Raw genomic sequence first — 55,979 nt, forward strand, 5'->3', positions numbered from 1 at the left:
GCAGCTGCGGGGTGTTGAAGGCGCCCGCGCACAGGATCACCTCGCGGCGGGCTGCCATCCGTACCAGGGGCGGGAGTTGGGGCTCGTACGAGGCCGAAGGGTCCGCGCGGTAGGCCCGGGCGGTGTCGATGAACTCCACTCCGGCGGCCGCCCCCGCGTCGTCGAGGAGCACGCGGGTGACGAGGACGTCGGTGCGGACGGTCAGGTTGTCGGGGTGGGTGGTGCGGGCCGCCCGGATGCGGTCGCGGGCCGCGCTGCGCCGGCCTCCTTCGGTCGACAGCGGGATCTGCCACAGTCCTTCGAGTCCGAGGGTCTGCACCCGCCAGTCGTTGGGGTCGACGACCGCGCCCAGGCCTTCGAGGGGCGAGAGCGGGCGGCCCAGGAAGTCGGCGAGCTCGCCCTCGGCGGCGGTGAGGATGACCTTGAGGAGCTGCTGGTCCTGAATGATCAGGGCGGGGTCGGCGAGATGGGTCGGCAGCCAGCCGTCGAAGCCGTGCCGCGAACGGTTCAGATAGCGGTCGGAGACGAACGGGAGCGCCTTGAGGACGGCGGCCAGGAGCGGGTTGGCGGGCAGGCGCTTGGGCCGGGGGCGGTAGCCGCAGCGCTCGATGCGCTCGAAGTAGCCGCGCATCGCCTCGGCCCGCCAGGACTGGTCGCCGGTCGCCTCCGCGATGGCGTCCCAGTCCCGGTTGTAGGGATAGACCGTGATCATCGCGTGGTGCGCGGTGCAGCCGCCGACGGCTCCCGCCCGCGGATAGAGGACGCCCTTTCCTGCGACGACCTTGGTGTCGCGCTGCTGCTGCTCCTCGTTCGCGTAGTGGCGCACGAAGTAGTTCCAGCACTGGACCGGGTCCTCGGAGGCGTCCCCGTGGAAGGCGGGCACCAGGTAGTTGTCGTTCTCGTGCTCGCCGCCCGCGTCGATGAGGAGCACCTTCATGCCGGCCTCGGCCAGGTTCGCGGCGAGCGGGCCGCCGCCGGCTCCCGCGCCGACCACGATGTAGTCGTAGTCCGCGCCCGTCACTTCTTCTCCTTGGCCCCATTGCCGAGCGCGCTCACCGCGAGCGCCGTGTTGGTCGCGGAGATCAGTGTGGTCATCGCCGCGGTGCGGGGCGGGAGCAGGCCCTTGATGCCGAGCATGGCGGCGGTCAGGGTGTCGGAGGCGTGGATGAGGACACCCTCGCGGAGGTCCTGTTCCAGGCGTTCGCCGCGGTTGGTGAGCAGGTCGAGGCCCAGCAGGATGGTGCGGATCCCGAAGAGCCGGAAGGCGTACACGGCCGCGGGGTTGGGTTCGGACGCGCGGTCGAGCCGGTGGATGAGCAGGGCGGGTGCGATGAGCCCGGCCGCCCCGTTCAGGAGCCGGATCCCGGCGAGGCCGTACAGGGCCGCGGGCCGGGCGGTGCTGGTCGCTGCGGCCGATGCGCGTTTCTTCGGCATGGTCCACTCCCATCGAGGCGGTTCGGGTCGTTGGCGGGGCGGCCGGGTGCGGGCCGCGGCTCCTACTCCTGGCCGAGCCTGCGGGCGCTGCTCGCCCCGTAGGCGGCGTCGCGCGAGCGGTTGAGGTTGCCGAGCGGCCGGAAGGCGTCCGTGGTGCGCCATGGCGTGAAGACGAGCTGCTCTATGCGGCGCGTGACGGCCGCCGCCTCGTTGGAGTCGAGGTCCTGGCGCGGGAGGGTGAGCGTGGCGACGGGCACGGGCGGCGCCACTCCCTCCGACCACTCCACGGAGGCGTTCTCCACCGGGGTGGTGGCCTCGTCCGCGAAGCGCTGCAGGCACAGCTCGTAGACGACGTCCCGCTCGCGCAGCCGGGCCGCGAGTTCGGTGCGCAGCCGGTCCCGGTCGGCGCGGTCCGGCTTGGGCGCCGGGGGGCCGCCGGGGCTGGGCCGCAGCTGGTACTGGACGGGTCCGGCGTCGCCCCACAGGATCGAGGCCTGGCTCCAGTACCGCTCCTGGGAGAGGCTGCCGATCTTGCGCGCGACGGCCTTCTGGAGGGTCTTGCGCATCCGCGTCGCGGCCGGCCTGCCGACCGCGCGCGGCAGTTTCACCAGGAAGCGGTAGGCGACCTGCGCGGTGCCGCTCGCGCCCGCCATGACCTCGGCGAACTCGACGAACTCGCGGGCGTTGGCGGCGTGCGACGCGGGCGTGTTGAGCATCAGGAGGTCGTGCCGTTCGTCGTCGCCGACGACGATGCGCAGGGCGATGCCCCGCAGGTCCTGCGCGGCGTCGGCGGCCGGGACTCCGGCCGCGTTCGAGTACCGCACGATCGCCGGGTACTCGGCGCCGGGCTGCACGAAGCCCTCGCGCAGGCTCAGCGGCAGATCGGTGTGGAAGCGCACCCGGGCGTTGTCGAGGGCGAGGGTCGTCTTGGCGTGGAACGCCCGGTCGGGGCCGGGCAGTTGACCGGTGTCCTGGTTGATGCGCTGGATCCGTACGATGCGCTGGGCGAGCTCCTCGAAGACCTTGCGCTCGGCCTCCGGGCTCCCTCCCTCATATTGTTCGTACTTCTCGTACTGCCGGGGATCGGACATGGTCCGGCTCCTCCCAACCGTGGGCGGGGAGCAGCGACGCTACTCGGCACCAGGTGGGCGGGATATGCCAGTTTCGGGCCTGTTGTTCGATCTCGGGCCGCTATTTGCATCGGCGTACAACAACCGGGACCGGCGCTGGCGGCCGGGGCGCGCCGGGCACCGGCCGCGCCGCCGGGCCGGCGAACGCCACGCCTCCAAGCCCCAACTGCCTCACGCGCCAAGGCTGTTCATGGCCGAGTCACGTCACACAGGGCGCGCGAGAGCGCTCTCACGTCCTGCGCAGCCGGAACACGGCGGCATCCAGGTCCCCGCGAAGGCCGGTGACGAGCCCCCGGTGGAGCAGCACGGCCCCGCTGTATACGGTCCCGGTCTCCGGGCACGCGTAGGAGGCGGCCGGATCGAGCCCGCGCAGCCGGACGGCGGGCGGCGGCTCCCCGTAGTGCTGGGCCTGGAGCCAGGCCAGTACGACGGTGTCGTCGCCCCGGGTGTACTGGACGGCGCCGAGCCCGCCTTCGGGTGCCCGCAGCCGGTACTGGGCGCCCAGCTGCACGACCGGCCTGATCTCCTTGTACAGCGCCACCCAGTCGCGCGCCTCGGCGAGTTCGGCCGGGCTCCAGCGGGTCAGGTCGCCGCCCACGCCGAGCACCCCGGCCATCGCGCTGACGAAGCGGAAGCGCAGGCTGCTGACCCGGCCGTTGAGCTGGGTGTTGGGGCTGTCGGTCACCCAGGCGGCCATGACCCGGGCGGGGTGCAGCTGGCTGAAGCCGTGCTGGATGGCGAGCCGGTCGAGGGGGTCGGTGTTGTCGGAGGTCCACACCTGGTCGGTGCGGGAGAGCACCCCGAGATCGATGCGTCCGCCGCCGCCCGAGCAGGACTCGAAGGCGACGTGGGGGTGGGCGGCGCGCAGCCGGTCCACCAGCGCGTAGAACGCGTGCACATGCTCGACCCACAGCTTCTGCGGATACGGCTCGCCCGGCCAGCCGGCATCGGTGAAGCAGCGGTTGAAGTCCCACTTGACGTAGTCGACGGGCGCGCTGGAGAGCAGGCCGTCCAGCTGCTCCCACAGATGGTCCTGCACGTCCTTGCGGGCGAGGTTCAGGACGAGCTGGTTGCGGAACTCGGTTCGGGCGCGGCCGGGCTGGAACTGCACCCAGTCGGGGTGGGCACGGTAGAGATCGCTGTCGGGGTTCACCATCTCGGGCTCGACCCAGATACCGAACTGCATGCCCAGGCCGTGCACTTCGTCGGCGAGCGGCTTCAACCCGCCGGGAAAGCGGCTCGGGTTGGGGGTCCAGTCGCCGAGCCCGGCGGCGTCGTGGGTGCGGGCGCCGAACCAGCCGTCGTCGACCACGAACAGTTCGACGCCCAGGTCGGCCGCCCGCTGGGCGAGGGCGCGCTGCTGGTCCTCGGAGATGTCGAAGAGGGTGGCTTCCCAGGAGTTGTAGAGCACCGGCCGTGGCTGTCCGGCGCGCGGGATCACATGGGCGAGCTGCCAGGCGTGCCACTGCCGGCTCGCACCACCGAACCCGGCGCCGCTCCACAGCCCGGCGAACACGGGCGAGGTGTACGACTCGCCGGGCGCGAGCCGCATCAGGCCGGAATCGTCGTACCCCGCACCGCCGTTGATCTGCACCCGTCCGTCGGGCAGGTGCTGGACGGCGATGCGCCAGGACCCCGACCAGCCGAGCGCGCACCCGTACACCTCTCCGCTCTCCTCCGTCGCGGCGCCGTCGGCATCGAGGGCGACCCAGGGCAGGTGCTGGTGCCCGGTGTGCCCGCGCCGGCTGCCGAGCAGCTTCTCGCCGGGGGTGAGTCCGGAGCGTACGAGACGGGACTCGGCGGCCCAGCGGCCGTGCAGTTGGGAGAGGCGCCAGCCGTCGCGCTCGGGGAGCGTCCAGGTGGCGGCGTCGGCGCGCAGCAACTCCAACTCCCCTGCCCCATCGGCCAGTTGATTGGTCCCGGTCACCCAGCGTTCGACCACGTCGAAGTCGTCGCGCATCCGGTAGTGCAGGGTGAGAGCGAGCCCGTTCACGGGGTCGGTGAAGTACAGCTTCAGTTCGTCGCCGTCGATGTCCGAGCCCGTGAAGTCCCACCCGGTGCCCCGCGCCTCTCCCGCACGTACGGACAGCGCGGGGCGCACGAAGCGGGGGCCGCTCTCCACCGGGTACTCCTCCAGTCCGTCCGTGCGGGACTCGAAGGGCCAGTGGGGTGCCAGCGGCTCGTGGGCCAGTGCTGCCGCGGCTTCCAGCGAGATGCGGGGGCCCCAGTGGAGGTGCAGAAGCTCGTCCTGGTCCGTGAGGTGCAGCGCATAACTGCTGGTCCGCCCGGAGAGCACCCAAAGGCGTCCGTTGTCACCGATCTCCATCATCTCGACCCCCAGATCCGCACACGTACGCACAGCATCGGGGTGGCAGGGTCCCCAGGGCAACGCCTGTGCGGAATGCAGGGAGATGGTTGCCCCAGGAACGCATGTCGTATCGTCGACAGACGCGCAGGCCGCGCCACCCAGGATCGACGTCAGGAGTCCCCGTGACCCAGCAGATTCCGCAGGTCCCCGCGACAGAGCCAGAGCTTTCGGGGGTGCGCAACTTCCGTGACGTGGGCGGGTTGCCGACCGTGGACGGGCTGCGGGTGCGCGGCGGGCGGCTCTTCCGCAGCGGGCACCTGGCGCACGCCACCGAGGCGGACGCGGCCTTCCTCGCCACCCTCGGCCTGCACACCGTCTTCGACTTCCGCAACGCCGGGGACCAGAAGCTGGAGGGGCCCGACGTCGCGCTGCCGGGCGTGCGCAACGTCAACATTCCGATGACGGATCCGGCCGACGGGGCCGAGTTCTGGAAGATGGTCCGCGACGGCGACCTCGACGAGCTGCGCTCCGCGCTCTCGGGGACCCAGGGCGCCGACCGGATGATCTCCGTGTACCGCGAGGTCATCACCGAGCGCACCGCCGAGCACAGCCGGGTGCTGCACGCGCTCGCCGAGGACAGCGTGCCCGCGTTGATGCACTGCGCCGCGGGCAAGGACCGGGCGGGTCTGGCCATCGCCGTCGCGCTGCTCGCGGTCGGCGTGGAGCGGGACGCCATCGAGGCGGACTACCTCAAGTCCAACGACCCGCACCGCCGCTACAAGGTGCGCCGCACCAGCACGTCGGCGGACGCGATGTCCCCCGAGGTGATGGAGCTCCTGAGCCCCCTCTTCGACGCCCGCGCGAGCTATCTGCACGCGGCCTTCGACACCATCGAGGAGACCTGGGGCACCACCGACCGCTACTTCTCCGAGGGCCTGAAGCTGGCCTCCGAGACCCGCGAGCGGCTGCGCGAGAGGCTCCTGGACGGCGCGGTCTGAGGCACCGGCGAGGCCCTTACTTCCCACCCACCTCGAAGAGCAGGTAGAGGAAGCCCGCGAAGAGGTGGCCCGCGACGAGGTAGGCGAAGAGCCGCACGACCAGGCCCCTGGGGAACTTGGTCTGGGCGGTCTCCTCGATGTTCTTGCGGGGTGCCGGCGCGGGCGCGCTCTCGTGCTCGGACATGTCGGGTCCGTCCTCTCAGCTGTGCGGGTGGTGCGGATGCGGATCGGGGCTCTGCAGCAGGGTGTGCACGAAGAGGAACTCGGCTCCGCCGTGCGAGGCGGCGGAGATCCGGTGCGGGGTGAGCGAGTCGAAGTGCGCGCTGTCACCCGGGTCGAGTTCATGGGTGGCGTCCCCGAGGCTGAGCCTGAGCCGTCCGGTCAGGACGTAGAGCCACTCCTCGCCGGGGTGGACCCGCACGAGTTCGCGCTGGGTGCCGTACGGGACCTCGACGCGCAGCGCCTGCATGGCGCGGCCCGGGCCGCCGGTCTCGTGGTAGGTCCAGCCGTCGGCCTCGCGGGGTGCGGCCCGTCCGGCCCGGATGACGGGCTCTCGCTCCGGCGGCATCTCGCCGAGCAGCTCGGAGACCGTCGTACCGTAGATGCGGGCGAGCCCGAGCAGCATCGGCAGCGAGGGCTGGCGGGCGCCCGTCTCCAGCCGGGAGAGGTGCGCGGGCGAGAGGCCGGCCCGCTGGGCGGCGGCCTCCAGGGTGAGACCGCGGCGGCGGCGCAGTTCGCGCAGCCGGGTGGCGACGCCCGGGAGCGGGAGCGCCGCGACATCGTCGGCAGGAGTGCTCATGCACTCCATTCAGGCAGGCCATTGCCTCAGAGGCAAACTTTTTGCCTCTGAGGCAAAAACGCGGTCCTACCGGTTGGCGACCGCCTGCTTCACCAGGGTCCGGCCGAAGTCCCACATGAGTCCGCCCCCGCCGTGGGCGTCGTCCATGACGGCGGTGAACGCCTCGACGAACCGGTCGACCTCGCGCTCGGTGATCGTCAGCGGCGGGATCAACTTGATCACCTCCAGGTGGTCGCCGGAGACCTGGGTCAGGATCCGGTGCTTCTGGAGCAGCGGCACGACGACCATCTGCGCGAAGAGGCCCTTGCGGGCGGCCTGGAGCATGGTCCAACGGCCGCGCAGCTTCAGCGAGTCGGGCCGGCCGAACTCGATGCCGATCATGAGCCCGCGCCCGCGTACGTCCGAGAGGAGTTCATAGCGGTCGGTGAGGGCGGCGAGCCGGGTGCGCAGCAGGTCCCCGACGGTGCGCGCGTTCTCGACGATCCCCTCGTCCTCCATGACCGAGAGCACGGCGAGCCCGGCCGCCATCGCCTGGGCGTTGGAGCCGAAGCTCGCCGAGTGGACCAGGACCCGGTCCATCGACGAGTAGACCTTCTTGAAGATCCACTCCTTGCCGAGGGTGGCGCCGACCGGCACATAGCCGCCGGAGAGCGCCTTCGCGACGCACACCAGGTCCGGTTCGACGCCCTGGTCGTGCTGGTAGGCGTAGAAGTCGCCGGTGCGGCCGAGGCCGGTCTGCACCTCGTCGGCGATGAGCAGCGCCTTGTGCCGGTGCAGGAGTTCCTGCGCGGCGAGCAGATAGCCGGGCGGCGCCTCGTGGACGCCCTTGCCCTGGATCGGCTCGACGATGAGGGCGGCTACGTCGCCGCGCTTCAACTCCCTTTCGAGGGCGGCCAGATCGCCGAGCGGCAGCGCCGTGTCGGGCAGCAGTGGCGCGAAGCCGTCGCGGAAGCCGGACTCGCCGTTGACCGACAGCGAGCCGGTCGTCAGGCCGTGGAAGGCGTGCGAGCAGTACAGGACGCGGGGCTTGCCGGTGGCGTACCGGGCGAATTTGAGCGCGGTCTCGACGGCCTCGGTGCCGCTGTTGCCGAAGAACACCCGGTCCAGGTGGGGGCTGTGCGCGAGGAGCTTCTCGGCGAGCAGGCCGGGCAGCGGCTGGCAGTCGAAGCGGGTCAGGTCCGCGAGCGAGGCGTCGAGCACGTCGTGCAGGGCCTTGCGGACGACGGGGTGGTGGCGGCCGAGACCCATCACGCCGAAGCCCGCGAGCATGTCGAGGTAGTCGTTGCCCTCGGAGTCCCAGAAGTACGCGCCCTCGGCCCGCTCGTAGACCCTGTCGAAGCCGATGGTGTGGAGCATCCGCGGCAACTGGTGGTTGAGGTATTTGGTGTGCAGTTCGTAGCGTTCGGCCCCGCGCTCGGCGAGGAGTCGCGTCAGGTCGAAGCCCTTGGCCCCGGAGGCCTCGGGAGTCGGTACTGCGAAGCCGTTGGGCTCGCCGTCGGTCATGCGTCGTTCTCCTTCTCGGCCGCCGCGGCGGCTTCCTCCGTGGCCGCCAGCGCGGCGCCGATCCGTCCCGCGACCTCGACCGGGGTGAGCCCGATGTCGGCGAGCACCTCGCCGCGCTTGGCGTGCGCGAGGAACTGCTCGGGGATGCCGAAGCCGCGCAGCGGCACATCGACCCCGGCGTCCCGCAGGGACTGTCCGACGGCCCAACCGACGCCGCCGGTACGGATGTTGTCCTCCACGACGGCGACCAGGCGGTGCCGCGCGGCCAGCGGGGCGAGCTGTTCGTCGACGGGCTTGACCCAGCGCGGGTCGAGGACCGTGCACCGGATGCCGCGCCCGGCGAGCAGCTCGGCGGCCTGGAGACACACGGGCGCGAGCACCCCGACCGCCACGAGCAGCACATCGGCGTCGTCGTCCCGGCGCAGCACGTCCATGCCGCCGATCCTGGCCACGGCCGGGATGTCGGGCCCGACGGACTCCTTGGGGAAGCGCAGCACCGTCGGCGCGTCGTCGACGTCCACGGCCTCGCGCAGCTGGGCCCGCAACTGGCTCGCGTCGCGCGGCGCGGCGATCCTGAGCCCCGGCACGACCTGGAGCATCGACAGGTCCCACATGCCGTTGTGGGAGGGCCCGTCGACGCCGGTCACCCCGGCTCGGTCGAGGACGAACGTCACCCCGCACCTGTGCAGTGCGACGTCCATCAGGACCTGGTCGAAGGCCCGGTTGAGGAAGGTCGCGTACACGGCGACTACGGGGTGGAGGCCACCGGTGGCGAGCCCGGCCGCGGAGACCGCCGCGTGCTGCTCGGCGATGCCGACGTCCCACACCCGGTCCGGGAAGCGCTCGGCGAACCGGCTGAGGCCCGTCGGGTGCAGCATGGCGGCGGTGATGGCGACGATGTCGTGGCGCTCGGCGCCCAGTTGGACGAGCTCGTCGCCGAACACGGCGGTCCAGGAAGGTCCGTTGGAGGGCGTCAGCGGCTCGCAGGTCAGCGGATCCATGGCGTTGACCGTGTGGAACCGGTCCGCCTCGTCGTCGAGGGCGGGCTGATAGCCGCGGCCCTTCTCGGTCAGGCAGTGCACGAGTACCGGCCCGTGGAAGCGTTTTGCCCGCCGCAGCGCCGATTCGACGGCCTCGGTGTTGTGCCCGTCGATCGGGCCGACGTACTTCAGACCGAGGTCCTCGAACATGCCCTGCGGGGCGAACGCGTCCTTGAAGCCCTTCTTCGCGCCGTGCAGCGACTCGTACAGCGGCTGCCCTATGACGGGGGTGTGCTGGAGCACGTCCTTGCCCCAGGCCAGGACGCGCTCGTAGCCGTCGGTGGTGCGCAGGGTGGCCAGGTGGTTGGCGAGCCCGCCGATGGTCGGCCCGTACGAGCGCTCGTTGTCATTGACGACGATGATCAGCGGGCGGTCCCGGGCGGCCGCGATGTTGTTGAGCGCCTCCCAGGCCATGCCGCCGGTGAGCGCGCCGTCCCCGATGACGGCGACGACGTGGCCGTCCCTGCCGAGCACCTCGTTCGCCTTCGCGAGCCCGTCCGCCCAGCCGAGCACGGTGGAGGCGTGGCTGTTCTCGATGACGTCGTGCTCGGACTCGGCGCGCGAGGGATAGCCGGACAGGCCGCCCTTGGTGCGCAGCTTCGAGAAGTCCTGCCGCCCGGTGAGCAGTTTGTGTACGTAGCTCTGGTGCCCGGTGTCCCACAGGATGCGGTCGACCGGCGATTCAAAGGCCCGGTGCAGGGCGATGGAAAGCTCGACCACCCCCAGATTGGGCCCCAGATGGCCCCCGGTCCGCGCCACCGCCTGGATCAGGAACTCCCTTATTTCTTGGGCTAGTTCACCGAGCTCGGCCTGGTCCAACGTTTGCAGGTCTTGCGGCCCCCGGATGTTCTCCAAGATCGTCACGCTCGGGCCCCCTCTTCCGAATCCTGTTCAGCCCACCAGCACGCTCATGTTCACCGCACGGCGACGTCGGGCCGTCCCGAAGCCACGCCGTCCTTCTCCATCCGCTCGGCGATCTTCATCGCCTCGTCGATCAGCGTCTCCACGATCTTCGACTCCGGGACCGTCTTGATGACCTCGCCCTTCACGAAGATCTGACCCTTGCCATTGCCCGAAGCCACACCCAGATCCGCCTCACGCGCCTCACCCGGACCGTTCACCACACAGCCCATCACCGCGACACGCAGCGGAACCTCCATGCCCTCCAGGCCCGCCGTGACCTCCTCGGCCAGCTTGTACACATCCACCTGCGCCCGCCCGCACGACGGACACGACACGATCTCCAGACGGCGCTGACGCAGGTTCAACGACTCCAGAATCTGGATGCCGACCTTGACCTCTTCGGCGGGGGGCGCGGAGAGCGAGACGCGGATCGTGTCGCCGATGCCCTCGGCCAGCAGCGCGCCGAAGGCGACCGCCGACTTGATCGTGCCCTGGAAGGCGGGACCGGCCTCGGTCACGCCCAGGTGCAGCGGGTAGTCGGACTGCGCAGCCAGCTGCCGGTAGGCGTTCACCATCACGACCGGGTCATTGTGCTTCACCGAGATCTTGATGTCCCGGAACCCGTGCTCCTCGAACAGCGACGCCTCCCACAGCGCCGACTCGACCAGCGCCTCCGGCGTCGCCTTTCCGTACTTCTTCAACAGCCGCGCGTCCAACGAGCCCGCGTTCACACCGATCCGGATCGGCGTACCCGCATCCTTCGCCGCCTGCGCGATCTCCTTGACCTTGTCGTCGAACTGCTTGATGTTGCCCGGATTCACCCGCACCGCGGCACACCCGGCGTCAATCGCCGCGAACACGTACTTCGGCTGGAAGTGAATGTCCGCGATCACCGGGATCTGCGACTTCCGCGCGATCGTCGCCAACGCATCCGCATCGTCCTGCGTCGGACACGCGACACGGACAATCTGGCAGCCCGACGCCGTCAACTCGGCGATCTGCTGCAACGTCGCGCCGATGTCCGACGTCCTCGTCGTGGTCATGGACTGCACCGAGACGGGTGCGTCCCCGCCGACCGCCACCGACCCGACCTGGATGCGCCGCGAGAGGCGACGCACCGCCAGCGGCCGGGCCGGCAGCGCGGGGAGCCCCAGGGAGACCGGCTCTCCGAGGCTCATGACATCACCCGCGGTTTCCCTGGACGGTCTCGCGGACCGCCCGGATCGACTCCTTCAGCGACCCCATGGTGGCGAGCACGGCGGTCGGCTCGTAGCCGCAGTGCGCCATGCAGTTCGCGCACCGCTCGTCCTTGCCGCGGCCGTACTTGTCCCAGTCGGTCTCCTCCACGAGCTGCCGGTACGTCGGCACGTACCCGTCGCTCATCAGGTAGCAGGGCCGCTGCCAGCCGAAGAGGGAGTAGTTGGGAATCGCCCACGCCGTGCACGGGAAGTCGGCCTTGCCCTCCAGGAAGTCCAGGAAGAGCGGCGAGTGGTTGAGCCGCCAGCGCGCCCGGTTGCCGCCGGCGAACGCCTTCTTGAAGAGCTCCCTGGTCTGCTCGACGCCCAGGAAGTGCTCCTGGTCGGGTGCCTTCTCGTAGGCGTACGCGGGCGAGATCATCATCTCGTCGACCTTGAGGTCGTCGTTGAGGAAGTTGAGCACCTCGATGATGGTCTGCGGGGTGTCGGTGTTGAAGAAGGTCGAGTTGGTGGTGACCCGGAAGCCCTGCCGCTTGGCCTCCTTGATCGCCTCGACGGCCTCGTCGAACACGCCCTCCTTCGCCACCGACTCGTCGTGCCGCTCGCGCAGCCCGTCGATGTGCACGGCGAAGGCGAAGTACGGCGACGGCTTGAACTTCTCCAGCTTCTTGCGCATCAGGAGCGCGTTGGTGCACAGGAAGACGTACTTCCTCTTGGCCACCAACTGCCGCACGATCTCATCGATCTGAGGGTGCATCAGGGGCTCGCCGCCCGCGATGGAGACCATCGGCGCACCGGATTCCAGGACCGCTCCGACGGCCTGGGCCACCGGCATCCGCTGCTTCAGGATCCCGGCCGGATGCTGGATCTTTCCGCAGCCCTCGCATTTCAGGTTGCAGGCGAAGAGCGGTTCCAGCTCGACGATCAGCGGGAACTTCTCGCGCTTGCGCAACTTCTGTTCAAAGAGATAGGTCCCGACCCTGATGGACTGACGAAGCGGCATGGCCATCTGGCTCACCTCCTGGGGAGCAGCAAAGAACGGTGCCATTCAAAGAAAGCGGGAAGGACGGCACGAAGAACGCGGAAGGCTGATATTCCACCGCGCACCGTGCCAATCCGGACGAGTTCATGTTCTGGAGCGTCCACGACCACCCGTACGGCCGCAACCGGGCGCGGTCCGGTCTGCTGGGCGGCCCACAGCGTGGCGGCGGACTCCATGTCCACCGCGATCGCCCCGGTCGCCCGCAGATCGGCCCGCTCGGGGCCCCGTACGACGTGGTCCGACCCGGTGAGCGGGCCGGTGTGGACCGTGCGGCCCGGCAGCGCCTCGGCGAGCGCCTTGGCGAGCACCTCGATGTCGGTGCACACCGTGGTGCCCCGCGGGTCGCGGGTTTCCTCCGCGACGACCAGGTCCCCCGGGTGCATCCCGGGGACCAGGCCGGCGCAGAAGCCTGAGGCGATGACCGCCGCGTCGCGCATCCGGTCCCCGCCAAGGGTCCGGACGACGGCGCGCTCGGCGGCCGGGGGGCCCATGCCGCTGCGCAGCACGGTGACCGGCCCCGCCGCGCCGCCGCGGGCGCCGCGCAGCGCGAGCCGCTCGATGGTGAGCGCACAGGCGATCACCATCGGCACGGGCTGCGGGGCCTGGGGTGTGTCCATCAACTCCCCTTGGTGCCGTTGGGGGAGAACGGTTCTCCATGGACGTAGCGGCCGAGCGCGGTCAGCGGGAAGACCTGCCGGTAGAGGTGGTAGTTGATCGAGAAGTCCCAGGGGAACCCCGTGCCGGTGAAGTACGGCTCGTCCCAGGAGCCGTCCTCGCGCTGGTTCTCGGCGAGCCAGGCGATGCCCCGCTCGGCGGCCTTGCCGTCCCGCTCCCCCGCCGCGAGCAGCGCGAGCAGCGCCCAGGCCGTCTGCGAGGCGGTGGAGGGGCCGCGGCCCGCCCATTCGGTCTCGCCGTACGAGCGCAGGTCCTCGCCCCAGCCGCCGTCGTCGTTCTGCACGGACTCCAGCCAGCCGACCGCGCGCCGGATCGCGGGGTGCGCGGCCGGGATCCCGGCGGCGGTCAGCGCGGGCACCACCGACCCCGTGCCGTACACGTAGTTGACGCCCCAGCGCCCGAACCAGGAGCCGTTGGCCTCCTGTTCGGCAAGCAGCCACTCGATGCCGCGCCGGGTGCGCGGATCGTGCGACTTGCCCTCGTAGGCGAGCATCTCGACGACGTGCGCGGTGACGTCGGCCGACGGCGGGTCGATGACCTCCCCGAAGTCGCAGAAGGGCAGCCGGTTGGGGAAGGCGCTGGTGTTGTCGGCGTCGAACGCGCCCCAGGCGCCGTTCTTCGACTGCATGCCGAGGTTCCAGCGCACCCCGCGGGCGATGGCCGCGTCGACCGTGGCCTGCCGCGGGTGCTTGACGCGGCGCAGCGCCAGGATCACTTCGGCGGTGTCGTCGATGTCCGGATAGTTGTCGTTGTGGAACTCGAACGCCCAGCCGCCCGGCTGGAGTTGGGGACGCCGTACGGCCCAGTCGCCGGGCCGGGTGATCTCCTCGTCCAGCATCCAGTCGGCGGCCTTGACGAGGGCGGGGTGGTCGGCGGGCACGCCCGCGTCGGCCAGGGCGATGGCGGCCAGGCACGTGTCCCACACCGGGGACTGGCAGGCCTCGATCATCCGGGCGCCGTCCTCGCGCCACACCGCGAACCGGTCAAGGGACTCCAACCCGGCCCGCATCACGGGGTGTTGGAGGTCGTAGCCGAGCAGGTGCAGGGCGATCACGGAGTACACGGCGGGTGGCTGGATGCCGCCCCAGCAGCCGTCGTTCTCCTGGCGCTCGACGATCCAGCGGGCGGCGCTGCGCATCGCGGTGCGGCGCAACGTGCGCGGGGCCACCTTGTGGTAGGCGTGCAGGACCTTGTCGAGCCGCTGGAAGGCGCCGTTCCAACTCGCCACCGGGGCAAGGGGCTTGGCCGGATTGGGGCGCCGGGCGTCGGTGTGCAGCTCGTCGAGCGCGAAGGGCGCGGGCCGTACCGGCCGCTTGGCCGAGACCACCGTGAGCGGCACGATGGTCTGCCGGGCCCAGCAGCCGAAGTCGTAGATGTTGAGCGGGACCCACTTGGGCAGGAAGATCAGCTCGGGCGGCAGCTCCGGCAGGTCGTCCCACTTCCACCAGCCGAACAGGGCCAGCCAGATACGGGTGAAGACCCGGGCGGCCGCGATCCCGCCCTTCGCCCTGATCCAGGCCGAGGCGCGGGCCATGTGCGCGTCCTCGGGCCGGTCACCGGCCAGCCTGAGCGCGACGTACGCCTCGATGGTGGTGGAGAGCTCGCCGGGCCCGCCGTAGAAGGTGGCCCAGGTCCCGTCGTCGCGCTGCTCGCCCCGGATGAAGAGGGCGGCCGCCCGGACGGTCTTCTCGTCCTGGATCCCGAGGAACTGACGCAGCAGCAGATCCTCGGCGTCCATGGTGACGTTGGTCTCCAGGTCGCCCTTCCACCAGCCCTGGGCGTCCTGCCTCGCCAGCAGATGCTCCACGCCGCGCTCGGCGGCCTGCCGGGCGGCGTCGAGTACCGCGTCCGCGCCGGGAGTGATCCCGGTTGTTGCACTGGCCGCGGCGGCCCGGGGCCGCGGGGCCCCGGTGCTTCCGTCGGTCGTCGCTGTCATGGCTTCCCCTTAATGCAAGTGCAGTTGCTACTTCTGCTGTGCTGGGGTCTCCGTCGGCGGGGCCCGTGCCAACGGGCCCTACCGGCGACTGCGAGTCATATGGGAATGGCGATCATCTCTTTCGGACGACGACGAAGTCCGCAAGGGCGGTGAGCTGCGCGCGGACGTGTTCCGGCATGTCGACGGCGCTGAGCGCCTCGATGGCGATGGTGTGCTGCCTGCGGGCCTCCTGGGAGGTCCACTCGCGGCCGCCGGCCTCCTCGATCAGGGCCGCGCGGGTGGCGAACTCCGCCTCGGAGAAGCTGTCGAAGTCGTTGCTCTTGGCGTCGGCGGCGAGCAGTTCGCCGAGCCGCGTGGAGGCCGGGCCGCCCGCGGCGAGGGCCGCGACGACCGGCAGCGACTTCTTGCGCTGGCGCAGGTCGCTCCAGGTCTGCTTGCCCGTGGCGTCCGGGTCGCCCCAGATGCCGAGCAGGTCGTCGACGGCCTGGAAGGCGAGGCCGAGGTGGTAGCCGTACGCCTCAAGCGTGTCGGCGGTCCGGTCGTCGGCGCCGCCGAGGACCGCGCCGATGGAGACGGCGCAGGCGAGCAGCGCGCCCGTCTTGTTGCCCTCCATCTCCAGGCACTCCTCGACGGTGACCCGCTCGCGGTGCTCGTAGGAGATGTCCTGGGCCTGACCGTCGATCAACTTCCGTGTGGCAGTGGTGAGTCGACGGGTGGCGCGGCCCGCTTCGACCGTGCCGAGTTCCAGCAGGACCTCATTCGCGAGGGCGAACAGGGCGTCGCCGACGAGGATCGCCTGGGCGGGGCCGTGCACCTTCCACACCGTGTCGCGGTGGCGGCGCTGCTCGTCGCCGTCCATGAGGTCGTCGTGCAGGAGCGAGAAGTTGTGCACGAGCTCCACGGCGACCGCCCCCGGCACCCCGACCTCGGCACTGGCCCCCGCCGCCTCGGCGGAGAGCAGGGCGAGCGCGGGCCTGATGGCCTTGCCGCCGTCGCCGGCCGCCGGGCGGCCCTGGGCGTCGATCCACCCGAAGTGGTAGGCGGCGACGGTGTCCATGGGAGCCGCGAGCCGGTCGACGGCCGCGCGCAGCTCCGGAGTCGACAGCGCGCGCCCCCGCTCCAGCAGGGCGTTGACGTCCACGGTGTCCACAGCCGGATTCGCCGAAGCCGAAGGCACAGTCGGCACAGTCTCTCCTCTTGTTCCAGTACTGCTAACAGTCATGCCGCCTCCTGAAGCGGATGAACATGGGGGCGGCCGAGGGTGGAGAGGGCGGCGCCGGCGGCGCTGAATCCGCTGCGCACGGCTCCCTCCATGGTCGCGGGCCAGCCGGTCGCGGTCCACGCGCCGGCCAGGTACAGGCCGTCCGCGCGGGTCCGTGCCGACGGCCGCAGCCGTCCGACGCCGGGGGTGGGGGCGAACGTCGCTGTCCGCTCCCGGGTGACGAAGAAGTCGAGGATCTCCGCGCCGCGCGCCGCGGGCAACAGCTTTTCCAGCTCGGGGAGATAGCGGGCGCGCAGTTCGGCCACGGGCAGGTCGATCTCGTCCTCGGCGGCCGACTGCGAGATGGCCAGATACTGCCCCTGGCCCTGCAGCCCCGAGGAGTCCGTCCGGTCGAAGACCCACTGCACCGGGCTGCCGAGCGCGGCGAAGAAGGGCTGCCGCAGGACCTTGCGGTCGTAGACGACATGAACGTTGAGGATCGGCGCGGTGTTGATGTCGAGCAGCCTGCCCGGCTCGTCGAGGGCGCCGTCGGGCAGCAGGTCGTGCGTCTCCTTCTGCGGCACGGCGAGCACGACGACCTCGGCGTCCAGCGTCTCGCCGGCCAGCTGGACCTGCCAACTGCCGTTGCCCGTACGGGAGATGGCCTCGGCCTTGGTGCGCGTCTCAGTGCGCACCCCCGCCGAGTCGAGGGCCTTGCGGGCCAGCGTGTCGTGCAGTTCGCCGAGCGGCACGCGGGCCCAGCCGATGTCGGCGGCGCCCGGCTCGGAGAGCAGCCCGGTCTTGAAGACCATGGCGGCCAGGCCCAGCGAGGCGTGCGGCGCGGTGGCGTTCAGGGTCGCGACGCCCACCAGGTCCCACAGGGCCTCGATGGTGCGCGCCGACTGGCCGTGCCGGCTCAGCCACGTCGCGAAGTCCACGCCGTCCAGGGCCGGGTCGGCCGGGTCGAGCTTCTTGAGCGCGAGCGCGGCGCGCCCGACGGAGGCCCGCTCGGCGAGCGAGAGGTGCGGGTAGGTCGCCAGGCTCCGGGCGAGGTGCAGCGGCACGGGCAGCGCGTCGCGGCGCAGCCGGCCGAGCCGGGGGCCCCTGCGGTGCGCCACGTCGAGGACGGGGACGTCCAACTTGGCCTGGACCGGGGCGAGTTCGGCCCCGCCGACCCGGTCGAGGAACCACCGGTAGGCGGTGCAGCAGCGCAGGTAGACGTGCTGGCCGTTGTCCACGGTGAGCTCGCCGCGCCGGAAGGAGAACGCGAGACCGCCCAGGCGCGGGCGGCCCTCGACGAGGGTCACGCCCAGGCCCGCGTCGGCGAGTTCGAGCGCCGCGGTGATTCCGGCGAGTCCGCCGCCGATCACCACCGCGCGTTTGGGCTGCGCGTCGTTCATGCGCCCTCCCCTGTGGCCGCGCCGGCGTGGTGCGCACGGCAGGCCGACGCAGTCAGGGACGCATCGACGTGCCGGGAAGTTGCACGTCGGGCCTGCGTAATGGTGCTCAGCCCTTCGTCCGGGTGCGCGTGGTGCATCAGGCGCGCCTCCTGGCGGTCTGCCGGGAGACGTGCCGGGTGTCGAGGCCGGACAGTCCGCGTACCGCCACGTACGCCTTCTCGCGTCCGGGCAGCGAGACCCGCCCGCGCAGCACCGCCTCCGGGTCGCGCTCGATGCGGTCGAGCAGCCGCCGGTAGATCCCGGCCATGGCGGCGACGCAGGCGCCGCTGCGCCGGTCCAGCATGGGGAGCAGCCGGTAGCCCTCGGCGAACAGGGCCCGGGCGCGCCGCACTTCGAAGTGGACGAGCCCGGCGAAGTCGGAGCCGGGCGGCGGCACAGGGCCGTTGAAACCCGTCGAGCAGCCGAACTTGGCGAGGTCGTCCGAGGGCAGATACGTCCGCCCGTTGCCGGCGTCCTCGCGAACGTCCCTGAGGATGTTGGTGAGTTGGAGCGCGAGCCCCAGCGTGTCGGCGTACTCCCCGGCGCGTTCGATGCCCGGTGCGCCCGGCTGCGTACCGAAAACGCCCAACGAGAGCCGGCCGATGGCACCCGCGACACACCGGCAGTAGACCTTCAGGTCGTCCCAGGTCTCGTAGCCCTCGCCGTGCACGTCCATGAGGACGCCGTCGATGAGTTCGTCGAGCCCGCCGAGCGGGATCGGGAACCGGCGCGCCGCGTCCGCGAGCGCGACCGCCACCGGGTCGGTGTCGTCCTCGTCGACCCCGCCGTCGCGGACGCGCCCGAGCAGCGCCCGGGTCTCCTCCAGGCGCACCTCCTTGGCGCCGTCGGCCAGCGTGCCGTCGCCGATGTCGTCGACCCGGCGCGAGAACGCGTACAGCGCCGACATCGCCTGCCGCTTGTCGGCCGGCAGCAGTCTGATGCCGTACGCGAAATTGCGCGCCTGCTGCCCGGTCACGGCCTCGCAATAGCTGTATGCGGCCTGTACCGGTGCGGACACGGGTGCCTGTGCCTCCACTGTCCGGCTCACCCCTCTCTACGCGCTCTTCGCAAGACGGCTCCCACCTCGCGCATCAGCCTTGCCCTGGTGGGCTTGGGCGGTCCCGGGAGTACGTCGTGGCCGGCGGCAGCGACCGAGTCGAGCGCGGCGCGTCCTCCGGCCACGAATCCGGCCAGCAGCAGCTTGAGTCTGCCGTGGACGCTACCCACCAGAGGGGTGCCTTCATTCAGCAACGACCCGGCGCGTTCCGCTTCGAACGCGACCAGGGCACGCACCGAGGCGCTCCCTGTGGGGGCGGCCAGATCGGCCTGCGTGACGTGGAACCGCGCCATGTCCTCGGCGGGCAGATAGATCCGGTCCCGCCCGAGGTCCTCCTTGACGTCCTGGAGGTGTTCGACGATCTGCAGCGCCGTGCAGATCTCGTCGGAGCGACGGATGCGCTCCGGGCTCGCGGTGCCGGTGATGGCGAGGACGAGCCGCCCCACGGGGTTGGCCGAAAGCTCGCAGTAGGCGAGCAGTTCCTCGTACGTCTCGTAACGCGCGACCCGCTGGTCCTGGCGGTTGGCGGCGATCAGCCCGAGGAACGGCTCGGGGGTCAGCGCGCAGCGCCGCACGGTGGGCTGCAGCGCCTTCAGGAGCGGGTGGTGCGGCGTCCCGTCGAAGACGCGGCGCAGATCCGTCTCGAAGGCGTCGAGCATGTGGAGCCGGTCGTCCGCGTCGGCGGGGGCGACGCCCAGGTGGCGGGCGTCGGCGCCCCCGGGGGCCAGGTCGCCGTCACCGATGTCGTCGACGAGCCGGGCGAAGCCGTAGACGGCCATCAGGTCGTCGCGCCACGCGCGCGGCAGGAAGAAGGGGGCCACCGGGAAGTTCTCGTCCGTGGCCTTGTCGAGCGTGGCGCGCGAGGAGGATCCGGTGCGCACGTCCCGCACTGGGGTCACCGGGTACCGCCCGGCGCGGGAACGGCGGCCGTCCCTTTGAGCTGGAGATTTTCCGTAGCCATGGCCGTCACATCTCCCGTTCTACACCGCCGACCCAAAACATCCTATTTCGGACACGCCGCCTGACCTCCCCGGACGGGGTGACCCGTCTCGCGAGGAGCCCGGGGCGTATTACCCCACTTGCCGCGAATCAGCACCGGTACAGCTTACGTTGTACAACGGCCGACAACACGTCGGGGTGTTGCGAGCATTACAACAACACTCCAATCCGGCCCAACCTTCCCCGCACACTGGCAACTTGACGGGATCTTGACTGTCCGGCCACACCATAGGACGCGGAAGCCCCTGCCGGGGTTGATCGACAGGGGCCGCGGGTTCCGCTGTCCGCCGGATGACCAAATGTCAGCGGCCGGACTCCTTCTGGTAGGCCTTCACGACCTCGTCCGTCGGCCCGTCCATGAGGAGCTCGCCGCGCTCCAGCCAGAGCACGCGGTCGCAGGTGTCCCGGATGGAGCCGATGCTGTGGCTCACCAGGAAGACGGTTCCGGCGTGCTTGCGCAGCTCCCGGATGCGCTCCTCCGAGCGGATCTGGAACTGCCGGTCACCGGTGGCGAGCGCCTCGTCGATCATGAGGACGTCGTGGTCCTTGGCCGCGGCGATGGAGAACCGCAGCCGGGCCGCCATGCCGGAGGAGTACGTCCGCATCGGCAGCGAGATGAAGTCGCCCTTGTCGTTGATGCCGGAGAAGTCGACGATCTCCTCGTAACGCTCCCTGACCTCCTCGCGCGACATGCCCATGGCGAGGCCGCCCAGGATCACGTTGCGCTCGCCGGTCAGGTCGTTCATCAGCGCCGCGTTCACGCCGAGCAGCGAGGGCTGGCCGTCGGTGTAGACCCGGCCGCTCTCGGGCGGCAGCAGGCCGGCGATCGCCCGGAGCAGCGTCGACTTGCCCGAACCGTTGGAGCCGATCAGGCCGATCGCCTCGCCGCGGTACGCCGTGAACGACACGCCCTTGACCGCGTGCACCCGGCGCATGCCCCGGGAGGCGCCGCCGGTCTTGTCCTTCTTGACTATGCGGCTCAGGGCGGCGGTCGCGCTGCCCCTGCCTCCGCCGCCGCCGTTGACGGTGTACACGATGTGCACGTCGTCGCAGATGACGGTGGGAATCCGCGTCTCGACCGCGATGCGGTCCTTGATGTCCTCAGCCACGGCCGTACCGCTCCTCAGCCTTCCAGAAGTACACGAAGCCCAGCCCACCGACGACGACCGCCCAGCCGGCCGCGAGGGCCCACACGTGCGGGGGCAGCGAGTGGCCGCCGTAGCCGTCCATCAGGGCGTAGCGCGCCAGGTCCATGTAGACCGCGGCGGGGTTGCACTGAAGGATGTCCTTCAGCCAGTGCGGTTTGCCCTTGAGCACGGTGCTGAGGCTGAACATCACGCCGGACGAGTACATCCACGTACGCATGATGAACGGCATCAGCTGCGCGAGGTCCGGCGTCTTGGAGCCGAGCCGCGCGAAGATCAGCGCCAGGCCGGTGTTGAACACGAACTGCAGCGCGAGCACCGGGATGATCAGCGGCCACGTCATGCTCGGCATGAAGCCGGAGGACACGACCACGATCATCAGGACGATCATCGAGAAGAGCAGCTGCTGGAGCTGCTGCAGCGCGAAGGAGACGGGCAGCGAGGCGCGCGGGAAGTGCAGCGCCCGCACCAGGCCGAGGTTGCCCGAGATCGCCCGGACGCCCGCCATCAGCGAGTTCTGCGTGAACGTGAACAGGAACACGCCGGTGACCAGGAACGGGATGTACGCGTTCGAGTCGATGCCCCGCTTCGCGTTCATCAGAACGCCGAAGATGAAGTAGTAGACGAGCGCGTTCAGCAGGGGCGTCGCCACCTGCCAGATCTGGCCGAGCTTCGCCTCGCTGTACTGGGCGGTCAGCTTGGCCGACGAGAACGACAGGATGAAGTGGCGCCGGCCCCACAGCTGCTTGATGTAGGCGGAGAGCCCGGGCCGGGCTCCGCTCACCGACAGCCCGTGCTTGGCGGCGAGGTCCGCCGGGGACAGGGTTGTGTCACTCACAAGTGAAAACTTTCGTGTTCAAGAACTACGCCCGATGGTCTCAGAGCCGAGACTCTCAGATGACGGGGGGACGGCCCAGCCGGGTGAGCTTGAAGACCGTACGCCACTTCATAGGGCGGCGCGGTCCGCAGGGCGTCGCCCAGCCCTCCTTGAAACCGCCGAACCAGGCCTTCAGCGCCGGGCCCGAGGGCTTGCGGGCCAGGGTGAGGAGCAGCCAGACCCCGAGGTAGACCGGGACGAGCGGAGCGGGCAGGTTGCGCCGGGCCAGCCAGACCCGGTTGCGGGCCACCATCCGGTGGTAGACCGCGTGCCGCGACGGGGCGGTCGTCGGGTGGTGCAGGACCATGTCCGCGCGGTAGTCGATCATCCAGCCGGCATCGAGCGCCCGCCACGCGAGGTCGGTCTCCTCGTGGGCGTAGAAGAACTCGTCGGGCAGCCCGCCGACCTCCGCGAACACCCGGGTGCGCACGGCGTTGGCGCCGCCGAGGAACGTCGTCACGCGCGAGGAGCGCATCGGATCGGCGGCGCGCAGCCTCGGGACGTGGCGGCGCTGGGTGACGCCGGTCTCCGGGTCGGCGATCCGGAAGCTGATGATGCCCAGCTCCGGGTCGGCCGCGAAGGCCTTGCGGCACAGCTCGGCGGTGTCCGGGTTGGCGAGCAGCCCGTCGTCGTCGAGGAAGAGCAGCACGTCGACCTCCGCGCCCGAGGGGCCGAACGCCTCGATGCCGACGTTGCGGCCGCCCGGGATGCCCAGGTTCTCCGGCAGCTCCACGGTGCGTACGCCCTCGGGGACGTCCGGGACCGGGGCGCCGTTGCCGACCACGACGACCTCGACCGGGGCGCCGTCCTGCTTGGCGACCGAGTCGAGCAGGGCCCTCAGCTCGGCGGGGCGGTTGCCCATGGTGATGACGACCGCGCCGACCTTCATGGGGGCGCTCACTTCAGCCTGCTGGAGGCGAGGATGGACACGAGGTGCAGCACCGTCTGAAGGAGCGCGATGCCGGCCAGGACCGCGACGCCCAGGCGCGAGAAGTACAGGTCGCCCCGGACCTGGTCCACGATCGCGAGGACCAGGATCAGCAGGGACGCCTCGATGCCGAGGACCAGGCGGTGGAACTTCAGCGCGGCGGCGGCCCGGCGCGCCAGCGCCATGCCGGACGAGCGCGGTGTGGCCGCCGCGTCCTTGACCTGCGGCAGACCGCCCTGGTGCCGGGCGACGCCGACGAGGTCGGTCTCCGCCTTGATCAGGATCGCGCCAAGGGCCGCGAGCGTACCGAGGAAGGCCCACAGCCAGTCGATCCGGCCACCGCCCCACAGGTCGGCGGCGCGCAGGCCGAAGCCGACCAGGACCGCCGCGTCGCACAGGTAGGCGCCGACGCGGTCCAGGTACACCCCGGAGAGCGAGAACTGCTTCTTCCAGCGGGCGACTTCGCCGTCGACGCAGTCGAGCAGCAGATAGCCCTGGACGGCCACGACACCGAGGACCGCGCCCCAGATGCCCGGGATGAGCAGGGCCGGGGCGGCGAGGACACCGCTGAGGGTCATCAGGTAGGTCAGCTGGTTCGGCGTGACCTTGGTGGTGACCAGGACGCGGGTGATGCGCAGGGAGATCTCGCGCATGTACAGGCGGCCGCCCCAGTGTTCTCCGCTGACCCGGTCCTTGACACCCGCGGGGTGCACGACCGGGCGGAGCTCAGCTACGGATGGTCTTGGCATAGTCGGCGTACGCGTCCCTGATCTGGTCGGTGGACAGGTCGAGGTGCTCGAGGATGGTGTAGCGGCCGGGGCGGGTCTGCGGGGCGAACTCGACGGCCTGCACGAACTCGTCGACGCTGAAGCCGATGTCCTGTGGGGTGACCGGCAGCCGGTGCCGTCGCAGCACGCTCGCCATCAGCGCGGACTCCTCCACGGCGCCGCGCAGGTGCATGGCGAAGGCGGCACCGAGGGCCACCTGCTCGCCGTGACTCGCGGCCCGCTTGGGGAAGAGGATGTCGAAGGCATGGTTGATCTCGTGGCAGGCGCCCGACGCGGGGCGCGAGTCGCCGGAGATCGACATGGAGATGCCGGTGAGGACCAGGCCCTCGGCGAGCACCTGGAGGAAGCCGTCGTCCTCGACGCCGCCGGGGTGGCGCAGCACGGCCTCGCCGGCCTGGCGGGCCATGGCCGCGGCGAGGCCGTCGATGGACTCGCCGGTCTCGCGGTTCGACAGCTCCCAGTCCGCGATACAGGAGATGTTCGAGACGGCGTCGCCGATGCCGGACCGTACGAAGCGGACCGGAGCCGCACGGATGACGTCCAGGTCGATGACGACGGCGATTGGCGTGGGAACCCCGTAGGAGCCGCGGCCCGCGTCGTTGTCGAGGGTGGCGACCGGCGAGCACAGGCCGTCGTGCGCCAGGTTCGTCGGGACGGCGACCAACGGGAGGCCGATGCGTGCCGCGGCGTACTTGGCACAGTCGATGATCTTGCCGCCGCCGAGGCCGACGACCGCGTCGTAGTGACCCGACTTCATCGCGTCGGCGAGCTTGATCGCGTTGTCGAGCGTGCCGCCGCCGACCTCGTACCAGTCGGCGCCGGGCAGCGCCGGGGCGAGCCGCTCGCGCAGCACCGCCCCGGAGCCGCCGCTGATGGCCACCGCGAGTTTGCCCGACGCCGAGATGCGCTGGTCGGCGAGGACGCCGGCCAGATCATCCAGCGCCCCGGCCCGGATGTCGACGACAACCGGGGACGGGATGAGCCTCGTCAGTACTGGCACGCGATCTCACGGCCCTTCGCCAGGTCGTCGTGGTTGTCGATCTCGACCCACGACACCTCGCCGATGGGGGCCACGTCGACGGTGAAGCCGCGGTTCACGAGCTCCTGGTAGCCGTCCTCGTAATAGAGGTCGGGGTCGCGCTCGAAGGTGGTCTTCAGGGCGTCGGCGAGCTCCTCGGCTGCCTCGGCCTCGATCAGCGTGACGCCGATGTACTCGCCGGTGGCGGTCGCCGGGTCCATCAGCTTGGTGATGCGCTGGACGCCCTTGCCGTCGGCGGTGATGACCTTCATCTCCTCGTCGGCGAGGCTCTTCACCGTGTCGAGGGCGAGGATGATCTTCTGGCCCTGGCCGCGCGCGGCGAGCAGGGTCTTCTCGACGGAGACGGGGTGGACCGTGTCGCCGTTGGCGAGGATCACACCGCGCTTGAGGACCTCACGCGCGCACCACAGGGAGTAGGCGTTGTTCCACTCCTCGGCCTTGTCGTTGTCGATCAGCGTGATCGCGACGCCGTACTTGGCCTCCAGGGCCTCCTTGCGCGCGTACACGGCTTCCTTGCGGTAGCCGACGACGACGGCGACCTCGGTCAGGCCGACCTCGGCGAAGTTCTTCAGCGCGATGTCCAGGACGGTGGTGTCACCGTCGACAGGCACGAGGGCCTTCGGGAGCGTGTCGGTGTAGGGGCGCAGACGCCGTCCGGCACCGGCTGCCAGTACGAGGCCAATCATGCTGTTTCTCCTTCGTCATGTACGGCAGGTGCTCCGGAGGACACCCAGAAGCGGATGGACTCCACGAGCACCACGAGCGCGATGGCCGCCGCGAGGGCGGTGAGCGCCAGGGTGAAGTCTGCGTCTCGCGTGGCGAGGACGGCGGCGAGCACCGTCACCGCGAGCGTGCGGCCCTCGTGGCCGCCGATCAGCCGCACCAGCCACTTCGGCGGCGCGCCCGAGCCGCCCTTGATGCGGTAGACCGTGTCGTAGTGATGGTAGGCGACCGCGGACACAAGCCCGAAGGCCGCGGGAAGGGCCCCGTTCACGTCCGAGCGGGCCGCGAGGATCAGGACCGTGCAGTATTCGGCCACCCGGAAGAGTGGCGGCACGAGCCAGTCGAGGGCTCCCTTGAGGGGGCGGGCGACGGCGAGGCCCGACAGGACCGCGTAGAAGACGGCCGCGACGATCATCTGGCGGCTGCCGACCGGCTGCGTGAGCGCCGCGGCGACGAGGGCCGCGGCGCCGACGGCGGCGACCACAGGGGGGCCCGGGATCCGGGGTGCCCTGGCCGCGACCAGCTGCGCGACGGGCCCGCTGTCGGCGAGCTCGGCGAGCGCGAGGGCCGCGCGGTCGGTGCGGGTGGCACGGCGGGTCAGTGAGCGAAGGACGCGGCCGGCGGTGGTGTAGCAGGCGGCGAAGGCGCAGCCGATGAGCAGCGCGTAGAAGACGATGCGGGGCGTGGTGACGGCGGTCAGCACGGCGATCATCGCCCAGCGCTCGCCGATCGGCAGCACGATCATGCGGCGCACCCACACCGTCCAGCCGACCGAGTCGAGCTTGTCGGAGAGGGCGGCGGTGGGGCTGGTGTTGGCGGACGCGTCGTGGTTGGCCTCGTTGAACGAGAAGTCCACGACGTGGCGGCAGGTCTGGAGCACCATCGCGCCGAGCGCCAGTGCCCATACGTCGTCGCCGCCTCGGGCCGCCCCGAGGGCGAGGCCCGCGTAGTAGGCGTACTCCTTGGCGCGGTCGAAGGTGGCGTCGAGCCAGGCGCCCATCGTCGAGTACTGGAGCGAGTACCGGGCGAGCTGCCCGTCGGTGCAGTCCAGGACGAAGGAGAGGATCAGCAGCACGCCGGCCGCGACGTAGCCGCCGCGCGTCCCGGTCGCCGCGCAGCCGGCCGCGATCAGGGCGGTGATCAGCGAGGCGGTGGTGACCTGGTTGGGGGTGAGCCCCCGGCGGGCGCACCAGCGCGCGATGTAGCGGGAGTACGGGCTGATGAAGTGGGTGGTGAAGAAGCCGTCGCGGGACTTCACGGCATTGCGCAGGCGTACGAACTCGTCGTCGACGGCGGCGATGGCCCGGGCCGCCTCGACCGCGGCGACGTCGTCGGCGGGGACGGTCGCGACGAGCGAGCCGAGCTCGGGGTGGTGCACCGCGACGCCGTCGGCCTCGATGGCCGCGGCGATGTCGTCGGCGAGCACGGAGGCCGTACCGACCTGGGCGGCGGGCGCCTGCGTGCCACCGGCCAGGGCGCGGGTGAGCGCCGGGCGGGCCTCGGCCTGGACGGTGAGGGCGCCGGACACCGAGGCCGCCGGGAAGCGGGGGTCGGTCAGCGCGAGGCGCAGCGCGTGCACGTGCCCCAGGAAGCGCGGGTCGACCAGGGCGACGCGTTCACCTGCCGGGACCTCGGCGAGGAGGCGGGGCAGATCGTCGGGGAGGAAGGCCTGCTGCACGTCGAAACCCAGCGCGAGCAGATCGGGTCCGAGCTGCGAGCCGGGCACCGGCGGACCGGTAAGGATGGCGGTCGACAGACGAACTCACTCCTTGCGACTGACATGGCTGAAGTGCGACGGCCCGGCCCGGCACGGGGGCGGGCGGCACGTCGGCAGAGGCTATCGGATGCACGGAACCGGGAATTCACTGGCCGTTTGTGCCCGAGGCGGCCCGGCAGCGCCCGTTGCGGGAGCGCCGCGATCATCATCGTCGATCAAGGGCGCAGCCCACAAACCGCGTTCGAACGGCGCCGCCCCACAGATCGCGCGGACAGCGCCCCGGGGAGGGTCCGGCGATCTCTCCGGCGCTCTGACCTGCAAGCATTTCCGCAGGTCAGAGCACATGACAACGGTGTTCAGTGCCGTGTTGCACATACCCCCTACCCGTAGTTCACTGACCCCTCGTACACAGCGTTGGGATCGATCAGAAAACGGATCTGGGAGGGCCTTCATGGGGGCTGGGCACGACCACGGACACACGCACGGCGGACCGCCGCCGACCGGCACCGCGGCCGCCGCCTACCGGGGACGGCTGCGCATCGCACTCGGCATCACACTGACCGTGATGGTCGTGGAGGTCGTCGGCGGTCTGCTCGCGGACTCGCTGGCGCTCGTCGCGGACGCGGCGCACATGGCGACGGACGGCCTCGGCCTCGCGATGGCGCTGCTCGCCATCCACTTCGCCAACCGCCCGGCCGGGGGCAACCGCACCTTCGGGTACGCCCGCGCCGAGATACTCGCGGCGCTCGCCAACTGTCTGCTGCTGCTCGGGGTGGGCGGCTACGTCCTGTTCGAGGCGGTCTCGCGGTTCGTCGAGCCGGCCGACACCGCGGGCGGCACGGCCGTGGTCTTCGGCCTGATCGGCCTGGTCGCCAACTCGGTGTCGCTGTCGCTCCTGATGAAGGGGCAGCAGGACAGCCTGAACGTGCGCGGCGCTTTCCTGGAGGTCCTCTCGGACGCGCTCGGCTCGGCGGCCGTCGTGATCGCCGGTCTGGTCATCATGACCACCGGCTGGCAGGCGGCCGACCCGATCGCCTCCCTGGTGATCGGCCTGATGATCGTGCCCAGGACCGTCAAGCTGCTGCGCGAGACCCTCAACGTGCTGCTCGAATCGGCGCCCAAGGGCGTCGACATGGCGGAGGTGCGGGCGCACATAGTGGAGCTGCCGGGCGTCGAGGACGTACACGATCTGCACGCCTGGACGATCACCTCGGGGATGCCGGTGCTCTCGGCGCACGTGGTGGTCAGCCAGGAGGTGCTCGACTCGGTGGGGCACGAGAAGCTGCTGCACGAGTTGCAGGGGTGCCTGGGCGATCACTTCGACGTCGAGCACTGCACCTTCCAGCTGGAGCCGGGCGGCCACGCCGAGCACGAGGCGAAGCTCTGCCACTGACACGCGTGGTTCCCGGGGCCCCGCGTGGGGCAGGACATGCGGATGCCGGTCAATGGCGGACACGCCGCTTTTGTACGGCAGACTGGGCAGCCGAGGACCGAAGCGAAGGATGGTTATGCCGAGCACACCAGCCACCACGGCGAACAACTCGTCGAACGGGACCGCGGGCGCCGCACCAGAGATCTTGCTCGAACTCGTCGACGAGAGCGGCAACACCATCGGAACCGCGGAGAAGCTCTCCGCGCACCAGGCGCCCGGGCAGCTGCACCGGGCGTTCTCCGTCTTCCTCTTCGACCCGGCGGGCCGGCTGCTGCTCCAGCGCCGTGCGCTCGGCAAATACCACTCCCCCGGCGTCTGGTCCAACACCTGCTGCGGCCACCCCTACCCCGGCGAGTCCCCGTTCGCGGCGGCCGCCCGGCGTACGTACGAGGAGCTGGGCATCTCGCCGACGCTGCTCGCCGAGGCGGGCACGGTGCGCTACAACCACCCGGATCCGGACTCGGGCCTGGTGGAGCAGGAGTACAACCACCTCTTCGTGGGCCTGGTGCAGTCCCCGCTGCGGCCGGACCCGGAGGAGGTCGGCGAGACGGCGTTCGTCACGCCCGAGGAACTCACCGAGCGGCACGCCCGCGCCACGTTCTCGGCGTGGTTCATGACGGTGCTCGACGCGGCGCGGCCCGCGGTCAAGGAGCTCACGGGGCCCGACGCGGGCTGGTGATCCCCGGCAGCGGGGCCAGCGGGAGTGCGGCCCAGACGATCTTTCCGCCGTTCGCGGTCTGCTCGACGTCGCACACCCCGCCGGCCTCCTCGGTGATCTCGCGCACCAGGAGCAGCCCCCGCCCGCCGGTCTGGCCGTGGTCGGTCTCCAGGGCCTTGGGCCGGTAGGGGTGGTTGTCCTCGACGGACACCCGGATCCACTCGGCGCCGATCGCCACCTCGACGGCGACCTGCGGCGAGAGCAGGGCCGCGTGTCTGACCGCGTTGGTGACCAGCTCCGAGACGATCAGGAGCAGGCCCTGGATCAGGTCCTCGTGGGCCGGTACGCCCTGCCGGCGCAGCAGGTCGCGCACCGCGTGCCGGGCCTGTGGCACGGAGACGTCGACGGCGGGCGCGGTGAACCGCCACACTCCCTCGTACGACTGCTGCCTGGCCGGAGCGGCGGGTTCGGGCGGGAGGCTCCCGCGGATCTCCATGTTGTCCGGCACCCACCCTCGCGGCTCGACAGCACACCCCTCTGCTGAAGAGTGTGTGGAGTGTGTTGGTCCGGACCGGCCGACTGAACAGAAGTCAGCACCTATCGCCGCTTTTTGATTCCCGATGCAAGAGAAGGTCATCCCTCCTTCGGGTTCTGCTCCCCCTCCGAGGGCTTTGCCACGGCTTGCGGGGATGTCGGAGACATCGGAGGTGTGCCGCTTCCGGCCTCCGCGGGGGTCACGGCGTCACTCACAAGAGTGACGATTCTGCGTCCGCTCAATCCGATGGCGATCAGCCCGAGGCCGTCGAACAGCAGGGCCAGCGAGAAGAAACAGCCGATGACGTAGCGGCTGTTGCTCGGCCAGTTCGCGAGCACCAGCACGCCCAGGAGCACCCCGAACGCGCCCTGCACCAGCGTCCAGCCGAACTGCGGCCCGCGCACCACCACACTGCCCACCAGGCGGAAGACCCCGCCGGTCAGGAACAGCAGCGCGGCGAACATGGTGAGCGCCTCGGCGCTGCCCTCGGGGCGGCGGATGATCACCACGCCCGCGGCGAGGTTCAGCGCGGCGACCACGACGCCGAGCCAGAAGAAGCTGGAGCCGCGCGACTGGATCGCGTGCGCGAGGCCCACGACGCCGCCGACGAGCAGCAGCCAGCCGAACAGCAGCATGGTGGTGAGGGTGGCGAACTCGGTGTAGCCGAGGCCCACCAGGCCGGCCACGACCAGGATCGCCCCGAGCAGGGCGAGCAGACCGAAGCTCCGGCTGAGTTTCCGTCCTTCGCGCCCGACGTTGTGCCTGGGTCCAGCCATCAGCGTCTCCTTACGGTCCGCGTGCGACGACCCCCCTTGCGATCATAGGTTTCGGGTGCCCGGATAGCATCCGGCACATGCAGCCGCAGCTGGAGCAGAGCCTCACCGAGGGCGTCGCCACCGTCGTCATCAGCAACCCCGCCAAGCGCAATGCGATGACGTCCGCGATGTGGCGGGCGCTGCCGCCGCTGCTCGCGGCCCTGGCCGCCGATCCGGAGGTGCGGGCGCTGGTGCTGACCGGCGCCGGGGACACGTTCTGCGCGGGCGCCGACATCTCGACGCTGCGCGAGCCCGGCGACGGTCCCAAGATGCTCGCGGTACGGGCCGAGGAGGCGCTGGCCGCCTTTCCCAAGCCGACGCTGGCCGCGGTGCGCGGTCACTGCGTGGGCGGCGGCAGCCAGCTCGCGGCCGCCTGCGATCTGCGGTTCGCCGAGGAGGGCGCGCTCTTCGGCGTCACGCCCGCGAAGCTCGGCATCGTCTACCCGGCGTCCTCCACCCGGCGCCTGGCCGCGCTGGTCGGGCCCTCGACCGCCAAGTACCTGTTGTTTTCAGGTGAGTTGATCGACAGCGAGCGGGCGCTGCGGACGGGGCTGGTGGACGAGGTGCTGCCGGCGGGCGGACTGGGCAAGCGGGTGGCCGAGTTCACCCGCGTCCTGGTCTCGCGCTCGCAGCTCACCCAGGCGGCGGCGAAGGAGTTCGCGGACGGCCGGATCGACCGGGACGCCCACTGGGCGGAGCAGGAGCGCGGCAGCGGCGACACCGCGGAGGGCGTCGCCGCGTTCCTGGAGCGCCGGGCTCCGCGCTTCACCTGGCACCTCAGCCCCGAGGGACGCCCTTCGTCCTGAAGTGCTCCACCAGGTCGGCGGGCGCCTTGTCGGGCGAGCCCGCGTCGTAGGGCGGCTGCGGGTCGTACTCGATGAGGAGCTGCACGGCCTGGGCGTGCCGGTCCCCGGCGATCATCCCGGCCAGGGTCAGGCCCATGTCGATGCCGGAGGAGACGCCGGCCGCGGTGACGTACTTGTGGTCGAAGACGACCCGCTCCCCGGTCGGTGTCACGCCGAACGTCGCGAGATGGTCGAGCGAGAGCCAGTGCGAGGTCGCGCGACGGCCCTTGAGGAGCCCGGTGGCGGCCAGCAGCAGCGAGCCCGTGCACACCGACGTCGTCCACGTCGAGGCGATGTCGGCGGTGCGCAGCCAGTCGACGAGCGGGCCGCCCTGAAGGTGCGGCTCGACGGCCTCGGGCGGGGCGCCCGGCACGATCACGATGTCCGGCCGGGTCACCTCCGCGAAGGACTTCTCGGCGACCAGGGTGAGGCTCCCCCGGTCGTTGCGTACGGGCCCGGCCTGCTCGGCGACGAACACCGTCTCGGCGCCGGGGAGCGGGCTGAGGGTCTCGTACGGGCCTATCGCGTCCAGGGCGGTGAAGCCGGGGTACAGGGCGACGGCTATCTGCATGGGCTGTCCTTCTGAGGAGGTTGCGGGTTCGGTCAGTTCTGGTCTGCGGGGCCGAAACGGCTCGCGGCGCGGAACTCCTCGACGAGATGGGCCGGGGCCTTGTCGGGCGAGCCCGCGTCGTAGGGCGGCTGCGGGTCGTACTCGGTGAGGAGCTGGACGGCCTGGGCCCGCTCGTCGCCGGCGATCCGGCCGAGCAGGGCGAGCCCCATGTCGATGCCGGAGGAGACGCCGGCGGCCGTGACGTACTTGCCGTCGAAGACGACCCGCTCCCCGGTGGGCCGCGCGCCGAACGTCGCGAGGTGGTCGAGGGCGAGCCAGTGCGAGGTCGCGCGCCGGCCGTTCAGCAGACCGGCCGCGGCCAGCAGCAGCGAGCCCGTGCACACCGATGTCGTCCAGGTGGACGTGGCATCGACGCCGCGCAGCCAGTCCAGGACGGCCGCGTTGTCCATCTGCCGGGTCTGTCCCGGGCCGCCCGGGACCACCACGACGTCCGGCCGCAGCACCTCGCCGAGCGTGCGGTCGGCGGCGAGGCCGAGGCTGCCCCGGTTGTCGTTGCGTACGAGCCCGGCCCGCTCGGCCACGAACACCGTCTCGGCGCCGGGCGTCCGGCCCAGGATCTCGTACGGTCCGACGGCGTCCAGGGCGGTGAACCGGTCGTAGAGCAGGATCGCGATCTGCATGTCTGCTGCCTTCTTACGGAGGGTTACGCGGGACTGGGCCGGAAGCGGCGGCGGTACTCCGCGGGGGCCGTGCCCAGCATCTTGACGAAGGCGCGCCGCATCGCCTCGGGGGTGCCGTAGCCGGCCGCGCGGGAGACCTCCTGGACGCCGTTCGGGGTCTCTTCGAGGAGGCGCCGGGCGTGTTCCAGACGGACGCGCTCGACGTAGCGGCCGGGCGTCGTGCCGGTCTCGGCGTGGAAGGCGCGGGCGAAGTGGCGCGGCGAGAGGCTGGCCCGCTGGGCGAGGGCCTCGACGGACAGGTCGCCGTCCGGGTGCTCGGTGATCCACTGCTGGAGTTCGCGCAGCGGCTCGCGCCGGGCCGTCTGCGCGGCGAGCTGGGCGCTGAACTGGGCCTGGTTGCCCGGCCGTCGCAGGAACACCACCATGGCGCGGGCGACGGCCAGGGCCACGTCCCTGCCGTGGTCCTCCTCCACCAGGGCCAGCGCCAGGTCGATGCCCGCGGTGACCCCGGCCGAGGTGGCGACGTTGCCGTCCCGCACGAAGATCGGATCCGGCTCGACGTGCACGGCCGGGTAGCGGTTCGTCATCCGGGTGCACAGGGCCCAGTGCGTGGTGGCCCGGCGCCCGTCGAGCAGCCCGGCCTCGGCGAGCAGCAGCGAGCCCGTGCACACGGAGACGAGCCGCCGGGCGTCCGGGCCGTGCGCCCGCAGCCAGTCGACCAGCCGGGGGTCGGGCGCGCCGGCGCCGTCACCGCCCGGGACGAGCAGGATGTCGGCAGGACCGGCGTCGGCGAGCGCGGAGTCGGCCATGAGGCGCAGCCCGCTGTGCGCGGCGACCGGGGCCCCGTCGAGCGAGGCGAAGCGCAGCCGGTAGGCGGCGCGGTCCCCGAGGACGCGGCCCGCCGCGGCGAACACCTCGGCCGGTCCGGTCACATCGAGGCTCTGGACGTCGTCGAAGAGGACCACCAGGACGGAGTGCTGCGTCATGCCCCCATCCTTGGGGCAGGCCGCGATGGCCGCAATGACGAGAACCCCACCTTTCCTGCCATCCCCGGCTGAGACCGACCCACCCCTTCACGGCGTACCGACCAGTCGGTAACGTGCTGGGTATGAGTTCTCTCCCGCCGCGCGCCGGACGCCACTGCCACAACCCCCTCAACTCGCTGCACGCCACGGTCTACTTCTCGCCGGACTTCACCAAGGAGCTCGCCGGACTCGGTGTCGAGGACCCCGGCGCCGCCTACTTCGCGGGGCGTGCGGCCGCGATGGGAGCCGTGGGCCCCGGTGTCGTGGCGGCCACGTTCTACAACTTCCGGCACGACCTGATCGCCCGGCACCTGCCTGCGGTGTGGCGCACCGCCTCCCCCGAGGCCGTGCTCGCCGCACGCCTGAGGGCCGTCGACAGCACGCTGCGCCGGCTGCTCGGCGAGGAGGCCATCGCCTCGGACGAGATGGCCGAGGCCGCCCGGCTCGCGCTGCGCGCCGCCGAGGGCTGCACCCGGCACGCCCGGCCCCTGTACGCCGCGCACGCCGACCTGCCCGTGCCCGAGCAGCCGCACCTGGCCTACTGGCACGCGACGACGCTGCTGCGCGAGCACCGCGGCGACGGGCACCTCACCGCGCTGCTCGACCTGTCCCTCGACCCGCTGGAGGCGCTGGTCAGCCACACCGCGACCGGCAAGGGCATGGCGCGCAAGTGGGTCATGGCCACGCGCGGCTGGGAGCAGTCGGACTGGGACGCGGCGGCCGGGCGGCTCCGCGAGCGCGGACTGCTCGACGGGGAGGGCGAGTTGACCGAGGCGGGCGTGGCACTGCGCGCCGAGCTTGAGGACCGTACCGACCGCCTCGACCTCGCCCCCTACGAACTCCTCGGCGCGCAGGGCGTGGCCCGGCTCACCGAACTCGCCAAGGGCTTCCTGGTGGCGGCGGCCCTGGCGGGCGGCTTCCCGGCCGACCTCGTCGGCAAGGGCTGATCGTCGATTGTCGGTGCCGCCTGCCACAATGGCGCCTCAGGCTCAGCGAGAAGGCGGTACGGCAACGTGACGACGTCCATCGAAGGCAGGATCGCCGAGGAACTCGGCGTACGGGAGCGGCAGGTGAAGGCCGCCGTCGAGCTGCTCGACGGCGGGTCCACCGTCCCGTTCATCGCGCGCTACCGCAAGGAAGCGACCGAGATGCTGGACGACGCCCAGCTGCGCACCCTGGAGGAGCGGCTGCGCTATCTGCGGGAGCTGGAGGAGCGGCGCACGGCGGTCCTGGAGTCCGTACGGGAACAGGGCAAGCTCACCGAGGCCCTTGAGGCGCAGATCCGGGCCGCCGACACCAAGGCCCGCCTGGAGGACATCTACCTGCCGTTCAAGCCGAAGCGGCGCACCAAGGCGCAGATCGCGCGCGAGGCGGGCCTGGAGCCGCTCGCGGACGGCCTGCTCGGCGACCCTTCGGTGGACCCGCTCGCCGCGGCCGCCGCGTTCGTCGACGCGGACAAGGGCGTCGCCGATCCGGCGGCCGCCCTGGAGGGCGCCCGCGCCATCCTCGCCGAGCGCTTCTCCGAGGACGCCGACCTGATCGGCGAGCTGCGCGAGCGCATGTGGACCAAGGGCCGGCTCGCGGCGAAGGTACGGGCCGGCAAGGAGGAGGCGGGCGCCAAGTTCGCCGACTACTTCGACTTCACCGAGCCGTTCACCGCGCTGCCCTCGCACCGGGTGCTCGCGATGCTGCGCGGCGAGAAGGAGGACGTCCTCGACCTCGTCCTGGAGCCCGAGGAGCCGTCCGCCGAGCCGGGCCCCTCGACGTACGAGAACATGGTGGCGCGCCGCTTCGGTGTCGCCGACCGGGGCCGCCCCGGCGACAAGTGGCTCGGTGACACGGTCCGTTGGGCCTGGCGCACCCGCATCCTCGTCCACCTCGGCATCGACCTGCGGCTGCGGCTGCGCACGGCCGCCGAGGACGAGGCGGTCCGCGTCTTCGCCTCCAACCTGCGCGACCTGCTGCTCGCCGCCCCGGCCGGCACCCGGGCCACACTCGGCCTCGACCCCGGTTTCCGTACCGGCGTGAAGGTGGCCGTCATCGACGCGACCGGCAAGGTCGTCGCGACGGACGTGATCCACCCGCACGTCCCCGCGAACAAGTGGGACCAGGCACTGGCGAAGCTCGCCGGGCTCTGCGCGGAGCACGCGGTCGAGCTGATCGCCATCGGCAACGGCACGGCGTCCCGCGAGACCGACAAGCTCGCCGGTGAACTCATCGCCAAGCACCCGGAGTTGAACCTCGCCAAGGTGATGGTGTCGGAGGCGGGCGCCTCGGTGTACTCGGCTTCGGCGTTCGCCTCGCAGGAGTTCCCCGACATGGACGTGTCGCTGCGCGGCGCGGTCTCCATCGCCCGGCGCCTGCAGGACCCGCTCGCCGAGCTGGTGAAGATCGACCCGAAGTCCATCGGGGTGGGCCAGTACCAGCACGACCTGTCCGAGGTGAAGCTGTCGCGCTCGCTCGACGCGGTGGTCGAGGACTGTGTGAACGGCGTGGGTGTCGACGTCAACACCGCCTCCGCTCCGCTGCTTTCGCGGGTCTCGGGCATCGGCTCGGGCCTCGCCGAGAACATCGTGGCGCACCGCGACGCCAACGGCCCGTTCCGCTCGCGCCGCGCGCTGAAGGACGTGGCGCGGCTCGGCCCTAAGGCGTACGAGCAGTGCGCGGGCTTCCTGCGGATCCGGGACGCCGAGGACCCGCTGGACGCGTCCAGCGTGCACCCCGAGGCGTACCCGGTGGTGCGGCGGATGGTGAAGACGGCGGGCAGCGAGGTCGCCTCCCTCATCGGCAACACGGGGGTGCTGCGCTCGCTGCGGCCCGACGACTTCGTGGACGAGACCTTCGGTCTGCCCACGGTCACCGACATCCTGCGCGAGCTGGAGAAGCCGGGCCGCGACCCCCGCCCGGCCTTCAAGACGGCCACCTTCAAGGAGGGCGTCGAGAAGATCGGCGACCTGGAGCCCGGGATGCTCCTTGAGGGTGTGGTCACGAACGTGGCGGCGTTCGGCGCGTTCATCGACATCGGCGTGCACCAGGACGGGCTCGCGCATGTCTCGGCGCTGTCGAAGACGTTCGTGAAGGACCCGCGTGACGTGGTGAAGCCGGGCGACATCGTCCGGGTGAAGGTCCTGGACGTCGATGTGCCGCGCAAGCGGATCTCGCTGACCCTGCGGCTCGACGACGACGCGTCGGCGCCGGGCGGCGCGCCCAAGCGAGAGCGGGGCGGTCAGGGCCAGGGCCAGGGCAACCGGCCTCCGCAGCAGCGCCAGGGCGAGGGCCAGCAGCGCCGTGGCAACGGTGGCGGCGAGGCCCGCGGCGGGAATCGGCAGGGCGGCGCCCGTGGTGGCGACCGCCAGGGCGGCGGCCAGGGCCGCGGCTCGGCGCCGGCCCCGTCGAACAGCGCGATGGCGGACGCCCTGCGCAAGGCGGGCCTGCTGGACCCGAAGGGCCGCGGCGGACGCTGAGGGATCGGCGAGGGGCGGCCGTACGGGCATCAACTGCCGTACGCCCGCCCCTTGTTGACGGCGTGTCAGCCCTCCAGGGCGACCGGTCCCGCCGTGACCGGCTCGGCGTTGCGGCGGGTCTTGGCCCAGCCGGTGCGGCCGCGCAGGCTGCGCACGAAGCCGCGCGCCGAGACCACGAACAGGTGGTAGGCGTACAGCCACAGCGCAAACCCCCACAGCACGGCGGTGATCCGCGAGACGTCCGGCGCGTGGTCGCGGCGGTAGACCGGGCCCCACAGGACGAACGGGCCGATGGAGAACGCCGCGAGGATCAGCGTGAGCGGCCACATCGCGAGCGAGCCGAGTCCGCCGAGCACCAGCATCGCGGCGCACAGCACGAGCGTGAGCAGATGCGCGACGGGCTGGAAGAACGTGTACAGCGTCTCCAGAACGCCCGCGCCGGTGTACTGGCGCGAGGAGAGGATCCGGCCCGCGTAACGCACGCACTGCAGGTTGCCCTGGGCCCAGCGGGTGCGCTGGGTGAGCAGCCGGCGGGCGTGCGGGAGGCCCTCCTGGGAGACCCAGGCGTCGGCGATGTGCGTGACGCGGTACCCGGCGAGGATCATCTGGAGGCCCAGCTCGTAGTCCTCCAGGAGCGCGCCGCGCTGCCAGGGGCGGCGCTCTGCGGCGGCTATCCGGTCGAGCGCGGAGAGCCGGGTGAACTGGCCGTTGCCGCCGAGTCCGACCGAACCGGTGCGGCCCCGCAGCAGTTGCATGCCCGCGTTGGACACGGCGAACTCCATGTCCGGACGCGCACGAGGAGCCGCGCGAAGGCGTTGGCCGTCCGGCCCCGGTCGGGCAGCGGGCGCTCGTCGTCTACATTGCGCATCCGCACGCCGACCTGGACCCCGCCGACCTCCGGGTCGGCGAACGCGGCCGGTCCCGAGACGAGTTCGAGGGCGCGCGGGTCGAGCCGCCCGTCGGCGTCGACCACGCACACGACGGTCCGCTCCCGGTCCGCCCCGGCGGGCAGGAAGTCCCCGAGCTGCTCGTAGGCGGCGTTCAGGGCGTCTCCCTTGCCGGTACGCGCGTCGGGCCGCACCCGGCGCACCAGGTGGACGCGCCGGTCGTCCTCCGCGAGCGCGGCGACGATGACCCCGGTCCGGTCGTCACTGTCGTCGTCGATCACCCAGACGTGCGCCGAGGGAAAGTCCCTGCGCAACTGCGCGACGGTGGCGCCGACGACGGCCTCCTCGTCCCGGCAGGGCACGAAGAAGTGCCAGTCGAGCACACCGGGATCGCCCGCTTCGGTACGCGCCCGGCGCAGGTAGGCGTGACGGGCCCCGGCCCAGTAGAGCAGGAAGCACCCGAGGAGGAAGAAGGGAAAGAAGAAGAGGAAGAGGCTGTTGGGCATGGGGTGTGGTCCTTGGAGATCGTGTACCGGGGAGCGGGCGCGGCTTCATGGGTGTCGCGGGCGGGCTTCAGCTACCGCGCACGCGAAGGGACCGCACCCGTCAGGCCACCGCCGCGTAGGACCCCCGCGCCGCGAGCCCCACCAGCAACGCGACGACCCGCCGCGAAGCCAGCCCGTCCCCGAAGGGACTCGGGAGCGAGGCGAGCCGCGCCCGGCCTGCCTCGCCCGAAGCCAGCCGTCGCCGCGCCGCCTCCCCCAACTGCCGCCCGGGGCCGACCAGTTCGGCGAAGTCGGGCATCGCCTCGGGCCGCTCCGTGGAGTTGCGTACGACGACCAGGGGACGGCCGAGCACCGTGACCTCCTCCTGGACTCCCCCGGAGTCGGACACCAGGAGCGCCGCGTGCTGGGCCAGCGCGAGGAAGGTGCGGTACCCCAGTGGCGGGGTCACCAGGAGGGGGTCGAGAAGCTCCCCGAGACCGGCCGCCTCGACGCGGGCCCGGGTGCGGGGATGCAGCGGCAGGACCACCGGCAGCTCGGCGGCGAGCGAGGCGAGCTCGGCGAGGACGGCCCGCAGCGAGGCCGGGTCGTCGGTGTTCTCGGGCCGGTGCACGGTGGCGAGGACGTACCCGTCACTCACCAGGCCGAGTCGCCCCAGTTCGGCGAACCGCTGGGCGCTGGTGGGGAGTTGACCGCGCACCGCCTCGACGACGGTGTTGCCGGTGACCTCGATGCGGCCCGCCGGGATGCCCTCGGCCAGCAGGTTGTCCCGGTTCTCTGGAGTCGCCGCGCACAGCACGTCCGCGATCCGGTCGATCAGCACCCGGTTGTGCTCCTCGGGCATGTTCCGGTCGTGGCTGCGCAGCCCCGCCTCGACGTGGACGAGCGGGATGGCGCGCGCGTTGGCGTCGAGGGCGCCGGACAGGGCCGCGTTGGTGTCGCCCTGGACGACGACCGCGCGCGGCGGCTCGGCGCAGAACACCGCGTCGAGCTGGGCAAGGGCCGCGGAGATCTGGACCGCGCGGGGCCGGCCGCCGATGCCGGTGAGGTAGGTCGGCTCGGGGATGCCGAGGTCGGTGAGGAAGCGGCCGGAAAGCTCCTCGTCGTAGTGCTGCCCGGTGTGCACGACGTGCGCGGCGGGCCCGAGGAGACGGATCAGCTCGGTCAGCTTCACCAGCTCGGGGCGGGTGCCGAGGACGACGGCGATGCTGCGGGGCGGCAGGGCGGACACGGGAACTCCAGGAACGGACCGGCGGGACGTGCTGAGGCTGCCCGGCGGCCGTTGCGCACCCGGATGGCGTTCGGTTGCCCGACGGTTGCGAAGGCGACAATCGGGCATTCCCGGGTCTTTCGTCCCCCGCGCGGCCGGGACCTTCGCCCCGTACCGGCATCGGAGCCGGAGCTCAGGCGTCCTGATCTCCCCGGTACCGGTAGCCGAGCCCCCGCACCGCCTCAAGGGGGTCGGACTCAAGGCTGCCCGCCGCCTGCTGGAGCTTGCGGCGTACGCGCAGGACCGCGAACTTCACCCGCTCGCGGCCGATGCCCTGGGGGGTCGTCCCAGACCTGGTCGAGCAGCTGGTCGGTGCTGACGACGCGGCCCCGGTTGCGGACCAGGACCTGGAGCAGCCGGTACTCGATGTCGCTGAGCCGCACCTCCTCGCCGCGCCAGAGGGCCGAGCGCCGTTCGGGCACGAGGCGCAGGGCCTCGTCGTGGAGGGCGCCGGCCCAGCGGGTGGGCGAGGCGCGGCGCAGCAGCGCCTCGACGCGGGCGAGCAGTTCCTCGTTGCCGAACGGCTTGGGGAGATAGTCGTCGGCCCCGGCGCGCAGACCCCGTACCCGGTCGGTCTCGGCGCCGCGGGCGGTGAGCAGCAGCACGGGCAGGTCGGTCATGTCGCGGGTGCGCTCCAGGACCTGCCAGCCGTCGAGTTCCGGCAGGCCGACGTCCAGGACCATGAGGTCGGGGCTGTCCGCGAAGAGCCGGCGCAGCCCTTCGCGGCCGTCCGCGGCGGGCACGACCTCGTACCCGGCCCGGGTGAACAGGATGCGCAGGGCCATCACGACGTCGGGATCGTCCTCGACGACCAGGATCCGCGTCACCGCCCGGTCCCTTCGGCAGTCGGTCCCGCGACGGGCAGCCGGATGCCGAACACCGCTCCCCCGCTCTCGGCGGCCGAGACGGTGAGCTCGCCGCCGTGCCGGCGCACGATCTCGCGGCTGATGGTGAGGCCGAGGCCGGTGCCGGGGAAGCCGCCGGTCTCGGCGTTGGGGGCCCGTACGAAGCCGGAGAAGATCTCTTCGCGGTACTGCTCGGGCACGCCGATCCCGGTGTCGGCGACGTCGATGTGCCACTGGTCGCCGTGCGGTGCGGCGTCGATGTCGATGCGTCCGCCGGGCGGGGTGAACTTGGCGGCGTTCTCCAGGAGGTTGGCGAGCACGTGCTCCAGGCGGTGCTCGTCGCCGTGGAGCGGCGGGCCCTCGGCGCAGCGCAGCGCCACGAACACCCCGGCCCGCGAGGTGGTGGACATCCGGTCGAGGACCGCGTGCTGGAGCATCCGCGCGACGTCCACCCGGTCGAACTCCAGCTTCAGCTGCGGGCTGCGCAGCCGGGCCGTGTTCATGAGCGTGGCCATGACACCTTCCATCCGTGCGGCGTTGCGCCGGATCGCGGCCAGGAGGGCCTGCTGGTCGGCGTCGAGCGGGCCGGACGCGGGCTCGGCGAGGAGCTCGCAGAAGCTGAGGATGGAGGTGAGCGGGGTGCGCAGGCTGTGCGAGGCGAGGGCGAGGAACTCGTTGCGCTGCCCGGCGAGCTCGGCGAGCGCCGCGTTGTCGCGCTCCAGGGCGTGCTCGCGGCGCTTGTCCTCGGTGATGTCCTCGGCGGTCCACAGCGAGCCGAAGGGCACGCCGTCCGCGTCGTACAGCGGCTCCACGTCGCGCCGGATCACGCGGCCGTCGGTGAGCGGGATCTCGGCCGCCCGGTGGATGTGCCGGGCGGCGATGGCGTGGGTGGTGTCGACGACCCAGGCGGGACGTTCGGCGAAGGTGTCGCACACGGCGTCGACGACGGGGCCGAGCGGCGCGCCCGGGGTGGTCTCGACGCGGCCTTCGAGGGCGAACATGTCGGTGAAACGCCGGTTGACGGCGATCACGATGTCGTCGCCGCCTTGGACGATGGCCGCCCTGGGCAGCGCTTCCAGGACGGCCTGCAGTCGGTCGCGGTGCACCCGACCACCGTACGCTCGGGCCACCGCGAATCGCAGTCGCGAAGGGACACGTCCGCGCGGCCCGGCGGTCAGGGGTGTCGGTGTTCTCTGACCTTCCCGTCCGCGACTTCCAGGCGGCGGGTGGTGTGCACGGCGTCGAGCATCCGGCGGTCGTGGGTGACCAGGAGCAGGGTGCCGGTGTACGAGTCGAGCGCGGACTCCAGCTGCTCGATGGCGGGCAGGTCGAGGTGGTTGGTCGGCTCGTCCAGGACGAGGAGGTTGACGCCACGGCCCTGGAGCAGCGCGAGGGCCGCGCGGGTGCGCTCGCCCGGCGAGAGCGAACCGGCGGGCCGCAGCACGTGGTGTGCCTTCAGCCCGAACTTGGCGAGCAGGGTGCGCACCTCGGCCGGTTCCGTGTCGGGGACCGCCGCACAGAACGCGTCGAGCAGCGACTCCTCGCCCAGGAACAGGCCGCGCGCCTGGTCGACCTCGCCCACGACGACGCCGGAGCCGAGCGCTCCCTGGCCCGCGTCGAGCGGCAGCCTGCCGAGGAGGGCCGCGAGCAGGGTCGACTTGCCGGAGCCGTTGGCGCCGGTGATCGCGACGCGGTCGGCCCAGTCGATCTGGAGCGATACGGGACCGAAGGTGAAGCCCTCGCGGTGCACCTCGGCGCCGTTCAGCGTCGCGACGACCGCGCCCGAGCGGGGCGCGGCGGCGATCTCCATGCGCAGATCCCACTCCTTGCGGGGCTCGTCCACCACGTCGAGGCGTTCGATCATGCGCTGGGTCTGGCGGGCCTTGGCGGCCTGCTTCTCGCTGGACTCGCTGCGGAACTTCTTCCCGAGCTTGTCGCTGTCGGTGGCCTTGCGGCGGGCGTTCTTGACGCCCTTGTCCATCCAGGAGCGCTGCATCTGGGCACGGCCTTCGAGGGCGGAGCGCTTGTCGGCGTACTCCTCGAAGTCCTCGCGGGCGTGCCGGCGGACGGTGGCGCGCTCTTCGAGGTAGGCCTCGTAGCCGCCGCCGTACAGGTTGATCTGCTGCTGGGCGAGGTCGAGTTCGAGCACCTTGGTGACGGTGCGGGCGAGGAACTCGCGGTCGTGGCTGACGACGACGGTGCCGGCCCGCAGTCCCTTCACGAACGCTTCGAGGCGCTCCAGGCCGTCCAGGTCGAGGTCGTTGGTCGGCTCGTCGAGCAGGAAGACGTCGTAGCGGGACAGGAGCAGCGAGGCGAGTCCGGCGCGGGCGGCCTGGCCGCCGGAGAGCGCGGTCATGGGCTGGTCGAGGCCGGTGGTCAGGCCGAGGGAGGCTGCGACCTCCTCGGCCCGCTCGTCGAGGTCGGCGCCGCCGAGCGCGAGCCAGCGCTCCAGGCTGTCGGCGTACGCGTCGTCGGCGCCGGGGGCTCCGTCGACCAGGGCCTGGGTCGCGGCGTCCATCGTTTCCTGGGCGGCGGCGACTCCGGTGCGCCGGGCGAGGAAGGCGCGGATCGTCTCGCCGGGGCGCCGGTCGGGCTCCTGCGGAAGGTGGCCGACGCTCGCGCCCGGCGGGGACAGGCGCAGCTCGCCCTGTTCGGGGGTGTCGAGCCCGGCGAGCAGGCGGAGCAGGGAGGACTTGCCCGCGCCGTTGGGTCCGACGAGGCCGATGACGTCGCCGGGGGCGACCACCAGGTCGAGCCCGGCGAACAGGGTGCGGTCGCCGTGGCCGGCGGCGAGGTCCTTGGCGACGAGAGTTGCAGTCATGAGGTGACCGATCTTAAGCCGTCCGCCGGCCCGGTCCTGAGCCGTCCCCCGATCCCGGCCTGCGGCCCCGGGCGAGCGCGCGCGCCGAGCCCCCCCCTCCTGATCACGGCCGCGATGGCCGAAACCCGGGCGGATGTTTCGGGTGCGGTGCGAGACTCGTCGCGCTGCGGCATTTCACCGGCCCGTTCCCCCTGGAGGTTTGCGCACCATGAGCACTGCCGTGTCGCCCCGTTGGCTCATCGCCGGGTCGCCGCGCCCCGGCGCCCCCAAGCTCTACTGTTTCGCGCACGGCGGGGGTTCGGCCACGGAGTACCTCCGCTGGGGCCGCGACATGCCGGGCGCCGAGCTCCAGGCCGTGCAGTTGCCGGGCCGCGGCTCGCGGTACGGGGAGCCGGGGTTCGCCTCGATGGAGGCGCTGGTGGCCGCGTTCCTCGACGAGGTCCAGCTCAGCCCGGCGCCGTTCGCCTTCTTCGGGCACAGCCTGGGTTCCCTCATCGCGTACGAGATCACGCGCGCCCTGCGCGACGCGGGCCGGCCGCTGCCCGCCCGGCTGGTCCTGTCCGGCTACGCGGCGCCGCACCTGCGCCACGTGCGCGTCGACGACCCGCTGCACCACCTGCCCGACGACGAGCTCATCGAGCGGATCGCGAAGATCCACGGCGGCATCCCGCAGGAGGTCCTGGACTCGGCGGAGCTGCGCGGACTGATCGTGGGCGGGCTGCGGGACGACTACCGCGTTCTGGAGACGTACACCTGGCGGGAATCGGAGCCGCTGCCCGTGCCGATCACGATGTTCGGCGGCAGCGCCGACCACCCGCGCGAGCAGCTCGAAGCCTGGCAGCAGCACACCACCGCAGAAGTGACGGTGCGTCAATTCCCGGGCGGCCACTTCTACTTGCGCGAGGAGCCCGCGCCCGTGCTGCGGGCGCTGGAGGCGGCGCTGCGGGACGTCGGGGTGCGCTGACCCTCGCACCCCCGCCGCTCACCTGCCCCCGAGCGCACGGGTGGGTTACCGTCCCGGCATGAGCAGCGACGTGATCGTGGTGGGCGGCGGGGTCATCGGCTTGACGACGGCGATCGTCCTGGCGGAGTCGGGCCGCCAGGTCCGGGTCTGGTGCCGGGAGCGGGCGCGGGATTCGACGTCGGCCGTGGCCGGCGGGCTGTGGTGGCCGTACCGCATCGAGCCCGAGGAACGCGTCGGCGACTGGGCACTCGCCTCGCTGCGGGTGTACGAGGAGCTGGCCCTCAAGGCGGAGGAGACCGGGGTTCGGCTGGCCGAGGGGCTGCACGCCGGGGCGCGGCTCGACGGCCTCGGGCCGTGGGCGGCCCAGGTGCCCGGGCTCCGTGAGGGCCCGGAGGGACTGCGGGCCAGGCTCCCGCTGATCGACATGCCGACACATCTGGACTGGCTGGAACGGCGCCTCATCGAAGCGGGCGGAGCGGTGGAGGTCCGGGACGTCGAGCGCCTTCCGGACGCGCCGCTCGTGGTCAACTGCACGGGACTCGGCGCGCGCCACCTGGTGCCGGACCCCCAAGTGCGGCCCGTGCGGGGCCAGTTGGTGGTGGTCGAGAATCCGGGGATCCGCGAGTGGTACACCGCGGTGGAGGACGCCGGCGAGGAGTCGACGTACTTCATGCCCCAGCCGTACGGGCTGCTGCTCGGCGGCACCGCGCAGGAGGACGACGGGAACCTGACGCCCGACCCAGCGACGGCCGGACGCATCATCGCGGGCTGTGCGCGGATCCACCCCGAGATCGCGGACGCGCGAGTGCTCGGCCATCGCGTGGGATTGCGTCCGGTACGCGACGCGGGCGTGCGGGTCGAGCGCCAACTCACCTCCAATGGACGGGTGTTGGTGCACAACTACGGGCACGGCGGGGCCGGGGTGACGGTCGCCTGGGGCTGCGCGCAGGAGGCCGCGGCACTGGCCACGGCCCCCTCCTGATTCAGCAGCGTTCGACGGGCTCGGCGGCCGTCAGGTGGTACTGGGCGCGGCCGTCGAGCAGCAGGGGCACCAGGTCGCGCAGCGACTGGCGCAGCGGGGCGACGGCCCCCTCGTCGGCGGTGCGCTTCACCTGCACGCCGTGCAGCGCGAGTTGCTCCTTGACCTGTGCGTACTGGGCGGGGCTCAGGCGGTAGCCGCACGGCGGGTCACGGAGGATTTCCGCCGGGGTCGGCGGCGTGTTGTCGGCGCCGCCCAGATAGACAGGCCCCTGGTCGCGGTATCCGGCGGCGCGCGCCGCACCCGTGGCCGCCTCGATGCGCCCTCGACGATCCGCCAAGAAGTCGAACAGGCCGCCCAAGCCGGTCAGTTGGGAGTCGACGCGGCGCCGGTTGTTGACGGCCGGGTCGGCCTTCTCCGCATCGGTCATCGGATCCACCCGGCTCTCGATGAGCAGCGCGACGGCGTGCTTGATGCCCGCCGTGTTGCGCAGGATCCGCTCCTGGCCGTCCCCGGCGACCTGTTTGACGGGGTCGCCGGTGACCGGATCGGTCCAGATGCCGTAGGTGCCCGTGCGGTAGCCCGCGCCCTGCGTGGCATCGCGGACGTAGTCGCCGGACAGCGTCCGCGCCTCCTCGTGCACCATCGGAAAGGTGTTGAGGTTGCGCGGCCAGAGGTCGAACAGGTCCTTGTCGTAGTACCCGGGAGTCGCGCCGTACTCGTGCAAGTCGTAGACGACATCGGGGTGTTCGTCGCGCAGCACCGAGGCGGTGGCCCGCGCTTCGGCCGTCTTCAGCGCGATGTGGTCGCGGTTGATGTCGACGCCGTCGGAGTTCTCGCGGGTGTCGGCGGCCCGGCCGTCCGGGTTGGCGGTCGGGATGACCAGGACGGTGGTGCGCTCCAGGAAGCGGAGCGTGGCCCGGTCCTCGGTCAGGGCGAGGTCGCGGAGCGTGCTGAGGCAGGCCTCGCGGCCTGACGGTTCGTTACCGTGCTGGCTGCACACGAGGAGTACGGTGCTGGACGTGTGCCGGCCGCCGATGCGCACCTCCTGCAGCGGGCGCCCCTGGCGGGTGGTGCCGATCCGGCGCACCGAGGTCCGCTCGCTGAGCCGGTCGACGGCGGCGAGGAAGTCCTGCTCCTCCGGCTGGCCGGTCCAGCGCGCCCCGCCACTGGCCTCGAAGCCGGTGCGGGGCTCGGTGGACCGGGCCGTGGCGGGCGCGGTGGCCAGGGGGACGGCGAGCACGGCCGCCGTCACCCCGAGCGCCACCAGACGCGCCTTCATCGGGGGACGTCCCCGGGGAGCCGCTGCGTCATCCGCGGCACCGGAACACCCTTCGGCGCCGCCGAAGGCCCGCCTATCTGCCCATGCGTACCGGACGTGGCCCGGACGAACGCCCCGGCGCCACCGACGAACGGCACCGTGGCGCCTGTTCGCGCGAGGTCCACGGTGAGCGTCGGCTTGCTCGTCGGAGGCTCGATGAGGCCATTGTCGGTGCCCGCGACGATCAGCGCGAGTCGGTGCCCGGCCGGTACGACGTGGTCGGTGGCGGCCAGGTCGAGCGTGATCGTGTACGGCTTGCCCGGGGTGAGCGGGACGCCCTTGCCGGCGGAGGCGTAGTGGCCGAGGTCGGCCCAGCCGCGGCTGAAGACGGTGTAGCCCACATCGGTCTTGTCCGCCGAGGTCGTCAGGTAGCAGGAGCTGTCACCGGCCGTGCTCGCGCCCCAGCAGGTGCGGTCGGTGCCGGTGAGGATGCCTTCGCCGGAGCCGGCGTAGTTGCGGATGGTGTCGGGCCCGAGGTCGACGAGGACCGCCGAGAGGTGGGCGCTGCTCGTGGTGGGCGTCGCGGTGACGGTCACCTTGGACGAGCCGGACACCCGCAGGTCCTTGGTCAGCGGCTGGGTGACGAAACCCGCCTTGTCGGGTGTGGACTTGTCGATCGACGCGGCCCAACTGGTCTCGTCCAGAGCTGGGTTGTCGGTGAAGGTCGAGGTCGTCCCGGCCGGAGCGGCCTTCGGCGAGAGCCCGCCGACGCCCGGAGCCGGGCCGCTCACCGGGTGCACCACGGTCGCCGCGGTGCCGGCCGGCGGCCACGACTTGTCGGTGCTCCACTGGTCGGGGTGGCGCTCGATGTCGGCCATCGGCTGCCGCTCGATGCCGTTGTCGTAGCCCAGGAGGTAGTGGTCGAACCACTGGTGGAGGGTGTCCACCCACTCGGCGCGCCGGTAGTCGAACGGGTCGACGTGGCCCGTCTGCGACAGCCAGATCTTCCGCTCCACCCCGTTCTTGGCGAGCCCGTCCCACCACTGGCCGAAGTTCTTCGTCCGCACGTTGAGGTCCTGCATGCCGTGCACGACGAACACGCTGGCCTTCACGTTGTCCGCGTGGCTCGCGTAGTCCCGGTCGGTCCAGAGCTTCGTCCAGTCCCCGTTGCGCGGGGATCCGTCGACGAGCTTCTGCTGCGCCGCGGCGCAGCGGGCCTGCGCGTCCGGGCTGTCGACGTAGCCGGCGAGGTCGGCCGGGCCCCCGTCGTAGAGCGCCGCGCCCTTGGCGAAGTAGTAGTCGTACCAGGACGAGATCGAGCTGATCGGCACGATCGTCCTGAGGCCCTCGACACCGGTGGCGGCGACCCCGTTGGCTATGGTGCCGTCCCAGCTCTTGCCGATCATGCCGGTGCGGCCGTTGGTCCAGCCGGCGGTGGCGCGCTGGGTGCCCGTACGCGTCGTGTAGGCGCGGGCCCGGCCGTTCAGCCAGTCGACGACGGCCTTCGCGGACAGGACGTCGGAGGGGCCGCCGACGTCGACACAGCCGTCCGAGCGATTGGTTCCGGCCAGGTCCACGCCGACGAAGGCGTAGCCGCGCGGCACGAAGTAGTTGTCGTAGTACAGCGGCATCTGGACGACGTTGCCGTTGGCGTCGTACGTCTTGAGCTGGCTCTCGTTGCCGCGGCCGCAGCACGAGTAGTACGGGCTGGCGTCCATGATGACCGGCACCTTGCGGCCCTGCTGCGCGGGTTCGCGCGGCCGGACGATGTCGACCGCGACCCGGTCGTTCTTCGCGTCCCCGTCGCCGTCCAGGCCGGTGTCGACCCAGACGGCCTCGCGTATCGCGTTCTGGTACGAGTAGACCGGTTGGCTCTCCCCGGCACGGGCCGCCTGCGCGCCCGCCGGGGCGAGGAGCACCGCCGCGAGGGCGGCCACGGCCGCGAGGACGAGCGATCTGAGGGATCTTGACCTGTGGCGGGTGCCCCGCGCGCGTATCGGCATGGGGCGGAAGGTACTCCGGTCAACTCCCGCGCAAAAGAGGGCAGTCGCGGCACGTAAGCGAACGAAGCCGCACAAGTCAACATGTCGGCCGAATGGCGATCGTGTGACAGCAGGAGCCATGGACATGACCGGGACGGCAGGGGCTGAATAGGGTCCGAGGAGATCGTTCACCATCGTTCACCCCACGACGACACTGACGACTTGGAGCTTTTCGTGCACCGCAAAATCATCGCCCCGAGCGTGCTCGCCGCCTCCCTGCTGCTGGTGATCCCGGCATCGGCCGCGGACTTCACTCCGGGCGCCCCGGGCATCGGCGACCCCTACTACCCGGCCAGCGGCAACGGCGGCTACGACGTCTCGCACTACGACCTGAAGCTCAGGTACCAGCCCGCCACCGACCTCCTTGAGGGCACGGCCACGCTGCTCGCCACCACCCAGCAGGACCTCTCCCGTTTCAACCTGGACTTCGGTCTCGCCGTCAGCGAAGTGCGGGTCAACGGCGCCAAGGCCACGTTCGCCACGTCGGGCAGCCACGAGCTGGAGATCACTCCGGCCACGCCGCTGCCGAAGGGCAGGTCCATCACCGTGGTCGTGAAGTACGCGGGCAAGCCCTCCGAGCTGAAGGTCGACGGCTGGACGGCCTGGCAGCGCACCCCGGACGGCGGCGTGGCGGCCCAGGAGCCGGACTCGGCCGTGTGGTGGTTCCCGTCCAACGACCACCCGCTGGACAAGGCCACGTACGACGTGTCGGTCAAGGTGCCCGACGGCACCCAGGCGATCAGCAACGGCGTTCTGCAGTCGCAGAGTTCGAAGCTGGGCTGGACGACGTACAACTGGCGCTCCAACAAGCCGCAGGCCTCCTACCTGACGACGCTCGCGGTGGGCAAGTTCGACATCACCACCGACAAGACCGCGAGCGGGCTGCCGGTCCTCAACGCCTACAGCAAGGACCTCGGCGACAACGGCGACGCCGCGCGCGCCAGCATCGAGCGCTCGAAGGACGTCACGGAGTGGCTGGAAAGCGTCTTCGGCACATACCCCTTCAACGCGGTCGGCGGCTACGTCCCGAACGTGCCGAGCCACTTCGCCCTCGAAACGCAGACACGGCCGTTCTACAGCCCGGCGCAGTTCGCCAACGGCGCCAACGTGTCCGTGGTCGTTCATGAGTTGGCGCACCAGTGGTACGGCGACGACGTCTCCGTCAAGGGCTGGAAGGACATCTGGAACAACGAGGGCTTCGCGTCCTACGCCCAGTGGCTCTGGTCGGAGAAGGAGGGCGACGGCACCGCGCAGCAGCTGGCGGACTGGGTGTACTCGCAGCACCCGGCCGACGACCCGTTCTGGAAGGTCAAGCCGGGCGACCCGGGCTCGGACAACCAGTTCGACGCCGCCGTCTACGACCGCGGTGCCGTCGCCATCCAGGCCTTGCGCAACACGGTCGGCGACGCGTCCTTCTTCAAGATCCTCAAGGGCTGGCCGGCCGAGCACGCCTACGGCAACGCGGCGGTCGGCGACTTCGTGAAGTACGCCGAGAAGATCTCGGGCAAGCCGCTGGCCGAGCTCTTCGACACCTGGCTCTTCCAGCCGGCGAAGCCATCCAACTCGGCTGCGGCGAAGGCCAAGTTCGGTCCGCGAGCGGGGGTCGCCGCGTCCCCGTCGGCCAAGACGGTCAAGCCGGTCGAGCCCAAGTCGTGGAAGCAGATCGCAGCATCGCACCAGGTGCCCGACCAGCACTGAGCTGACCAGGATGGCCGGGGTGGCCGAGGCCTGCGGATTCCTTGCGCCCGCCGCCCCGGCTTTCGGCGCGCTCTGAGCCCTGAGCGCCCTGAGAGCGTTTTCAGGGAGTTGAGGCGGGACGGGGGCTCGGAGCCGCCGTCGGATTGAGAGCGCTCTCACAGAGCACTGCCGGGACGGGAGGCTTCCGGTCGTGAGGAGCTGAGAGCGCTCTCTCCACGGAGCTCCGGACACCCGATACGCTGCCCGGCAACGCAGTTCCGCCGAGGGATCGCCGACGATCCGCCGATGGGAGAACCCGCCTTGACCGAGCAGTACTTCGGGACGCGCCCCACGCTCGAAGCCGTCGCGGCGCACGCCGGTGTGTCCCGGGCGACGGCTTCCCGGGTGATCAACGGCGGTGCGGGGGTGCGGCCCCCCTTGGTCGACAAGGTGCGGCAGGCCGTCGAGGAGCTGGGGTACATCCCCAATCAGGCGGCCCGTTCGCTCGTCACCCGCCGCACCGGCGCGGTCGCCGTGATCGTGGCCGAGCCGGAGACCCGGTTCTTCTCCGATCCCTTCTTCTCCCAGCAGATCCGCGGCATCAGCAAGGAACTCGCCGCCCACGACACCCAGTTGGTGCTGCTCCTGGTCGAAGGCCCGGACGACTACGGGCGCATCTCCCGCTATCTGACGGGTGGTCATGTCGACGGGGCGCTCGCCTTCTCGCTGCACGACGAGGATCCGCTGCCCGCGATCACGCGCGGGGCCGGGATGCTGACGGTCTTCGGCGGGCGGCCCGGCTTCCCGACCGCCGTTCCGTACGTCGATGCCGACAACCGGGGTGGCGCGCGTGAGGCCGTGCGCCATCTGCTGTCCATCGGGCGCGAGCGCATCGCCCACATCGCCGGCCCGCTGGATCAGACCGCCTCGACGGACCGCCTCGACGGGTACCGCGACGTACTCCCGGAAGCCAGTCCGGCGCTGGTGGCGCAGGGCGCGTTCACGGCCGAGAGCGGGGCCCGTGCGATGGCCGAACTGCTCGCGCGCCGCCCGGACTTGGACGCCGTGTTCGCCGCCAACGACCTGATGGCGTCGGGCGCGCTGAGGGTGCTTCGGGAGCGGGGCCGACGCGTGCCGGAGGATGTCGCGCTGGTCGGGTTCGACGACATGGCCTCGGTCGCGGAGGCCACCGATCCGCCGCTGACGACCGTGCGCCAGGAGGTCGAGGAGATGGGCCGGCTCATGGCGCGGCTGCTGCTGCGCGGCCTCGACCAGGGCGGCACCGAGGTGTCCCCGCCCGCCTCCGTGATCACTCCGACGGTGTTGGTGCGACGCGCCTCCGCGTGAGGCGGGGGCGGCGCTTCAGGTTCGGGAGCGCGCCGAGCGCCTGAACTCCGCACGCGCCCGGCGGGCGAGCGGCAGATAGCGCAGCCGCTCGGGCAGCACCGGCACGACCGCGCGCACCACCCGGCCGAAGCGGCGCAGCTTCCGCTCCTGCTCGTCCGTCCAGTCGAGGCCTATCGCCTCGCGCGCGTCCGGCGGCATGAAGCCGATGGTGACGAACCGGCGGAAGCGCGCGAGCGGCGGCAACAGCACCGGCCAGAGCGCTCTCAGGAGGAGGCGCCGGAGCAGCGGGCCACGGTCGGGCGCCGGGACCGGGCGGTCGGTGGCGACGAGCTCCTCGACGACGACGTTGGTACGTATCTCGTCGGCGAGGACCTTGCGGTAGTAGGGCCAGAACTCCTCGATGGTCGCCGGCATGTCCCGGTCGTCGATCCCCAGTATTCGGCCCACCTGGAGCCACTCCGCGTACAGCTTGCGGTGCTGGGCGTCGGTGAAGGGGCGCCCGATGTACTGCTGGGCGTGCGCGTAGACGGGGTATCCGGTGGCGTGCACCCACGCGTAGTAGGCGGGGGTGAGCGCGTGGTAGCGGCGGCCGGTGGCGTCCGTGCCCTGGATCGTCTTGTGGAGTTCCCGGAGCCGGCGCCCCTCCTCGGCGGCCTGCTCGCCTCCGTACACCCAGAGCTGAAGCGAGCGCAGTGAGCGCTCTCCGCGGCCCCACGGGTCGGTACGGAACACCGAGTGCTCGTCCACGCCCGCCCCGACCGCGGGGTGCGCCACCTGCATGGTGAGCGCGGCGGGCAGGGTGAGGAGCATCCTGACGTCCCCGGCCAGGCTCCACAGCACGCCGCCGGGCGGAGGCGGCACGGGCGCGGCGTCGCGGCGACTCATGGCTCTGGTCTCCCTGGGGCTGACGGGTCCCTGGCGCACTGCCGTGTTTGTAGGGATTCCAGTATGCAATCCCCCAGGTCACAGCGGCACGCGGGGTCCCCGCAGGGAGCAGCTCTGCCGAAGCCACGGCGGGACGCAAGGCCCTCCAGCAGCCCCACCCCGCCGTCCCCAGGATGCTCAAGAGCACCACGCCGCGGGCCTCCGGCGCGCACCCCACCCGCGCCCCCGGTGAAGCCCGTTCACCAGGGGCGCTCGGCGGACGGACTCAGCGGCCGGCCGGAGTCGACAGCGGCTCGCCGAGGATGCGGCCGGCGAGTTCGGCGGCCAACTCCTCGACGTACGGGCGCAGTTCACCCTCGGCTGCCGCTCGGGCGGCGGCTATCTTCGCGGTGCCGGCGGTGAGGATCTCGTCGCGCTCACGGTTGCCCTCGGCGCGGGCGGCGGCTATCGCCGCGGCGCCCTCCTCCTTGGCCTGCTGCCTGATGCGGGCCGCCTCGTGCCGCGCCCCGGCGAGCTCGGCCTCGTACTGGGACCGCACCTCGGCGGCCTCCGCGAGCACGGCTTCGGCCTCGCGTGAGCGGCCCGTCGTGAGCGCCTCGCGCTGTTCCAGCGTCCCCTTGATGCGGGGCAGCAGCACGCCCGCCATCATCCAGAAGCAGAGCAGGAAGAGGACAAGACCGATCAGGAGATCGGGGACCGTGGGATTGAGGGGGCCCACATTCATGGGGAGAAGCTTCACGCCTTGGCACCTTCTCTCGCGCACACGCCCGTGGCTGGTGTTGTCCGAGCGTTCGTACTCCTGATCGTACGACAGGGGTAAGACAGTGGGCGCACGGAGGTTACCTCTAGGTAACCGCAGCTGCTTTGATGTGCGCGCCGGTCCAAATCCCCACTCCAGACACAGGAGTTCACGTGCCGCACTCCTCGCTCCGCCGAGCCCCCGGGGCGGCCCTCGCCGCCGCGCTCGCAGCCGTCACGCTGGCGGCGGCCACCCCCGCTCCTGCCGCCGCAGCCGAGCCGCCCCGGCTGAAGGTGCTGACGTACAACACGTTCCTCATGAGCCAGACCCTGTACCCGAACTGGGGCCAGGGCCACCGGGCCCAGGCGATCCCCGCGGCCCCCTTCTTCCAGGGCAACGACGTCGTCGTTCTCCAGGAGGCGTTCGACAACTCGGCCTCGGACGCGCTGAAGCGGAACGCCTCCGCCCAGTACCCGTACCAGACGCCCGTCGTGGGCCGCAGCAAGGACGGCTGGGACGCGACCGGCGGGTCGTACTCCTCGACCACCCCCGAGGACGGCGGCGTCACCCTGCTGAGCAAGTGGCCGATCCTGCACAAGGAGCAGTACGTCTACAAGGACGCCTGCGGCTCCGACTGGTACTCCAACAAGGGCTTCGTCTATGCCGTGCTGGACGTGAACGGCACCAAGGTGCACATCGTCGGCACCCACACCCAGTCGACGGACTCCGGGTGCGGCGCGGGCGAGGCGGTCAAGGACCGCGCCCTCCAGTTCAAGGCGATCAAGTCCTTCCTCGACGCGAAGAACATTCCGGCGAGCGAGGAGGTGATGGTCGCGGGCGACTTCAACGTGGACTCGCACGGCTCCGAGTACGCCTCGATGCTCGCCAACAGCGGTCTGGTGGGCGCCGATTCACGGACGGGCCACGCGTACTCCTTCGACACCACTGAGAACTCGATCGCCCACTACCGCTACCCCACCGACCCGAGCGAGGACCTCGACTACGTCCTCCACCTCGCGGGCCACGCGCGCCCGTCGGGCTGGAACAACAACGTGGTGCAGGAGTCCACCGCGCCCTGGACGGTGAGCAGTTGGGGCACGAACTACACGTACACGAACCTCAGCGACCACTACCCCCTCCAGGCCGGCCGCACGCCGTAGCCGACGGCGCCGCCGACAACCCCGGCCGACCGGCACCCGCCGGTCGGTCCTGGTGTTCCCTCGGCCAAGGCTATTGCCAGACGCACTGATCAATGACGATCTGCGGGTCGGTGGTTCGGGGTGTGAAGTAATACCACAGCCATCCTCGCCCATAGTCGAAGTAAAGGACGTGGGCACCGGCGGGGCGCGTGGACTGGACGGGTTCGACGCTCATTCCAGCTGGTAGGTCGCGATCGATGTCAATGCCCCGGAAATACGGATCAGGAGCGGTGACAAGTTCGGTGCGGGCGGCGTCTACCAAGGTACGGGCAGCGGCGGGGAGACCGGCCCTGTTGTCTTCGGCCGCCTTGGTCCAGTCGGCTTGCCAGGGCGGCCCCATGAAGTCATCCGTCACTGGCCGGGCTTCGCCTTCGCGGCCTCGCGTCGGATCTGTCCGGCTTCTTCGATGAGCGCTTTGGCGCGGGTGAAGTCGGCTTCGGTATTGGCCTCGTCCTCCAGGGCGTGAACCCTGGCCTCGGTCTTTGGGCTGCGCGCGAGGGCGTATTCGCCCCACCAACGAGCCATGAATGCGGGGGCGGGCGCGAGGTCGTAGGCATCTGCGATGTCCCGGCGCCAGTGCCGGTCGAAGTCGACCAGGAGTTTCGGCGCGTGGGCGGCGATGGCGGCGCGGAGGGCCTTGGGGTTCCTCTCGGGCATGGGCGGGACGGTTCCCGGTCCGTCGAGGTGAGCGGCGCTGTTCACGAGCAGCGATCCCTTCGTAACGGCGAACGGTTAGGCGGCGGCGAGCAGGGCTGGCGTGCCGGTCCTCGGGTCGGTCTCACTCCTGGTCATGAGTTCCAGTTCCGTGGTGGTCACAAAGGTCTGCACGAGGTGCAGCCGTCGTGACGCGTAGGCGGAGAGAAGGAGTTCGGCGAGCATGCCCATGCTGCGGGCCGCATTCGTCTTGGCTCGGCGCTTGTCTGCGGCCTTCCACGTCTTCTCGGCGCAGTAGCCCGAGCGGGCCTTCCTCTTGCCTGTGCCTTCGGATCCGAGTTCCGTGATGCGGCCGCTGCTGTAGCCCTCGAAGAGGAGGGCGACAGTGCGAGCGATCGGCAGGCCGTCCGCGTTCGCACGCTGGTCGGCCTCTTTCCATACGTCCTCGGCCACCCAGAGCGATCGGCGGGGTTCGTCGGGGGCGGGCATCGCGGATCTCCTCACGACGGCGAACAGGCCTATGCGACAGCAGCATACTACGTGTTTTTTGCCAGGTAATGGACGATCTCCTCATGCCCTGCGGGGCCACCCAGGCTCTCTATACATGTTTGGTGAGACAGCAATACTGTTGCACCGGACAGGGCCGCGCACCCGGGCGGCCGGGTGACACGGGGGAGGCGAGGCGCGGCATGGCGACGGAGACCGAGAAGCCGACACTCACGGTTGACGAGCTGGCCGCGCGAGCCGGTGTCACCGTGCGGACCATCCGGTTCTACAGCACCCGGGGGCTGCTGCCGCCGCCCGTGATCGGGCCGCGCCGGGTCGGGCACTACGGGCCGGCCCATCTGTCCCGGCTCGCGCTGATCGAGGAGTTGCAGCACCACGGGATGACGCTGGCCGCGATCGAGCGCTACCTCCAGCAGCTGCCGGCCGACCTGAGCGCCCACGACCTCGCCATCCACCGGGCCGTCGTCGCCTCCTGGGCGCCGGACTCGGCGGACGAC

At 71.4% G+C, this 55,979-nt stretch carries 53 protein-coding genes (2 of these 53 running past the window's edge); 12 read left to right on the plus strand and 41 right to left on the minus strand.

All coding sequences use genetic code 11. The features are described 5' to 3' along the window. From OHA17_RS05510 to OHA17_RS05525, 4 genes are all read right to left on the minus strand, one after another. Nucleotides 1-1,021, minus strand: the 5' portion of a protein-coding gene (locus OHA17_RS05510; protein ID WP_406504548.1) for a GMC family oxidoreductase. Its footprint begins 896 nt before the window's first position; the window shows 1,021 of its 1,917 coding nt (coding positions 1-1,021); its start codon is at nt 1,019-1,021; the stop codon falls past the left edge of the window. Next, the gene (locus tag OHA17_RS05515) at nt 1,018-1,434 is read right to left on the minus strand and encodes a hypothetical protein (protein ID WP_053724386.1); all 417 of its coding nucleotides are present in this window, start codon (nt 1,432-1,434) and stop codon (nt 1,018-1,020) included. The genes OHA17_RS05510 and OHA17_RS05515 overlap by 4 nt, the downstream gene beginning before the upstream one ends. Nucleotides 1,435-1,496: 62 nt before the next feature. Beyond that, a complete protein-coding gene (locus tag OHA17_RS05520) occupies nt 1,497-2,525 on the minus strand; it encodes a hypothetical protein (RefSeq protein WP_406504550.1) in 1,029 nt (342 codons plus the stop codon). 268 nt (nt 2,526-2,793) lie between these two features. Then, nucleotides 2,794-4,893, minus strand: coding sequence for an alpha-galactosidase (locus OHA17_RS05525; protein ID WP_406504552.1), 2,100 nt, complete (start codon nt 4,891-4,893; stop codon nt 2,794-2,796). A 161-nt stretch (nt 4,894-5,054) separates the two neighbouring features. Here OHA17_RS05525 and OHA17_RS05530 point away from each other — a divergent pair, with 161 nt between their 5' ends. Next, entirely contained in the window at nt 5,055-5,870 is an 816-nt protein-coding gene (locus OHA17_RS05530) for a tyrosine-protein phosphatase (RefSeq protein ID WP_406504554.1), read from the plus strand. A 16-nt stretch (nt 5,871-5,886) separates the two neighbouring features. Here OHA17_RS05530 and OHA17_RS05535 read toward each other — a convergent pair whose 3' ends face one another. The 19 genes from OHA17_RS05535 to OHA17_RS05625 all read right to left on the minus strand — a co-directional run bounded on the left by OHA17_RS05535 (nt 5,887) and on the right by OHA17_RS05625 (nt 26,916). Next, the gene (locus OHA17_RS05535) at nt 5,887-6,054 is read right to left on the minus strand and encodes a DUF6126 family protein (RefSeq protein ID WP_398872635.1); all 168 of its coding nucleotides are present in this window, start codon (nt 6,052-6,054) and stop codon (nt 5,887-5,889) included. 15 nt (nt 6,055-6,069) lie between these two features. After that, a complete protein-coding gene (locus OHA17_RS05540; RefSeq protein ID WP_053724390.1) occupies nt 6,070-6,669 on the minus strand; it encodes a helix-turn-helix domain-containing protein in 600 nt (199 codons plus the stop codon). A 66-nt stretch (nt 6,670-6,735) separates the two neighbouring features. After that, nucleotides 6,736-8,172 (minus strand): aspartate aminotransferase family protein, encoded by a 1,437-nt coding sequence (locus OHA17_RS05545; RefSeq protein WP_406504557.1) that lies wholly within the window; start codon nt 8,170-8,172, stop codon nt 6,736-6,738. Beyond that, nucleotides 8,169-10,076 carry a 1-deoxy-D-xylulose-5-phosphate synthase gene (gene dxs / locus OHA17_RS05550; protein ID WP_406504558.1) on the minus strand — a complete coding sequence of 636 codons (1,908 nt, stop codon included), beginning with the start codon at nt 10,074-10,076 and terminating at the stop codon, nt 8,169-8,171. The genes OHA17_RS05545 and dxs overlap by 4 nt, the downstream gene beginning before the upstream one ends. A gap of 50 nt (nt 10,077-10,126) precedes the next feature. Next, nucleotides 10,127-11,293 (minus strand): flavodoxin-dependent (E)-4-hydroxy-3-methylbut-2-enyl-diphosphate synthase, encoded by a 1,167-nt coding sequence (ispG, locus tag OHA17_RS05555; RefSeq protein ID WP_406504560.1) that lies wholly within the window; start codon nt 11,291-11,293, stop codon nt 10,127-10,129. A gap of 4 nt (nt 11,294-11,297) precedes the next feature. After that, a complete protein-coding gene (hpnH, locus tag OHA17_RS05560; RefSeq protein ID WP_398872626.1) occupies nt 11,298-12,320 on the minus strand; it encodes an adenosyl-hopene transferase HpnH in 1,023 nt (340 codons plus the stop codon). A gap of 5 nt (nt 12,321-12,325) precedes the next feature. Further along, complete coding sequence (locus OHA17_RS05565) at nt 12,326-12,970, minus strand: 1-hydroxy-2-methyl-2-butenyl 4-diphosphate reductase (RefSeq protein ID WP_398872624.1); 645 nt, start codon at nt 12,968-12,970, stop codon at nt 12,326-12,328. Next, a complete protein-coding gene (gene shc, locus OHA17_RS05570) occupies nt 12,970-14,964 on the minus strand; it encodes a squalene--hopene cyclase (RefSeq protein ID WP_406504563.1) in 1,995 nt (664 codons plus the stop codon). The genes OHA17_RS05565 and shc overlap by 1 nt, the downstream gene beginning before the upstream one ends. 112 nt (nt 14,965-15,076) lie before the next feature. Next, nucleotides 15,077-16,186 carry a polyprenyl synthetase family protein gene (locus tag OHA17_RS05575; protein ID WP_053725559.1) on the minus strand — a complete coding sequence of 370 codons (1,110 nt, stop codon included), beginning with the start codon at nt 16,184-16,186 and terminating at the stop codon, nt 15,077-15,079. Then, complete coding sequence (gene hpnE, locus OHA17_RS05580; protein WP_406504565.1) at nt 16,183-17,565, minus strand: hydroxysqualene dehydroxylase HpnE; 1,383 nt, start codon at nt 17,563-17,565, stop codon at nt 16,183-16,185. The genes OHA17_RS05575 and hpnE overlap by 4 nt, the downstream gene beginning before the upstream one ends. A gap of 136 nt (nt 17,566-17,701) precedes the next feature. After that, the gene (gene hpnD, locus OHA17_RS05585; protein ID WP_406504567.1) at nt 17,702-18,652 is read right to left on the minus strand and encodes a presqualene diphosphate synthase HpnD; all 951 of its coding nucleotides are present in this window, start codon (nt 18,650-18,652) and stop codon (nt 17,702-17,704) included. Continuing rightward, nucleotides 18,649-19,542, minus strand: a complete 894-nt coding sequence (gene hpnC, locus OHA17_RS05590; protein WP_406504569.1) for a squalene synthase HpnC — start codon at nt 19,540-19,542, stop codon at nt 18,649-18,651. The genes hpnD and hpnC overlap by 4 nt, the downstream gene beginning before the upstream one ends. Before the next feature lie 420 nt (nt 19,543-19,962). Continuing rightward, nucleotides 19,963-20,769 (minus strand): ABC transporter ATP-binding protein, encoded by an 807-nt coding sequence (locus OHA17_RS05595; protein WP_406504571.1) that lies wholly within the window; start codon nt 20,767-20,769, stop codon nt 19,963-19,965. Beyond that, nucleotides 20,762-21,643 (minus strand): ABC transporter permease, encoded by an 882-nt coding sequence (locus OHA17_RS05600; protein ID WP_053725563.1) that lies wholly within the window; start codon nt 21,641-21,643, stop codon nt 20,762-20,764. The genes OHA17_RS05595 and OHA17_RS05600 overlap by 8 nt, the downstream gene beginning before the upstream one ends. A gap of 55 nt (nt 21,644-21,698) precedes the next feature. Then, nucleotides 21,699-22,571 carry a glycosyltransferase family 2 protein gene (locus OHA17_RS05605; RefSeq protein WP_406510638.1) on the minus strand — a complete coding sequence of 291 codons (873 nt, stop codon included), beginning with the start codon at nt 22,569-22,571 and terminating at the stop codon, nt 21,699-21,701. A gap of 8 nt (nt 22,572-22,579) precedes the next feature. Then, complete coding sequence (locus OHA17_RS05610) at nt 22,580-23,359, minus strand: CDP-alcohol phosphatidyltransferase family protein (protein ID WP_398872612.1); 780 nt, start codon at nt 23,357-23,359, stop codon at nt 22,580-22,582. Next, nucleotides 23,337-24,398, minus strand: coding sequence for an iron-containing alcohol dehydrogenase family protein (locus OHA17_RS05615; protein WP_053725566.1), 1,062 nt, complete (start codon nt 24,396-24,398; stop codon nt 23,337-23,339). Before OHA17_RS05615 ends, OHA17_RS05610 begins: the two co-directional genes overlap by 23 nt. Further along, the gene (locus tag OHA17_RS05620; RefSeq protein ID WP_398872608.1) at nt 24,386-25,123 is read right to left on the minus strand and encodes a sugar phosphate nucleotidyltransferase; all 738 of its coding nucleotides are present in this window, start codon (nt 25,121-25,123) and stop codon (nt 24,386-24,388) included. The genes OHA17_RS05615 and OHA17_RS05620 overlap by 13 nt, the downstream gene beginning before the upstream one ends. Next, complete coding sequence (locus tag OHA17_RS05625) at nt 25,120-26,916, minus strand: DUF5941 domain-containing protein (protein WP_406510639.1); 1,797 nt, start codon at nt 26,914-26,916, stop codon at nt 25,120-25,122. Before OHA17_RS05625 ends, OHA17_RS05620 begins: the two co-directional genes overlap by 4 nt. Before the next feature lie 412 nt (nt 26,917-27,328). Here OHA17_RS05625 and OHA17_RS05630 point away from each other — a divergent pair, with 412 nt between their 5' ends. Next, the gene (locus OHA17_RS05630) at nt 27,329-28,270 is read left to right on the plus strand and encodes a cation diffusion facilitator family transporter (protein ID WP_053725569.1); all 942 of its coding nucleotides are present in this window, start codon (nt 27,329-27,331) and stop codon (nt 28,268-28,270) included. 115 nt (nt 28,271-28,385) lie between these two features. Further along, nucleotides 28,386-28,988, plus strand: coding sequence for an isopentenyl-diphosphate Delta-isomerase (gene idi, locus OHA17_RS05635; RefSeq protein ID WP_406504575.1), 603 nt, complete (start codon nt 28,386-28,388; stop codon nt 28,986-28,988). Here idi and OHA17_RS05640 read toward each other — a convergent pair. Both OHA17_RS05640 and OHA17_RS05645 read right to left on the minus strand, forming a co-directional pair. Continuing rightward, nucleotides 28,963-29,463 carry an ATP-binding protein gene (locus tag OHA17_RS05640; RefSeq protein WP_406504577.1) on the minus strand — a complete coding sequence of 167 codons (501 nt, stop codon included), beginning with the start codon at nt 29,461-29,463 and terminating at the stop codon, nt 28,963-28,965. The genes idi and OHA17_RS05640 overlap by 26 nt on opposite strands. 137 nt (nt 29,464-29,600) lie before the next feature. Next, nucleotides 29,601-30,278: an HdeD family acid-resistance protein gene (locus OHA17_RS05645; protein ID WP_406504579.1), complete on the minus strand. Its 678-nt coding sequence runs from the start codon at nt 30,276-30,278 to the stop codon at nt 29,601-29,603. Between the two features lie 77 nt (nt 30,279-30,355). On the opposite strand from OHA17_RS05645, the gene OHA17_RS05650 reads away from it, so the two are divergent. After that, complete coding sequence (locus tag OHA17_RS05650) at nt 30,356-31,123, plus strand: enoyl-CoA hydratase/isomerase family protein (protein WP_406504581.1); 768 nt, start codon at nt 30,356-30,358, stop codon at nt 31,121-31,123. Here OHA17_RS05650 and OHA17_RS05655 read toward each other — a convergent pair. From OHA17_RS05655 to OHA17_RS05665, 3 genes are read right to left on the minus strand one after another with little or no spacing between them, the layout of a single operon-like run. After that, nucleotides 31,095-31,733, minus strand: a complete 639-nt coding sequence (locus tag OHA17_RS05655; protein ID WP_406504583.1) for a DJ-1/PfpI family protein — start codon at nt 31,731-31,733, stop codon at nt 31,095-31,097. The genes OHA17_RS05650 and OHA17_RS05655 overlap by 29 nt on opposite strands. A 32-nt stretch (nt 31,734-31,765) precedes the next feature. Then, complete coding sequence (locus OHA17_RS05660; RefSeq protein WP_406504585.1) at nt 31,766-32,413, minus strand: DJ-1/PfpI family protein; 648 nt, start codon at nt 32,411-32,413, stop codon at nt 31,766-31,768. Nucleotides 32,414-32,436: 23 nt separating this feature from the next. Beyond that, on the minus strand, nt 32,437-33,399 hold the full coding sequence (locus tag OHA17_RS05665; RefSeq protein ID WP_406504587.1) for a GlxA family transcriptional regulator: 963 nt from the start codon (nt 33,397-33,399) through the stop codon (nt 32,437-32,439). Nucleotides 33,400-33,521: 122 nt separating this feature from the next. Between OHA17_RS05665 and OHA17_RS05670 the strand changes: the two genes are divergently transcribed. Together OHA17_RS05670 and OHA17_RS05675 are read left to right on the plus strand one after the other, a co-directional pair. Next, nucleotides 33,522-34,385, plus strand: coding sequence for an SCO6745 family protein (locus OHA17_RS05670; protein WP_406504589.1), 864 nt, complete (start codon nt 33,522-33,524; stop codon nt 34,383-34,385). A gap of 66 nt (nt 34,386-34,451) precedes the next feature. Continuing rightward, nucleotides 34,452-36,902 carry a Tex family protein gene (locus OHA17_RS05675; protein ID WP_406504591.1) on the plus strand — a complete coding sequence of 817 codons (2,451 nt, stop codon included), beginning with the start codon at nt 34,452-34,454 and terminating at the stop codon, nt 36,900-36,902. 65 nt (nt 36,903-36,967) lie between these two features. Here the strand turns inward: OHA17_RS05675 and OHA17_RS05680 are convergent, their stop codons facing one another. The 6 genes from OHA17_RS05680 to OHA17_RS05705 all read right to left on the minus strand — a co-directional run bounded on the left by OHA17_RS05680 (nt 36,968) and on the right by OHA17_RS05705 (nt 43,228). After that, nucleotides 36,968-37,672, minus strand: a complete 705-nt coding sequence (locus tag OHA17_RS05680) for a glycosyltransferase (protein WP_406504593.1) — start codon at nt 37,670-37,672, stop codon at nt 36,968-36,970. Continuing rightward, nucleotides 37,573-38,295: a glycosyltransferase gene (locus OHA17_RS05685; protein ID WP_406504595.1), complete on the minus strand. Its 723-nt coding sequence runs from the start codon at nt 38,293-38,295 to the stop codon at nt 37,573-37,575. The genes OHA17_RS05680 and OHA17_RS05685 overlap by 100 nt, the downstream gene beginning before the upstream one ends. Nucleotides 38,296-38,395: 100 nt before the next feature. Continuing rightward, nucleotides 38,396-39,523, minus strand: coding sequence for a non-hydrolyzing UDP-N-acetylglucosamine 2-epimerase (gene wecB, locus OHA17_RS05690; protein ID WP_406504597.1), 1,128 nt, complete (start codon nt 39,521-39,523; stop codon nt 38,396-38,398). 236 nt (nt 39,524-39,759) lie between these two features. Continuing rightward, the gene (locus tag OHA17_RS05695; protein WP_406504599.1) at nt 39,760-40,389 is read right to left on the minus strand and encodes a response regulator transcription factor; all 630 of its coding nucleotides are present in this window, start codon (nt 40,387-40,389) and stop codon (nt 39,760-39,762) included. Continuing rightward, nucleotides 40,386-41,513, minus strand: a complete 1,128-nt coding sequence (locus tag OHA17_RS05700) for an ATP-binding protein (RefSeq protein ID WP_406504601.1) — start codon at nt 41,511-41,513, stop codon at nt 40,386-40,388. The genes OHA17_RS05695 and OHA17_RS05700 overlap by 4 nt, the downstream gene beginning before the upstream one ends. Before the next feature lie 68 nt (nt 41,514-41,581). Further along, nucleotides 41,582-43,228: an ABC-F family ATP-binding cassette domain-containing protein gene (locus OHA17_RS05705; RefSeq protein ID WP_406504603.1), complete on the minus strand. Its 1,647-nt coding sequence runs from the start codon at nt 43,226-43,228 to the stop codon at nt 41,582-41,584. Nucleotides 43,229-43,436: 208 nt separating this feature from the next. On the opposite strand from OHA17_RS05705, the gene OHA17_RS05710 reads away from it, so the two are divergent. Further along, complete coding sequence (locus tag OHA17_RS05710; RefSeq protein ID WP_406504605.1) at nt 43,437-44,192, plus strand: thioesterase II family protein; 756 nt, start codon at nt 43,437-43,439, stop codon at nt 44,190-44,192. A 58-nt stretch (nt 44,193-44,250) separates the two neighbouring features. Beyond that, nucleotides 44,251-45,174, plus strand: a complete 924-nt coding sequence (locus OHA17_RS05715; RefSeq protein WP_406504607.1) for an FAD-dependent oxidoreductase — start codon at nt 44,251-44,253, stop codon at nt 45,172-45,174. 1 nt (nt 45,175) lies between these two features. On the opposite strand, the gene OHA17_RS05720 is transcribed toward OHA17_RS05715, so the two are convergent. Both OHA17_RS05720 and OHA17_RS05725 read right to left on the minus strand, forming a co-directional pair. Further along, complete coding sequence (locus tag OHA17_RS05720; protein ID WP_406504609.1) at nt 45,176-46,453, minus strand: M14 family metallocarboxypeptidase; 1,278 nt, start codon at nt 46,451-46,453, stop codon at nt 45,176-45,178. Further along, nucleotides 46,450-48,435, minus strand: coding sequence for a Xaa-Pro dipeptidyl-peptidase (locus tag OHA17_RS05725; protein ID WP_406504611.1), 1,986 nt, complete (start codon nt 48,433-48,435; stop codon nt 46,450-46,452). The genes OHA17_RS05720 and OHA17_RS05725 overlap by 4 nt, the downstream gene beginning before the upstream one ends. Before the next feature lie 213 nt (nt 48,436-48,648). Between OHA17_RS05725 and OHA17_RS05730 the strand changes: the two genes are divergently transcribed. Next, the gene (locus OHA17_RS05730; RefSeq protein WP_406504613.1) at nt 48,649-50,172 is read left to right on the plus strand and encodes a M1 family metallopeptidase; all 1,524 of its coding nucleotides are present in this window, start codon (nt 48,649-48,651) and stop codon (nt 50,170-50,172) included. Between the two features lie 300 nt (nt 50,173-50,472). Then, on the plus strand, nt 50,473-51,498 hold the full coding sequence (locus OHA17_RS05735) for a LacI family DNA-binding transcriptional regulator (RefSeq protein ID WP_406510640.1): 1,026 nt from the start codon (nt 50,473-50,475) through the stop codon (nt 51,496-51,498). A 15-nt stretch (nt 51,499-51,513) separates the two neighbouring features. On the opposite strand, the gene OHA17_RS05740 is transcribed toward OHA17_RS05735, so the two are convergent. Both OHA17_RS05740 and OHA17_RS05745 read right to left on the minus strand, forming a co-directional pair. After that, entirely contained in the window at nt 51,514-52,383 is an 870-nt protein-coding gene (locus OHA17_RS05740) for an oxygenase MpaB family protein (RefSeq protein ID WP_406504615.1), read from the minus strand. A 265-nt stretch (nt 52,384-52,648) separates the two neighbouring features. After that, nucleotides 52,649-53,122 carry a hypothetical protein gene (locus OHA17_RS05745; RefSeq protein ID WP_406504617.1) on the minus strand — a complete coding sequence of 158 codons (474 nt, stop codon included), beginning with the start codon at nt 53,120-53,122 and terminating at the stop codon, nt 52,649-52,651. 173 nt (nt 53,123-53,295) lie between these two features. Between OHA17_RS05745 and sph the strand changes: the two genes are divergently transcribed. Continuing rightward, nucleotides 53,296-54,282 (plus strand): sphingomyelin phosphodiesterase, encoded by a 987-nt coding sequence (gene sph / locus OHA17_RS05750; RefSeq protein ID WP_406504619.1) that lies wholly within the window; start codon nt 53,296-53,298, stop codon nt 54,280-54,282. Between the two features lie 70 nt (nt 54,283-54,352). Here sph and OHA17_RS05755 read toward each other — a convergent pair whose 3' ends face one another. The 3 genes from OHA17_RS05755 to OHA17_RS05765 form a co-directional block, all read right to left on the minus strand. Next, complete coding sequence (locus tag OHA17_RS05755; RefSeq protein WP_406504621.1) at nt 54,353-54,676, minus strand: hypothetical protein; 324 nt, start codon at nt 54,674-54,676, stop codon at nt 54,353-54,355. Continuing rightward, complete coding sequence (locus tag OHA17_RS05760) at nt 54,673-54,978, minus strand: hypothetical protein (protein WP_406504623.1); 306 nt, start codon at nt 54,976-54,978, stop codon at nt 54,673-54,675. The genes OHA17_RS05755 and OHA17_RS05760 overlap by 4 nt, the downstream gene beginning before the upstream one ends. A 75-nt stretch (nt 54,979-55,053) precedes the next feature. Then, complete coding sequence (locus OHA17_RS05765; RefSeq protein WP_398872552.1) at nt 55,054-55,464, minus strand: hypothetical protein; 411 nt, start codon at nt 55,462-55,464, stop codon at nt 55,054-55,056. Nucleotides 55,465-55,664: 200 nt separating this feature from the next. Here OHA17_RS05765 and OHA17_RS05770 point away from each other — a divergent pair, with 200 nt between their 5' ends. Beyond that, nucleotides 55,665-55,979 carry the 5' end (the start) of a MerR family transcriptional regulator gene (locus OHA17_RS05770; RefSeq protein WP_406504625.1) on the plus strand. The gene runs 474 nt beyond the window's last position, so only the first 315 of its 789 coding nucleotides appear in the window; the start codon lies at nt 55,665-55,667; its stop codon lies off the right edge, out of view.

It is taken from the genome of Streptomyces sp. NBC_00212 (assembly GCF_045206365.1).
GTDB lineage: Bacteria > Actinomycetota > Actinomycetes > Streptomycetales > Streptomycetaceae > Streptomyces.

Bases quoted from the DNA above. Each gene is read 5' to 3' on its own strand.
- OHA17_RS05575 (WP_053725559.1), bottom strand. From the start codon at position 16,186: ATGACTGTTAGCAGTACTGGAACAAGAGGAGAGACTGTGCCGACTGTG.
- OHA17_RS05665 (WP_406504587.1), bottom strand. From the start codon at position 33,399: ATGACGCAGCACTCCGTCCTGGTGGTCCTCTTCGACGACGTCCAGAGC.
- OHA17_RS05535 (WP_398872635.1), bottom strand. From the start codon at position 6,054: ATGTCCGAGCACGAGAGCGCGCCCGCGCCGGCACCCCGCAAGAACATC.
- shc (WP_406504563.1), bottom strand. From the start codon at position 14,964: ATGACAGCGACGACCGACGGAAGCACCGGGGCCCCGCGGCCCCGGGCC.
- OHA17_RS05515 (WP_053724386.1), bottom strand. From the start codon at position 1,434: ATGCCGAAGAAACGCGCATCGGCCGCAGCGACCAGCACCGCCCGGCCC.
- OHA17_RS05605 (WP_406510638.1), bottom strand. From the start codon at position 22,571: ATGAAGGTCGGCGCGGTCGTCATCACCATGGGCAACCGCCCCGCCGAG.
- OHA17_RS05565 (WP_398872624.1), bottom strand. From the start codon at position 12,970: ATGGACACACCCCAGGCCCCGCAGCCCGTGCCGATGGTGATCGCCTGT.
- OHA17_RS05630 (WP_053725569.1), top strand. From the start codon at position 27,329: ATGGGGGCTGGGCACGACCACGGACACACGCACGGCGGACCGCCGCCG.
- OHA17_RS05660 (WP_406504585.1), bottom strand. From the start codon at position 32,413: ATGCAGATCGCGATCCTGCTCTACGACCGGTTCACCGCCCTGGACGCC.
- OHA17_RS05610 (WP_398872612.1), bottom strand. From the start codon at position 23,359: ATGCCAAGACCATCCGTAGCTGAGCTCCGCCCGGTCGTGCACCCCGCG.
- OHA17_RS05540 (WP_053724390.1), bottom strand. From the start codon at position 6,669: ATGAGCACTCCTGCCGACGATGTCGCGGCGCTCCCGCTCCCGGGCGTC.
- OHA17_RS05715 (WP_406504607.1), top strand. From the start codon at position 44,251: ATGAGCAGCGACGTGATCGTGGTGGGCGGCGGGGTCATCGGCTTGACG.
- OHA17_RS05720 (WP_406504609.1), bottom strand. From the start codon at position 46,453: ATGAAGGCGCGTCTGGTGGCGCTCGGGGTGACGGCGGCCGTGCTCGCC.
- OHA17_RS05645 (WP_406504579.1), bottom strand. From the start codon at position 30,278: ATGGCTGGACCCAGGCACAACGTCGGGCGCGAAGGACGGAAACTCAGC.
- OHA17_RS05740 (WP_406504615.1), bottom strand. From the start codon at position 52,383: ATGAGTCGCCGCGACGCCGCGCCCGTGCCGCCTCCGCCCGGCGGCGTG.
- OHA17_RS05670 (WP_406504589.1), top strand. From the start codon at position 33,522: ATGAGTTCTCTCCCGCCGCGCGCCGGACGCCACTGCCACAACCCCCTC.
- OHA17_RS05545 (WP_406504557.1), bottom strand. From the start codon at position 8,172: ATGACCGACGGCGAGCCCAACGGCTTCGCAGTACCGACTCCCGAGGCC.
- idi (WP_406504575.1), top strand. From the start codon at position 28,386: ATGCCGAGCACACCAGCCACCACGGCGAACAACTCGTCGAACGGGACC.
- OHA17_RS05705 (WP_406504603.1), bottom strand. From the start codon at position 43,228: ATGACTGCAACTCTCGTCGCCAAGGACCTCGCCGCCGGCCACGGCGAC.
- OHA17_RS05520 (WP_406504550.1), bottom strand. From the start codon at position 2,525: ATGTCCGATCCCCGGCAGTACGAGAAGTACGAACAATATGAGGGAGGG.
- hpnH (WP_398872626.1), bottom strand. From the start codon at position 12,320: ATGGCCATGCCGCTTCGTCAGTCCATCAGGGTCGGGACCTATCTCTTT.
- OHA17_RS05640 (WP_406504577.1), bottom strand. From the start codon at position 29,463: ATGGAGATCCGCGGGAGCCTCCCGCCCGAACCCGCCGCTCCGGCCAGG.
- OHA17_RS05650 (WP_406504581.1), top strand. From the start codon at position 30,356: ATGCAGCCGCAGCTGGAGCAGAGCCTCACCGAGGGCGTCGCCACCGTC.
- ispG (WP_406504560.1), bottom strand. From the start codon at position 11,293: ATGAGCCTCGGAGAGCCGGTCTCCCTGGGGCTCCCCGCGCTGCCGGCC.
- OHA17_RS05725 (WP_406504611.1), bottom strand. From the start codon at position 48,435: ATGCCGATACGCGCGCGGGGCACCCGCCACAGGTCAAGATCCCTCAGA.
- OHA17_RS05525 (WP_406504552.1), bottom strand. From the start codon at position 4,893: ATGATGGAGATCGGTGACAACGGACGCCTTTGGGTGCTCTCCGGGCGG.
- OHA17_RS05655 (WP_406504583.1), bottom strand. From the start codon at position 31,733: ATGCAGATAGCCGTCGCCCTGTACCCCGGCTTCACCGCCCTGGACGCG.
- OHA17_RS05620 (WP_398872608.1), bottom strand. From the start codon at position 25,123: ATGATTGGCCTCGTACTGGCAGCCGGTGCCGGACGGCGTCTGCGCCCC.
- OHA17_RS05765 (WP_398872552.1), bottom strand. From the start codon at position 55,464: ATGCCCGCCCCCGACGAACCCCGCCGATCGCTCTGGGTGGCCGAGGAC.
- OHA17_RS05685 (WP_406504595.1), bottom strand. From the start codon at position 38,295: ATGCCCAACAGCCTCTTCCTCTTCTTCTTTCCCTTCTTCCTCCTCGGG.
- OHA17_RS05710 (WP_406504605.1), top strand. From the start codon at position 43,437: ATGAGCACTGCCGTGTCGCCCCGTTGGCTCATCGCCGGGTCGCCGCGC.
- hpnE (WP_406504565.1), bottom strand. From the start codon at position 17,565: ATGAACGACGCGCAGCCCAAACGCGCGGTGGTGATCGGCGGCGGACTC.
- OHA17_RS05760 (WP_406504623.1), bottom strand. From the start codon at position 54,978: ATGCCCGAGAGGAACCCCAAGGCCCTCCGCGCCGCCATCGCCGCCCAC.